58 protein-coding genes, 1 tRNA gene and 1 pseudogene (1 of these 60 only partly in view) are annotated in these 56256 nt (G+C 60.0%); 17 read left to right on the top strand and 43 right to left on the bottom strand.

Annotated features, from left to right (window positions below):
• The 13 genes from BV106_RS38400 to BV106_RS12170 all read right to left on the bottom strand — a co-directional run.
• On the bottom strand, positions 1-997 hold the 5' portion of the coding sequence (locus tag BV106_RS38400) for a DNA methyltransferase (RefSeq protein WP_265595608.1). 161 nt of this gene lie to the left of the window's left edge; only the first 997 of its 1158 coding nucleotides appear in the window; the start codon lies at positions 995-997; its stop codon lies off the left edge, out of view.
• Complete coding sequence (locus tag BV106_RS38395) at positions 994-2394, bottom strand: SNF2-related protein (RefSeq protein WP_265595607.1); 1401 nt, start codon at positions 2392-2394, stop codon at positions 994-996. Before BV106_RS38395 ends, BV106_RS38400 begins: the two co-directional genes overlap by 4 nt.
• A gap of 3 nt (positions 2395-2397) precedes the next feature.
• On the bottom strand, positions 2398-4152 hold the full coding sequence (locus tag BV106_RS12210) for a helicase-related protein (protein WP_265595606.1): 1755 nt from the start codon (positions 4150-4152) through the stop codon (positions 2398-2400).
• A gap of 77 nt (positions 4153-4229) precedes the next feature.
• Positions 4230-4730 carry a hypothetical protein gene (locus tag BV106_RS12205; RefSeq protein WP_038164884.1) on the bottom strand — a complete coding sequence of 167 codons (501 nt, stop codon included), beginning with the start codon at positions 4728-4730 and terminating at the stop codon, positions 4230-4232.
• A 30-nt stretch (positions 4731-4760) separates the two neighbouring features.
• Entirely contained in the window at positions 4761-5786 is a 1026-nt protein-coding gene (locus BV106_RS12200) for a PD-(D/E)XK nuclease-like domain-containing protein (protein ID WP_265595605.1), read from the bottom strand.
• An 11-nt stretch (positions 5787-5797) separates the two neighbouring features.
• Entirely contained in the window at positions 5798-6052 is a 255-nt protein-coding gene (locus tag BV106_RS12195; protein ID WP_038164879.1) for a hypothetical protein, read from the bottom strand.
• A gap of 35 nt (positions 6053-6087) precedes the next feature.
• Complete coding sequence (locus BV106_RS35475; protein WP_051945690.1) at positions 6088-6882, bottom strand: ERF family protein; 795 nt, start codon at positions 6880-6882, stop codon at positions 6088-6090.
• A 140-nt stretch (positions 6883-7022) separates the two neighbouring features.
• Complete coding sequence (locus tag BV106_RS12185; protein ID WP_038164876.1) at positions 7023-7586, bottom strand: hypothetical protein; 564 nt, start codon at positions 7584-7586, stop codon at positions 7023-7025.
• Positions 7587-7588: 2 nt separating this feature from the next.
• The gene (locus BV106_RS38390; protein ID WP_265595604.1) at positions 7589-7735 is read right to left on the bottom strand and encodes a hypothetical protein; all 147 of its coding nucleotides are present in this window, start codon (positions 7733-7735) and stop codon (positions 7589-7591) included.
• Positions 7736-7767: 32 nt separating this feature from the next.
• Positions 7768-7935 (bottom strand): hypothetical protein, encoded by a 168-nt coding sequence (locus BV106_RS38385; protein ID WP_265595603.1) that lies wholly within the window; start codon positions 7933-7935, stop codon positions 7768-7770.
• Between the two features lie 46 nt (positions 7936-7981).
• Positions 7982-8245 (bottom strand): hypothetical protein, encoded by a 264-nt coding sequence (locus BV106_RS12180; RefSeq protein ID WP_038164873.1) that lies wholly within the window; start codon positions 8243-8245, stop codon positions 7982-7984.
• 59 nt (positions 8246-8304) lie between these two features.
• Positions 8305-8601, bottom strand: coding sequence for a hypothetical protein (locus BV106_RS12175; RefSeq protein ID WP_265595602.1), 297 nt, complete (start codon positions 8599-8601; stop codon positions 8305-8307).
• 29 nt (positions 8602-8630) lie between these two features.
• Positions 8631-8852: a hypothetical protein gene (locus BV106_RS12170; RefSeq protein WP_038164867.1), complete on the bottom strand. Its 222-nt coding sequence runs from the start codon at positions 8850-8852 to the stop codon at positions 8631-8633.
• Between the two features lie 326 nt (positions 8853-9178).
• On the opposite strand from BV106_RS12170, the gene BV106_RS12165 reads away from it, so the two are divergent.
• Both BV106_RS12165 and BV106_RS12160 read left to right on the top strand, forming a co-directional pair.
• Entirely contained in the window at positions 9179-9559 is a 381-nt protein-coding gene (locus BV106_RS12165) for a helix-turn-helix transcriptional regulator (RefSeq protein WP_038164865.1), read from the top strand.
• Positions 9560-9663: 104 nt separating this feature from the next.
• Positions 9664-9978 carry a hypothetical protein gene (locus BV106_RS12160; RefSeq protein ID WP_038164863.1) on the top strand — a complete coding sequence of 105 codons (315 nt, stop codon included), beginning with the start codon at positions 9664-9666 and terminating at the stop codon, positions 9976-9978.
• An 82-nt stretch (positions 9979-10060) separates the two neighbouring features.
• On the opposite strand, the gene BV106_RS12155 is transcribed toward BV106_RS12160, so the two are convergent.
• The 5 genes from BV106_RS12155 to BV106_RS12130 form a co-directional block, all read right to left on the bottom strand.
• Complete coding sequence (locus BV106_RS12155; protein ID WP_038164860.1) at positions 10061-10648, bottom strand: hypothetical protein; 588 nt, start codon at positions 10646-10648, stop codon at positions 10061-10063.
• A gap of 274 nt (positions 10649-10922) precedes the next feature.
• Positions 10923-11648 (bottom strand): TIGR04255 family protein, encoded by a 726-nt coding sequence (locus tag BV106_RS12145; RefSeq protein ID WP_081891686.1) that lies wholly within the window; start codon positions 11646-11648, stop codon positions 10923-10925.
• 138 nt (positions 11649-11786) lie between these two features.
• Positions 11787-12995: a hypothetical protein gene (locus tag BV106_RS12140; RefSeq protein ID WP_038164853.1), complete on the bottom strand. Its 1209-nt coding sequence runs from the start codon at positions 12993-12995 to the stop codon at positions 11787-11789.
• A gap of 101 nt (positions 12996-13096) precedes the next feature.
• Positions 13097-13178, bottom strand: a tRNA-Leu gene (locus BV106_RS12135).
• A gap of 191 nt (positions 13179-13369) precedes the next feature.
• The gene (locus tag BV106_RS12130; RefSeq protein ID WP_038164851.1) at positions 13370-14335 is read right to left on the bottom strand and encodes a CPBP family intramembrane glutamic endopeptidase; all 966 of its coding nucleotides are present in this window, start codon (positions 14333-14335) and stop codon (positions 13370-13372) included.
• A 583-nt stretch (positions 14336-14918) separates the two neighbouring features.
• On the opposite strand from BV106_RS12130, the gene BV106_RS12125 reads away from it, so the two are divergent.
• From BV106_RS12125 to BV106_RS12065, 12 genes are all read left to right on the top strand, one after another.
• A complete protein-coding gene (locus tag BV106_RS12125) occupies positions 14919-15851 on the top strand; it encodes a hypothetical protein (protein WP_038164849.1) in 933 nt (310 codons plus the stop codon).
• 1217 nt (positions 15852-17068) lie between these two features.
• Positions 17069-17326, top strand: coding sequence for a hypothetical protein (locus tag BV106_RS12115; RefSeq protein ID WP_265595601.1), 258 nt, complete (start codon positions 17069-17071; stop codon positions 17324-17326).
• A 78-nt stretch (positions 17327-17404) separates the two neighbouring features.
• Positions 17405-17827, top strand: coding sequence for a hypothetical protein (locus tag BV106_RS12110; protein WP_051945688.1), 423 nt, complete (start codon positions 17405-17407; stop codon positions 17825-17827).
• The gene (locus BV106_RS12105; protein ID WP_265595600.1) at positions 17824-18555 is read left to right on the top strand and encodes a hypothetical protein; all 732 of its coding nucleotides are present in this window, start codon (positions 17824-17826) and stop codon (positions 18553-18555) included. The genes BV106_RS12110 and BV106_RS12105 overlap by 4 nt, the downstream gene beginning before the upstream one ends.
• A gap of 82 nt (positions 18556-18637) precedes the next feature.
• The gene (locus tag BV106_RS12100; RefSeq protein WP_265595599.1) at positions 18638-19465 is read left to right on the top strand and encodes a hypothetical protein; all 828 of its coding nucleotides are present in this window, start codon (positions 18638-18640) and stop codon (positions 19463-19465) included.
• Between the two features lie 29 nt (positions 19466-19494).
• On the top strand, positions 19495-20595 hold the full coding sequence (locus BV106_RS35470) for a cell division protein ZipA C-terminal FtsZ-binding domain-containing protein (protein WP_265595598.1): 1101 nt from the start codon (positions 19495-19497) through the stop codon (positions 20593-20595).
• Between the two features lie 386 nt (positions 20596-20981).
• Positions 20982-21248: a hypothetical protein gene (locus tag BV106_RS12090; protein WP_038164837.1), complete on the top strand. Its 267-nt coding sequence runs from the start codon at positions 20982-20984 to the stop codon at positions 21246-21248.
• Between the two features lie 87 nt (positions 21249-21335).
• Positions 21336-21788: a hypothetical protein gene (locus tag BV106_RS12085; RefSeq protein WP_038164834.1), complete on the top strand. Its 453-nt coding sequence runs from the start codon at positions 21336-21338 to the stop codon at positions 21786-21788.
• A 173-nt stretch (positions 21789-21961) separates the two neighbouring features.
• A complete protein-coding gene (locus BV106_RS12080) occupies positions 21962-22726 on the top strand; it encodes a DUF4261 domain-containing protein (protein WP_051945685.1) in 765 nt (254 codons plus the stop codon).
• Positions 22727-22733: 7 nt separating this feature from the next.
• On the top strand, positions 22734-23099 hold the full coding sequence (locus BV106_RS12075) for a DUF2185 domain-containing protein (protein WP_038164832.1): 366 nt from the start codon (positions 22734-22736) through the stop codon (positions 23097-23099).
• A 688-nt stretch (positions 23100-23787) separates the two neighbouring features.
• Positions 23788-24495 (top strand): tetratricopeptide repeat protein, encoded by a 708-nt coding sequence (locus BV106_RS12070; protein ID WP_038164829.1) that lies wholly within the window; start codon positions 23788-23790, stop codon positions 24493-24495.
• Between the two features lie 57 nt (positions 24496-24552).
• Positions 24553-25053, top strand: coding sequence for a hypothetical protein (locus tag BV106_RS12065; RefSeq protein WP_038164825.1), 501 nt, complete (start codon positions 24553-24555; stop codon positions 25051-25053).
• Between the two features lie 748 nt (positions 25054-25801).
• Here the strand turns inward: BV106_RS12065 and BV106_RS12060 are convergent.
• Positions 25802-26353, bottom strand: a complete 552-nt coding sequence (locus BV106_RS12060) for a hypothetical protein (protein ID WP_038164822.1) — start codon at positions 26351-26353, stop codon at positions 25802-25804.
• Between the two features lie 811 nt (positions 26354-27164).
• Positions 27165-28337 (bottom strand): prenyltransferase/squalene oxidase repeat-containing protein, encoded by a 1173-nt coding sequence (locus BV106_RS12055; protein ID WP_038164819.1) that lies wholly within the window; start codon positions 28335-28337, stop codon positions 27165-27167.
• Positions 28338-28715: 378 nt separating this feature from the next.
• Between BV106_RS12055 and BV106_RS12050 the strand changes: the two genes are divergently transcribed.
• Entirely contained in the window at positions 28716-29741 is a 1026-nt protein-coding gene (locus BV106_RS12050) for a L,D-transpeptidase (RefSeq protein WP_038164816.1), read from the top strand.
• A gap of 266 nt (positions 29742-30007) precedes the next feature.
• On the opposite strand, the gene vccD is transcribed toward BV106_RS12050, so the two are convergent.
• The 5 genes from vccD to BV106_RS12025 are packed head-to-tail and all read right to left on the bottom strand — an operon-like array spanning position 30008 to position 38699.
• Complete coding sequence (vccD, locus tag BV106_RS12045) at positions 30008-30646, bottom strand: Verru_Chthon cassette protein D (protein WP_081891682.1); 639 nt, start codon at positions 30644-30646, stop codon at positions 30008-30010.
• Positions 30636-31715 (bottom strand): Verru_Chthon cassette protein C, encoded by a 1080-nt coding sequence (vccC, locus tag BV106_RS12040; RefSeq protein WP_265595597.1) that lies wholly within the window; start codon positions 31713-31715, stop codon positions 30636-30638. Before vccC ends, vccD begins: the two co-directional genes overlap by 11 nt.
• Before the next feature lie 8 nt (positions 31716-31723).
• On the bottom strand, positions 31724-32281 hold the full coding sequence (vccB, locus tag BV106_RS12035; protein WP_038164810.1) for a Verru_Chthon cassette protein B: 558 nt from the start codon (positions 32279-32281) through the stop codon (positions 31724-31726).
• Positions 32278-36213 carry a Verru_Chthon cassette protein A gene (gene vccA / locus BV106_RS12030; RefSeq protein WP_038164807.1) on the bottom strand — a complete coding sequence of 1312 codons (3936 nt, stop codon included), beginning with the start codon at positions 36211-36213 and terminating at the stop codon, positions 32278-32280. Before vccA ends, vccB begins: the two co-directional genes overlap by 4 nt.
• A gap of 38 nt (positions 36214-36251) precedes the next feature.
• On the bottom strand, positions 36252-38699 hold the full coding sequence (locus BV106_RS12025; protein ID WP_265595596.1) for a hypothetical protein: 2448 nt from the start codon (positions 38697-38699) through the stop codon (positions 36252-36254).
• Between the two features lie 682 nt (positions 38700-39381).
• Here BV106_RS12025 and BV106_RS12020 point away from each other — a divergent pair.
• A complete protein-coding gene (locus tag BV106_RS12020; RefSeq protein WP_051945683.1) occupies positions 39382-39756 on the top strand; it encodes a hypothetical protein in 375 nt (124 codons plus the stop codon).
• Between the two features lie 591 nt (positions 39757-40347).
• Here the strand turns inward: BV106_RS12020 and BV106_RS12015 are convergent.
• From BV106_RS12015 to BV106_RS11975, 10 genes are all read right to left on the bottom strand, one after another.
• Entirely contained in the window at positions 40348-40980 is a 633-nt protein-coding gene (locus BV106_RS12015) for a hypothetical protein (RefSeq protein ID WP_265595595.1), read from the bottom strand.
• A gap of 167 nt (positions 40981-41147) precedes the next feature.
• Positions 41148-41573 (bottom strand): TIGR02594 family protein, encoded by a 426-nt coding sequence (locus BV106_RS12010; protein ID WP_051945681.1) that lies wholly within the window; start codon positions 41571-41573, stop codon positions 41148-41150.
• 88 nt (positions 41574-41661) lie between these two features.
• A complete protein-coding gene (locus tag BV106_RS12005; RefSeq protein ID WP_038164801.1) occupies positions 41662-42105 on the bottom strand; it encodes a DUF1353 domain-containing protein in 444 nt (147 codons plus the stop codon).
• A gap of 93 nt (positions 42106-42198) precedes the next feature.
• The gene (locus tag BV106_RS12000; RefSeq protein ID WP_038164800.1) at positions 42199-42468 is read right to left on the bottom strand and encodes a hypothetical protein; all 270 of its coding nucleotides are present in this window, start codon (positions 42466-42468) and stop codon (positions 42199-42201) included.
• Positions 42469-42537: 69 nt separating this feature from the next.
• Entirely contained in the window at positions 42538-42756 is a 219-nt protein-coding gene (locus BV106_RS11995) for a hypothetical protein (protein WP_038164798.1), read from the bottom strand.
• A complete protein-coding gene (locus BV106_RS11990; RefSeq protein ID WP_038164795.1) occupies positions 42753-43019 on the bottom strand; it encodes a hypothetical protein in 267 nt (88 codons plus the stop codon). Before BV106_RS11990 ends, BV106_RS11995 begins: the two co-directional genes overlap by 4 nt.
• Positions 43016-43309, bottom strand: coding sequence for a hypothetical protein (locus BV106_RS11985; RefSeq protein WP_038164792.1), 294 nt, complete (start codon positions 43307-43309; stop codon positions 43016-43018). Before BV106_RS11985 ends, BV106_RS11990 begins: the two co-directional genes overlap by 4 nt.
• Positions 43306-43431: a hypothetical protein gene (locus BV106_RS38380; RefSeq protein WP_265595594.1), complete on the bottom strand. Its 126-nt coding sequence runs from the start codon at positions 43429-43431 to the stop codon at positions 43306-43308. The genes BV106_RS11985 and BV106_RS38380 overlap by 4 nt, the downstream gene beginning before the upstream one ends.
• Complete coding sequence (locus tag BV106_RS11980) at positions 43428-43751, bottom strand: hypothetical protein (RefSeq protein ID WP_265595593.1); 324 nt, start codon at positions 43749-43751, stop codon at positions 43428-43430. The genes BV106_RS38380 and BV106_RS11980 overlap by 4 nt, the downstream gene beginning before the upstream one ends.
• A 107-nt stretch (positions 43752-43858) precedes the next feature.
• Positions 43859-45133 (bottom strand): hypothetical protein, encoded by a 1275-nt coding sequence (locus BV106_RS11975; RefSeq protein ID WP_038164788.1) that lies wholly within the window; start codon positions 45131-45133, stop codon positions 43859-43861.
• A 207-nt stretch (positions 45134-45340) separates the two neighbouring features.
• Between BV106_RS11975 and BV106_RS11970 the strand changes: the two genes are divergently transcribed.
• Complete coding sequence (locus BV106_RS11970; RefSeq protein WP_038164786.1) at positions 45341-47929, top strand: hypothetical protein; 2589 nt, start codon at positions 45341-45343, stop codon at positions 47927-47929.
• Positions 47930-47963: 34 nt separating this feature from the next.
• On the opposite strand, the gene BV106_RS11965 is transcribed toward BV106_RS11970, so the two are convergent.
• The 8 genes and pseudogenes from BV106_RS11965 to BV106_RS38370 form a co-directional block, all read right to left on the bottom strand.
• Positions 47964-49067: a hypothetical protein gene (locus tag BV106_RS11965; protein ID WP_265595592.1), complete on the bottom strand. Its 1104-nt coding sequence runs from the start codon at positions 49065-49067 to the stop codon at positions 47964-47966.
• Between the two features lie 444 nt (positions 49068-49511).
• Positions 49512-50660: a tail fiber protein gene (locus tag BV106_RS35465; protein WP_051945679.1), complete on the bottom strand. Its 1149-nt coding sequence runs from the start codon at positions 50658-50660 to the stop codon at positions 49512-49514.
• 1151 nt (positions 50661-51811) lie between these two features.
• Positions 51812-52006: a hypothetical protein gene (locus BV106_RS11945; protein WP_038164779.1), complete on the bottom strand. Its 195-nt coding sequence runs from the start codon at positions 52004-52006 to the stop codon at positions 51812-51814.
• 202 nt (positions 52007-52208) lie between these two features.
• A complete protein-coding gene (locus BV106_RS11940) occupies positions 52209-52424 on the bottom strand; it encodes a hypothetical protein (protein WP_038164777.1) in 216 nt (71 codons plus the stop codon).
• Between the two features lie 896 nt (positions 52425-53320).
• Positions 53321-53623, bottom strand: a complete 303-nt coding sequence (locus tag BV106_RS11935; protein WP_038164776.1) for a hypothetical protein — start codon at positions 53621-53623, stop codon at positions 53321-53323.
• 78 nt (positions 53624-53701) lie between these two features.
• Positions 53702-53953 (bottom strand): hypothetical protein, encoded by a 252-nt coding sequence (locus BV106_RS11930; protein ID WP_038164775.1) that lies wholly within the window; start codon positions 53951-53953, stop codon positions 53702-53704.
• 26 nt (positions 53954-53979) lie between these two features.
• Positions 53980-54540, bottom strand: coding sequence for a hypothetical protein (locus BV106_RS38375; protein ID WP_038164773.1), 561 nt, complete (start codon positions 54538-54540; stop codon positions 53980-53982).
• A 43-nt stretch (positions 54541-54583) separates the two neighbouring features.
• Positions 54584-56256: pseudogene (locus BV106_RS38370) on the bottom strand (hypothetical protein); the annotation flags it as partial.

The raw sequence follows: 56256 nt of genomic DNA, 5'->3' as shown, positions 1-56256 counted from the left end.
TCGAGCCGATCCCTCCGAAGGGATCGAGCACCGTCTCACCGAGGTTGGTGTAGCGACGGATCAGTCGTTTGATGATGTCCAACTGAAGGGGGCAGACGTGCTGCTCTTGGTTCCTGCGAGACTGCTCGGTGTTGAGCGTCCGCATCCTTGCGATGTCCGTCCAGATGTCCTGGTGGCGGCTGACGGCCGGGAAGAGCATGAACGACGAAGGCAGCTTCCCACGTGATTCCAGCGCCTTGGCGAGTTCCACATGCTCGGCGTGGTTGTATCCCCCGCTCTCGCAATAGCGCACCCAGAGTCGCTTGATGTCCTCCAAGGGCATGTGCTGTAGCAGTTCCGGATCCGGCAAGCGGTTGCCGTCAGAACGCCACAGCCCCGCCGCATCGATCTGCCAGTCAGCTCGCGTGTACTCCGCCTTGTCTTTGGTCACTGGGACATCCGCATAGGCGTTGCTCAAGTCGCTGGGCAGCTTTCGGAAGACGAGTACGTATTCAGGCATGCCCGCGCCCATCTTGGAACTGTCTTTGGCGTTCTCCGACCAGCCGAGGCGGTAGGTCTGGTTGTTCTCACGAACCACATCCGTGTCGATCGTGATCCGGGCCAAGAGCACGAAGCCTGCCTTGCGGAATGCTGTCGTGGTGTGGTCGCTGAACGGGTTAACCGTCGGCACTGCCAACCCGGTGACGTTTCCAAACATGATACGGTCCTTCACGTGGACAGCAGCGATGCGGCCGGGGCGAAGTACTCGGTGCAGTTCCGGAGTGAGAAAGCCCATCTGCTCGAAGAACATCGCATCCCCCGGGCAGTGACCGAAGTCGTTGAAGGTCGGGCTATACTCGTATTGGTTGCCGAACGGGATGGAAGTCAGTGCCATGTCGACGCTGTTTTCCTCCATCGTCTGCATCTCCAGGACGCAGTCGTTGTTGATGCATCGGAACCGCTGGCCGCGGACCTCCGCTCGCGCCTCCCCGGTGATGAGTTGTCGTGTGAATGTCATATTGCTGAAAGGGAGTTCTCACGAAGGATCTCGGTCATGCGAACCATCAGCTCGTCATGGCACCGCCACTTGGCCTGCAGCTCAGCGACGATGGCGTCCTCACTGGCCAGGTGAATGATGTGAATGTTCACCACCCGCGTTTGCTGGAAGCGGTAGATGCGGTGAATCGCTTGGATGAAGTCGTTGAACTTGTACCCCACCCCAATGAAGATCGCGTCCGCACAGTGACGCTGGAAGTTGCAACCCGAACCAGCGATCACCGGCTTGGTGGCGAGGATGGGGAACTCGCCGCGGGCGAATCCCATGATGCGATCCTCGCGCAGGTCGAGCTCTTGGGAACCGTACACGGTTACGGCATCGGGCACCTGCTTCTCGATCTCGCGGCGCTCATCTTCGAGATCGTGCCAGATGATCCAGTGCCGAACATCGTCGACGTCGACGATGGTATTTTGCTGCATCAGCTCTTTGGCCCTAGCGACCCGCGCCACGATAGATTCGCGCTTGGCTTGCGCAGATTCCCGCAGGCCCTGAGCATCGTCGCGTAGCAACTGGCGCTGTCCCCAGGAATCGACCTGCTGCCAGGCCTCCCGGTGGTTCACATCCACCCGGTGCCAATGCACCTTCATTTCCGGCAGTGCATATCCTTCATCAGGCCAGCCGAGATCAGAGGGGCGCTGTACGAAGCAGGCCCAAGAATGCATCCAGTGCCAGAACACCCGCTCCATGTGAGGGTAGAGCGTGAGGTTGTTTGCCTGCGAGCTGTCCCGCTGGAAGAAGCGCGTCAGGGCTTCCCCCGTGTCCATCACGCCAAGAAAACCGGCATAGTGGATCAGTTCCTTGTAGCGGTTCGGGCTGGGGGTGGCCGTGAAAACGAACCGGTACCGGACCGACTTGAACAGCGAAAGGAAGGTCTGATAAGTCTTGCTGCCAAACGAACGCAACACGCTCGACTCATCCAATCCGGCGCCATCGAACTGGGTGACGTCGATCTTCCCGTCACGAACGCTCTCGTAGTTGGTGATGAAGATCTGCCCCTGAGGATGCTCAGCCACTTCCGCGTTGGTTCGCACGAAGCGAATCACTGCACCCATGGCTGGCCCGTCATTCAGCGTGAACTCCTGTCGCACGCCGAGCGGGCAGATAATCAGGAACCGACCCTGCGTGTGCTGCACCACCCATTTGGCGATCTGGATGTGCACCCGCGTCTTTCCAAGACCGAAGGAAGCAAACACCGCCCTACGACCGCCACGGCATGCCCAGGTGGCCATGTCCACCTGATGCCCCATTAGCGACTCGTGCGGCGGTGATGGGGGTTCGAAGCCTACTTCCTCCGCCCGGGGCATCTTGGAACGCAGGAATGCGAGATAGGCCTCGCGACGTTGTTCGACGCTGCTCATGCCCTAGAACTTTGCCTCCGGGTTGAGGTCCCCATCATTGAGGGACGCGATGTTTCCCATCTTGGCGCGCACGGCATCGCAGATCTGTTCTTCAATGGTTCCGGCCGCGAAGAAGATCATCTGACGGGAACGGCTCTTGCCACCAGCCCGGTGCACACGGCCCAGCGCTTGGGTCAAAGAGGTGACCTTGTTGGTGGGCAGGATGATCGCGGTTCGAGGATGCTCTCCGAGTTCATCATGCAATGACACCCCCACCCCTCCGGCATCGATGTTGGCGATGATCACGCGAGATCGCGAGTCTTGAAACTCTTCAATGGCCCGCTGGCGGAGGTGCCCGGGCTGCCCACCGAAGATGGCGCATCCGGACTTGAGGGCCTTCATCAGGGCCTCCCGCACATCGGTGAAGTTCACGAAGATGGCGACGCTTCGCCCCTCTTCGATCTCCTGCTTCACCATGTCCACGATGGCGGGCACCTTGAGGCGCTCCGAATCATGCCAGGCCTTCAGATAGGCGCTGGCCTTCAGCATGCGCACCTCGTGCTCTGGCTTGCCTTGGGACTCGAGGGTTTGAATCGTGCGCTGCGCTTCTTTGTAGGCGGCGCTGATCTTCGCGGTCTCGCCCGTATCGAAGGCCTCCGCCATGATCTGGGTTTCAGGGAACCGATCGCCCAGGTCAGCAATCTTGGTGCGGGCCCCGCGACGGGGAAACACCATGCGATTGATGTTCGCCAGGATCGCACGACCGCGACGGCCGCCGATGAAATAGGTCGCGCCCCCGGCTACCTCGCAGCCATTCTCTTTTAGGAACCGCGTCCAATCGCTCTTCTCGCCATTGCCACCCAGGTGCAGCCCCACCACGCGGCCAGTGGCGCGCATGTGTGTGGGATCGCTGGCGAGGGTCCCACTGATGCACACGAGCGGAAACCGCTGACGAATCGCTGCAATGGCCAGGGCTTGGTTGCGCGTCCCCGAGTTCTTGATCGTATGCGCTTCATCGAACAGGAGGCACGTGTCTTTGGGTTCGAGGTTCCAGCGAAACCGCTTGCCACTCTTCCCGGTGGACGACGACACGAACGGTTCGATGCTGACGTAGTCCCGCTTCCCCGTCCGCAGGCTCTCGTAGTTGCGGATGAACCGCGGGCATTGGCCAAAGTGCCGGAAAGCCTTCTGCCAAGCAGGAATCACCGAGAGAGGGCAAATGATACCAACCTCAAGCCCGGTGGCCAAGGCGGCCGCCAGTGCCTGATAGGTCTTGCCCGTCCCAAGGTCGGAGCAGTCCCAGGCACCTGGGTATCCCCACTCCTTCTCACCACTCATCAGCGCGCGGAACAGCTGGCGGGCGGGCTGGACTTGGTAGTCGAACAGCTTCTCTTCGTAGCCGTAGGGCAGCGCCTCCAGCTGCATCTCTTCTGGCTCGGCTTCATCAAGCGCCAGTTCGTCCGGGCAAATGAGCGCGTTGAGCATGCGCTGGCCGACTTGCGTGAGAGTGTAGTCCTCTTCGGCTTTGATCAGCCACTGCTGAAGGAACCAGGCTCCATTGTGCTGACGGATAGAGAACCCGCGTGCTACAAATTCGGACTTGTGCTGCTTCCACATGGCCTTCATGGCCCAGTCTGCAGGAATCGGCACCCGCAGTTCGCGGAACCACATCACTCCTTCACGCGTCCACTTTTCGCGCAGTGGAGTGACAGTCATTCCATCCGGCAGCGCCATGGGCGGGGCCGGGTCGGGAACAGGTGTAAGGCAGGATGCAGGCATAGCTCGGTCTTTGATAGGGGCGGCTGGCCGTCGCTCTCCGGCCTGTCACGCCTGTCTTGTCGGCGTCCACATATGGGCTACTCGCCCTCGTCGATTGCACCGTCGTCGTTGTCGCCGGTCTTCTTGTCGGTGAGCGCCAGTTCCTTGTTTTCGAAGTCGGTCTCGCTCATCGACTTGGTCTCAACCACCTCGCCAGTGTCGGAGCGGACCAGCGCCTTCATCTCCGGGTGGTAGATGAGGTTGCCGTCGGCATCCTTGCCAGAGCACTCGAAGTGCCAATGACATTTCACGCCGCGTTCATCCCAACCATCTTGGATGAGCTGGGACAAACGGCCTTGCCGAGCCTGCTTCTCTTCGATCTCAGCTTTGTACCGGCTCGCAGAGGACTTCTTCTCCTCCTCGATTCTCTGGATGTCATTCACGGAACGGGCAAGTTCCTGGGTATTTTCCTCCAACTCCTTGGGAGAGAGTTTCACTTTGAGCACGCGACTCTCGGTGACTTCACGGTAGGCTGTGGGCACCAGCGTTGGCGCGATGGTCAACGTGAGTACGTTTGTAGGTTCTGGTTTCTTGGGCATGTCCGTTTGCTTGTTGTTTGGGGTGAAGTGTCAAAAGATCTCGTACTCGGGGGTCTCGTCCTCGTAGGCGGGCCAAGTCTGGCGCAGTAGCCGTGGGTGCATTTCCACACCGAGCGAACGCAGCTGCTCGGTTTCACGGGCAGAGTTGAGGAACATCTGCAGGCGGCCGAGCTTGAAGCCCCCATTTGGAGGCACTGGATCAAGTCCCAGCCGCTGCCGAGCTTTGCAATAGCTGCTCTCGGCGTAGAGCGGATCCGTTGGCTTCGGAGTCGTGAGGCGGAACACTCGGCACATGAACGGCTCGGATTTGGTGACCACAATCCACAGCCAGGCGCGCCATTCTCCCGTGAGGCGATAGTGCGTGTCCAGGTACCAGGCTGCTTGGTCGAAGTATCCCCACTTCAGGCATTCCTTGAACCACTGCGAGAGCGGCGCTGCGGAGGTCTTCACGTCGAGCATCACACGATGGACGGCCGGATAGAGGTCCACGCGGATCTTCCGCCACACACCATGCTGACCATCCCACACCACCCCGGTCGCCTCCCGTGCGACGGGCGACTTGGGCGCGTTGCCGTGGTCGGGATCAATGCCGGACAGCCACGCCATGGCGCGATCATTGGCTCGCACCGCATCCATGCACTTGTTGGCCTGGATGACCAACTCGTCTGTCACTACCAGCTTGCCGGGATTGGCGAAACGGACCTCTTCTGCGGCCTTGGTGTCGAGTCCCTTGGTAGGGCTCACCACCATATGATCCCGCCATGCCGCGAACCTCCACTGTTCCAACACCGCCCAGTGCAGCAGCGTGCCTTCAGTGAGGGCCGCGGTGGACTTTGGCGAAGCCATCATGTTGTGAAGCATTTCGCAGGGTGTGCGCTCCTTCAGCACTGACGCATTCACCCCAGGCCACGAGCGATAGGCGGGCTCTGGACAGTCAAGGATGTACCCGCCGAACTCCGCGGACCGCTTGCCAGGCAGAGGCGTGTTCACGTCGAAGTACTCCGTGAAGCTCGGGCAGGTCGGCTGCTTGGGGGCCGGTGCAGCCTCAGTTGGCACGGCGACGGAGATCACAGCGCTTCTCCTTTCGCATTGGCGATGGCAGCAACGGCTTGTTCACGAAGTCCAAAAGGAAGCCTGATGGCAACCTTGTTGATCTCCTCCAGAGCCTCCAGCAACTTAGGCGCTGCCGCGATGAGGCGGGCATTGGCCTCAGCCTGCTCATTTGAGCCAACTGGCGCGTGGATCACCAGAGACCGGTCTCCGCGATCGGGGGCAACATCGGCAATCACATACTCACCACCATCAATCCCATGAACAGCCAAGGTGCAAGTCCACGGCCCTGGTGTGTGTTTCGCGCTCATCCCTCAGCCCCTCCCTTCGGTTCAAGCTTGGGCAGCGCGGAAACAACCTTGCAGGCAGCGAACAGCTCCTCGGCTGTCATCTCGCCGTACATCTGTTTCCCCTGCCACTTGGCGGTAATCAGGGCCTCGCGCACTCCGAGGTTACGCAACCTCGCCTGGTAGTCCAGCACGTGAGCACAAGCGGCCACGAGCACCAAATTGCCGTAGCCATTGGCCTTGTTGTTTTTGATGTGCTCCCACAGTTCCGCGGGAGTCAGCTGGCCCAGTTCACGCCAGGCATCATCGCCGGGAGCCTCGCGCTTCTGCCATTCGCTGGCCTCGTAGATCTCCTGCCAAGTCTTGTTCGTTGGCGGTTCCGGTTCCCGCTCTTTGGGGAATGCGCGCTGCGCGTCTTCATCATCACCGGTGGCCACTCCCAGCACGGCCAGGAGGCCGTATCGGCGGGCATAGGTTAGCACCAGGCCAAAGCACTGTGCAGCGTTCAGCCCCTTGTGGTCACCGACGGGCATTTCCATGATGCCGGAGATGAACTGCCCGCTCTCGTGCAGCAGCATGTTCGTCACAGAAAGGCGGGGCAGACCGCGCTCCACCTCACGGACCGCACCGGGGAATTGCGAGAAGGCAAGACCGTGGGCAGCGAGCTGCGGCCGGATGCACTCCCACACGGCGAGGATGTCGGCGTAGTCCGCCTTGAGGTGCGTGTTTGTACTGCCCTTCACGGCCACCAAGCCGGCGGCCTGGGCCTTTGCCAATGCGGCGGCGAGTTGGTCGAGTTGTGGGGAATGTTCCATGATCTTTGGGAAAGGGGTGATGCGGGCCGATCTCTACTCGGCAGGGGCTTTCGTTTTCAGCCAATTACCTACTCACCCGGCTTGGTGGCTACTTGTCGTCCGCGTGTCCGCACGCGCCGCCGCATCGTTGGTAAGTGTGATCATTTAGCAGCCCGAACAGGCTCCGCATTCGCGGCCATCATGCACTGCCGCACATGCCAGAAGTCATGATCCTCGGCGCACGTGGCGTCTTCGCAGTGCTCACGCTTCTCCGCGATCGCGGCCGCGTACTTCTGCAGCAGCCCGCGGATGCCCTTGCACTCCTCCGCGTCGAAGTCCGGATGGCGGCGCTCCTTGCGGCAGCGCACCACCTTGCCGATGAAATAACCCATCGCCTCCACCTCTTCCTCGCTCAGGATAGAGGCATCTGTTTCCTCTTTGTGGCGTTCATCGGCCCACAGAAGCCGCTGGAACGGCAGGGAAATCTGCTGCTCTGCCAGCTGCAAGGCCGCATCCAGGTGCGCCCACTTGGCCATCTCACTGTGGCGCGTCGCCGCACGGAGGCAGAGTTCTGCTTCAAGCAGTCGCTGGGTTTCGGTTTCCAGACGGGCGTTCGGGGTGAGGCAGGCGGGCAGCTCTGGGATGTAGGGCGGATTCGCCAAGGTGATCTGCGTCGCCTTGATTGGCGGCTGCGATTCGTGGGTGTCGAGGATCTGGATACACATAGTCAGAAGAGGCAGAGGATTGCGATGATGATCAGGGAGACGAAGTAGGCAGCCACGGCGAGCGGAACACAGCCTGCATGCTCGTCGCCACGGTGAAGAGCGCGGTCAGCGTCGCGGAGGGGGATGCGTCGATTGAGGTTCGCGGACATAGCTCGGTCTTTGAGGGTTGATTTTCAGGGCTCTACCTGGCGCTGTACCAGGACTTGAAACGGGCGTTGTGCTCCTGCGTGGCGGTGAGTTCTTTGCGAAGCGTCCCGAGGGATTCTTTGGCGCGAGAAGCATTGCTCTTCCGTGCGTGATCCCGGGCAAATTGGGTCAATCGGATGAGCGTGGGTTTGTCGAGAGTCACGGCAGGAATGCGGTCTAGATTGGTTCCTCGAACTTTCAAGTTTCAACTATTCCCCGGTTCCACGGAGGGGGGCTTCCAACGGCAGCCCAAGTTCCATGCGCAGCTCGCACACCTGCGATTCCGCCCATTCCAATGCATGGCGCAAAGCTGGATCGCGATCTGTGAAGCACCAACTAGCCAAAGCCGTCAACTTGTCCTCCTGCATCAGAGAGGTCGCAGTGACAAATTCCCCGTCCTGCTTAACCACCATGCAAGGCTTCACGCGCCCGAGGTGCGAGATGAATACGGTCTGGCTTGGGTTAAAGGTCATCGGTGGAAGCGTTGAAGATTGCGTGTGCAGCCTCCCAAGCGGAGGCGATAAGATCTTGGTCAGGCGGCATGAACTGAGTTTGCTGAGGAGGCGGGCGGTAGCGCCCAGATCTCCACGAGGCGCACCATGTTGCGGGCGGTACCGACATTGACGAAGCGAGCTTCACGCTCTGGAGCCTTGGTCTGCAGGTCTTCCAGCATCGCGACAGCCTCTCGGCCTCGATCCCAGCGACGAACATCAAATGAGCGTGTGATGGACACCATACCCAACTGCTCGGCCTTCGCCCGGTCCAGAGCTTCCCGAAGAGGACCTGCCAGGAGGGCTTGATGTTGCCGACGTTGTGTGCGCATCGTCATGGACATGAGAGTGAACGAGGTTGCTTTTACTAGGTGGATTGAAATGGCGACGTCATTGGGCCCGCCTTGGGATGGTGGAGGGCGATCCAGCGGTTGGCGTTGGTCAGAGTGACACGATGGGCTTTGAGTCCGGGGCGCTTCGGGGCGACCTTTAGCCAGCCCTTCTGCGCATGCAGACGAACTTGAGTCATTCCACGACCGACATGTTTTGCGATCTGCTCAAGCGAGAAATAGATTTCAGCGTCTGTCATCGGCGCCCTCCTTTTGGAATGCGCGTACCGCTTGCTTTGCCGGCCTTTCCGCCGTTCCTCGTTGGAGGGGCCGTGGGCTTAAGATCGCGGCCAATGCGCTTTTCAAGATTGAGGGCTGCTTCACTTACCCGCAGGTCGTTGCTACCCCTGAGTCTGGCGATAAGCCCACTGACGCTGAACGCCACATATTCCTCGGCGTCGCTTTGTGATGAAATTGTCGCTGGAAGTGCCATGACTATATTCTGGTTACGTGTGAATTGTAGTCACGCCTAAAAAATGACGCAACCCTTTTTTGCTATTTTTTAAGTTGGTGTATATTTTGCACCATGAAGCACTTCGCCGTTGAGCTCCGCCGCCTTGCTGATTCCATGACCCTAAATGCACTGGCTGATGCCAGCGGTGTCGCTCGAACCTCTCTCAGCAACTACACCTCAATGAGAGCCCGGCCCTCACCAAAGCATCTCAAGGCGATTTGTGATGCTCTCCCCGAGCCAGATCGAGCTCGCCTAGCCGCTGCTCACCTGATGGATGAGCGGCCAGACAGCGCGAAACACCTGGTCGAAATCGGAATCAAGATTGGGAAATCAACCCCTAAAGACCTTGGTAGCGATGCGACCGCCCTGCTTTCGGAGATCGAGCGCATGATGTTGGCTGATCCGAGCTTTTCCCAATGGTTGGCCGTCACCATAGGGATGATGAGGTCCTGAAATACTTTCACGCTGTTCACTCGAACAGTTTGCCATTTTCGGAAGAGTGGTCAATGTTTTGGCTGTCATACAGCTGTATGACGAAATATTAACCACACTTCACGATGTCAAAACCTAGAACCGTCCGATTCCCTGAAGCCCTTGGTGAAGCCCTTGAAATCAGGGCGAAGCAGCTCGGTTACGCCTCCCTTTCCGACTATATCAAGGCCCTCGTCCGGTACGATCTCACTGTGCAAGGCCCTCATGAGGCAACGCTGCCATGGTCCAAGCTCTCCCCTTCCGAGCAGGACAAGATCGACGAAAATCTCCTCGCTCTCACGAAGCGCGGCAAGGGCGTGCGAGGTCAACTCCTCGCTCACATTTTGGAGAGGGTGAAAGACCCCTCCAAAATCGCCGATGGGCTCAAGGATGCTGCTTAACCGAGAAGGGATGTCGTACAGGCGAGGATATATCCATCCTCGCCACTTCCCCGGGAGGGTTACTAGGGATAATTAAGGTGTTCTAGGTTCTCGCCACGCCCTCGCGGATCCGCGTCATATGAATTGAAAGCTTAAAGAGGAAAAGATAAAATCCGTAGTCGCTAAGGGTGAATAGCTTCTTCTCTCGAAGGTTCTCGAAGGGCAGCGTTTTTGGCGAGCAACTAACCATACGATCCAAGAGCGCCACCGAGTCATCCTTCAAGTGCTCGTTTTTCGGCAAGTAAAACATGGATGAAACTCTCTGAGCCCGCACAGCTTGATCAAGCGGCGCGGGCTCTCTCAACCGTGAAAGCCAAGAACCTAGCTTGACGATCGGGCAGTAGCTAACCTGTAGTGGAATTTCTCGCTGATTGGTCGGGTCAATGTCACAAGTATTGGAAATAACCAAGACATTTGCGGGGCCAACCTTTTCGTTAGGCAGATTGATAAATGGCATTTCTTTGATGCCATCTCCTTGGAACACGACGGCTTCACCCTGCAATTTGCGGGTGTAAATCCGCTCATCAATATTCTTAGGGAACGACTCCAACTCTTTGAACAAGTTGTCCTTGGCTGTCCCTGATAGGTATGTCGGCAGGTATTGTTTAAAGTCTTCTAAGACTTCGCTCATAGCAGATCCCAAAAATGCTTATCAATGACCTCGGCCGCGTCTTGAGGCAGGTCAATGGTTTCACTCACCAATCTATCCGCGAACCTCTCCAACACCACTCCTTCATTAATTGATGGAACTTGGACTTGATAAGACTCCGCAGCACGAGGCTGATTAACCTCGTAGGACCTAATCCTACACCTGTCTGTATGCGGAGGGCCGCAAAAACTTCCCAGTACAACTGCCCATGTGTACAGCGTCTGCATAGCGCGTGCGCTAGAATATGAATAGCTATTCATGGCTGTGCGTAAACAGGGTTAAGGACGGCGAGAAAACCTGGATCTAACATCGAAAAAAACAGATGCTTGCCAGCGGCATGAGCTTCGTCAAGAAATTTCTCTATAGAACTGACAGACTGGTCACCTGGCTGTTCAAATATCTCAAATACATCCGAATCAATAACGGAGCCAATTTCGGCGCTGCTCGTCAGCCGGACGTCTTTCCCGATCTGGAGGATACATTTTTTTTCGTTCCATACAATCCCGGTTCTAAGGAAGGTCTCCATTCCAACCAACGATTGCTCGCCCAGCTGAAATCTCACTCTCGTGAGGGGAAAGATGTCTGCCTTGAAAAAATCAACATATCGAAGTCCTATTCGGTTCACCCCAGTGGGAACCTTGGAGTCAAGCACCAACTTCCAATTCTTCAGAATCTCAGGGAGAAACCATGACCATCCCTTGTATGTGCCCGAAACTGTGAAGGTAATGGACGAATCACCAACGAGGGCAGACATTTCAGGCCCATCGAGTCGATAGAGCGGTTGCACCGACAAATTCGGATCCGCGCGGCGCAACTCTGCTGGCATACTTGCGATCGGCAGCGTCGACATTTTCGGGAACGCGGGCTGTAGGTGTTGAAAAAGAAGGCCAGGAACGGCCGCATCAGGGAATTCGGTAGAGAATCGAATTTCACACGACGCCTCAACGATGGGACATGGTGAAATGGATATAGGCAATTGCATCACTAGCTCGGATACGAAGATTTACGACAGTTTGATTGCATCAGTGAAGCATTATCAGGTCTAGACCAACAGAAATGCCCATATAATTTCCATAATAATACATCTTCCGCAAGGGGGAAAAGCCTCTACTACAAAAGTCTAGTAAACCGCCTGCTCAACTGAACTGCTTTGCTTCAGCGCTTCCGGCGTAAGGTAATGATCCTCAGTGATCTTGGTGGTTGTGTGGCCCACAGCCTTGGAGGCCTTCTTGACGGCCTCTTGTCGGGCTGCAATTGCTTCCTCCTGCTCTTCGGCCACCTGGTCAACGTAGAGCCCGCGAAGCCGGTGCAACGGAAGACGCGCTTTTGGCGCAAAAGGCCGAATCCAGGCCTGAGGCTCTCGTTCAAACCACCTGTCACGATCATTTGGAGTTTTCGGATGCACTACAAGAGTCTCGACGGGGAGAGCCTCGATTGCCTTGGCTAGATCTTCACGAAGGATGATGGCTTGATAGGGCTTGCCGGTTTTTGTGAAGAAGCCGTCTTCAGGCCTGTCCATGAGCCGCACGTATGGAACCCCCTTCTTTCGGATTACCCATTCCGGCCGCATTGCGGAGATCTCCTCCCGGCGAAGTCCCGCAAAGCGGGCGAGGCCAATCGTGTACCACATGGGCAGGTCCGTTTTTTGGAGCTTCTCCCAGGCCGCTACCAAGTCATCGCCTTTTGCCTCCGCTGGCGGCTTGTACCCCTCGGGCAGCCACTGCACGATTGCAGTGTTAGGATTGATGGTAATGCCTCTCTGGGCAAACGATGGCCAAAGCTTCTTGGTCATCACGGACTTCGCCTGCTTGATGGCCGAGTTGATAGCCTGATTATCTGGATGCCTCTTGCTGAGATCCAGCTTCCCACCCTGCTGGATCCTTTGGAACTCCTCCCAAGTTTTTGAGGTGAACTCCGAGATTGCAACCTTGTTTGGTTCACGTCCAAACACCGTTCGAATGATGACTGCGAGACGGCTGATGTTGCTCTCCGCGACATCGTCTGATGCGCGCTTGGGAAGTTCCTCGTAGACGTCCATGAGGTTTTGCATGGTGCCCTCATCCGGATCGGGCTTCTTCTTGACCTTGGTAAACTCTCCAGCCGCCATCTTCCTGTAGAACTCCTTCTTTGCCCAGTCGAGCGAGCCCTCCCCTAAGCTGTCGTCTAGTTCATGGCCCTTCTTTCTGGTCCGAACGCGCCAAAGCCCACGTTCCAACAATAGGGGGTACTTCACACCCAGATGCACGACGAAGGGTTTTGCGGGCAATTGCGGTCGATTTGCGGGTGTTTTTGCCCGCACATTTGCCCGTTTGCGGTCAATTTCCTTCATTCCAACCGATATCACACCGCTGCATTCCGTCAATATTCCGAGCACTCACCGGAGCTGTAGCCCTTATTTTATGGGCTTTCCAGCATCATCGCCCTATTCCGTACCAGAGACAGGACTCGAACCTGCACTTGTTTCCAAACCAGATCCTAAGTCTGGCGCGTCTACCAATTCCGCCACTCTGGCGTACGGGAAATGTTGAATTCGATTCTCCGAAGAGAAAGGAGCGGCGATTTAAGGGGCTACCTGCGGGCGTGGCAACGGGTTTTTCGCAGAACTTTTACCGCCTGCGCCGGAGACACGAGGGAAGGCTCGAGACGGCCAGACGCCAGCCCTCAGACTTGAGTCTCCCGTGGCTGCCACGGCCCTGCCAAGAACTAGGCACCAAGCACCTTCTCTGTCTTCTTCCGTGAAGTGATCCACACGGCCACCATGCCGGTGGAGAAGATGATGAGGAGCGGCAGGATGCCGACTACAGGGCTGACAATGGCGCGGCAGGTGTTGCGCACCAGCCAGGGGTCGAGTTCCCCGTTGCGCAGGATGCGGGTGGTGAAGACCAGGCTGCTGAAGTACTTCATGCCAAAGACCCAGCCTGCGTGGAGGCCGATGCTGTACCAGAGCCCGCCGCTGCCCAGTCGGGCCTTGCCTAGAGCCCAGCCCACGGCGGCCAGAACGAGGAACTCGCCCACGACGTTCTGCCACAGACCAAATCCGCGAAAGAGCTGGGTGATGACCCAGAAACCGCTGAACCAGGTGACCTGATCATTGAGCAGCGCGCCGTCCAGCGGGGGCTTGAGGAAGTGCAGGATGGAGAAGAAGGCGGTGGTCCAGAAGAGACCTGACCGGTTCCCCAAGGATCGGCAGAGGATGACGAGGATGACCCCGCGGAAGAGGAATTCCTCCAGAATGCTCACCGTCAATCCCGAGGCGAGCGCGGAGCCAAAATCCAGGTAGGCTGGCGCTGGCTTGAGGCGGGAGACGCCAAAGGTAAGACACACCCACGCCAGCACCCCTACGGAGAGGAGGGCGACCAGGAAGGTGGTCCCAAACTGGCGCAAGCCGCGGGCGAAGGGCACCTCCCCCACGATCTCGCGGAACGGCATGTGCAACGCCTTGAGCAGGAAGGGCAGACCAATCAGCGCGGCCAGGAGAGCGGCGCGGTTGAAATAGCTGGGGAACTCCTTCTCCCCCAAGAACTGCGCCACCCACCCCTGAGGGTTGGCTGCAATGACGGCCTGGGCCGGGAAAAACAAGGCGGGCGTGAGCAGGGCACCCAGCAGCAGCACCAGCAGCACAAAGCCGCTGATGATGAGAAGGTCACGATGCTTCGAGGAAGAGGGCATCTGTGCTGGTAGCCCGGAGTTGCGGTCGGCGCAAGGGGGCGAGGTTCGGTGCGTCAGTGCGGCGGGCGGGCGGGCGGCGGAGTCAGTTAAAGGGAGGCGGGGTTTCCAACCCCGCGGGCACGTTGCCGGAGGAAATGGGTGGCAGAGCCATGATTGGACGTTGAGAGACGGGATGACCTCAGGGTCCCGCGACTGAGCGGGGTTGGAAACCCCTGCTCCCTTTTGAGGGGAACCCGCCGGAGGGGACGGTGCGGTGCCATATTGAGGTTGCCAGACTCCGATGTGATTGCGCCCCCCTCCGTGCCTCCGATCCGGCGTCCCTCCGGAACTTGGGGTGGCTGCCTACTTGTGCTTCGGTGCTGAGATACCTTTTGCACCTGAGCACGCCATCGACATTGCCGATCCACCGCAAGACTACGTCGAATGGCAGCTCCGACAAAAGCCCGAACGGTCGTGGTCACGCGAATGACGGCGGTGCGAATGACAGATGGCAGAGTGCTTCTCTAGAACCGAACTGCCCAGCAGCCGTCTTCCGGCAGATTCACACTTGCCTTGCCCAAAGCAGTCACCGAGTTTTATCCTTATGCTGTCAGATTCGGCGATGCTCAAGCCACGATGGACGTATTCAAATGTTCGCGGCCTGACCCAGTGGTACGGTCATGTCGATTACTATGGCCCATACGTCATCGGGCAATGGTTCGCGCTCGATGCGGAGACTGGCACCGAACACTGGTCCCACAAGTTTCACCGGCCAACCTCCGTCTGCGACTGCGCGCACGATGTCATCATTGCGACGGAATCGAGATCCGATGGCCCGTGGACCGCCGACTTTGGGATCTATGGCATCGATGCACCAACAGGCAAACTGCTCTGGACCAACCACGGTCGTGGGTTCTGGGGCAGGCTGCTCCGCTGTCTCGACTTCGTTCCCGGATTCACCAATGAGTTTCGCGACACTCCCAAATGCATAGTTGATCAATACGTCATCACCTGGTCTGGCCGGATCCTCGACATCCGGACGGGGCTCCCCTGTCCATCCGCCAACGTCTGCGCGCCGGAGGAAGACCATTGGTCGGCTCCTGAGCGGGTGCTGTACGAAAAGCGTTGCCTTGAGATTGATGGAGACGACCTCCTCGTTCAAGGTGCTGGGGAGGAGTTCGAGATTCTCCGGCGGCACAAAGACGGCCGAGTCATCTGGCAGTTCGCCGCCCGGGAGCGTTCGTTCCATGTTGACGGCAACTACTACTCCTATCGCCTTCACGGAGGTCGCATCTTCATCATCCTCGGCGATGCTCCAAACTACGTTCCGATCAAGGCCTCCAACCCGATGCACGTTAAACCCAACCCGGCGAACTATCATCTGGGAGTTCTTGATGTGTCGTCTGGTGAGTGCAAGATCCATCGGTTGACCGACACGGAACAGCGGACGGGGTGCCGCATCGAAGCCATTCGGGAAGATCGCATCCTCATCAGCTGTGAGGGAACGCAACTCTTGGAATACGCCGTGCCAGCATGACAGGGCGGTGCTGCGGTTCGCGCAGGCCTTCCGGCGTCCCTCCGGGACGCAAGAACGTTGGGAGCATGAAGTCCGGTGGTTGGCACCACCGGCTACAGTCCCATGTCCCTCCGGGACTTGAGGTGACGAACTTCAGCTGACACAACAGCCCCGCTGGCCAAGTCCAAACTGTGAGCGCGGTCGCCTCCACACGGCGAGGCATGCCTAATCGCGGTCAGATTATCGATCAGATAGGTTGCTTCTCACACAAGTTCAATGAACAGCCAGGAGCGCGAGCGGAAAAAGGTGTGACAGAAAGTTTGTCGTGTGGCAGAAATACAGCAGGACACATCAACCCTGCTGATACAACTTGTTCCCAAATCGCCGCAGCGTCGTCAAACTGTCCACCCCTATCCGGTGCCTGAACTTGAAATAGAACAAAATGGGCGTCCTGTACTCAGTTACTCCACCAACGAAGGAAGTTGCAGATTGGCTCAGCGATGCCGGCATAGACACGCCTGAAGATGCCTCGGCACGCGGGCCCTTGCTCACAGAGATCCGTGAAGTGCTTGATTCGTTGGGCGGATACGCGGTGGAGTACAATGACAACGGAGTCGGGCACTCGTGGCAGGCGATGATCACCTCAAAGGACACTCCCGAGTCCGGGCCGTGGACCCTTTTGAACATTACGACCCTTGGCGACCCAGCAGAGGCGCAAGAGATCTGGTTTGAGAAGGGGCACCCAGAATTGATCGTGGAGATTTTATCTCGACTTTCCTCGTACTGTGGGACCACCATCGTCATACCGGATACGGGATGTCCTCCGCTCGTCATCTGTCCTGGCGACGATCCCGGCCAACTATGCGCCCAGTGGGAACACCTCGCACCTGGCAACGGCACTGAGTAGCAGTGACGCAAGGACAGACGGCGAGCGCCCAAATGGACCGGCGTCCGTCCGTTCAGTCTTGGTTGGTCAACCATCTCACAAGACTCTCTCAGTATGGATCTATGCGGTGGCATCGATCACATTCTGGAACGGGTGATATCCCAAAGATTGTCCCGCACCTCGTTTGGGGAATCCTGTGACAAAGCGGCCTTCCTATGGCTGATTGTCAGTGAACGCCTCACCGAGGACCACAATGTATCCACCCACATCTGGGCAGCGCCCGGCCTCTGGGATGAAGGCGAACCTATTGATGCAATCACTTTGGGTGAATATGGAGCTATCGCCACGCAAAATGAACGAGCAGCTTCGTGCGGGCTACGTCAGCAAGGAGGCATTTCAACGCTTCTTGGATGCAGAATGCTATGGAAATGTCTCAGCCATGGGCAATCTCAAGAGTTGGCTTGCCGAGCTCGACAAACCGTTGCGAGCAGGCAAGCGCGTTGAAATCGAAGGTGATCGTTTCATCTCGGCACCTCCGGAGTTGCACGCATGGATTAGGGAGAAGCTCCCTGAGGCCTACGCCTGTTTTTATGAACACGAGCAGTCCTAGTTTTGAGGCTCCGTAGACTTTATTCCCACCTGCGAATCTTGTTGGCATGATCACTTGTTAAGCAACATTGCACGCGTCATGGCCTACCACCTACACATTGAGCGGGGAAAAGAGAATCCTGTTGCGTTGAGTGAGTGGCGAGCCGCCATTGACGGGACGCAGGATGTAAGATTGTTTGCTGCCGCTGCGCACACGATCACCAATCCAGAGACGAAAGAAGTTATCAGCGTCAATTCCCGCGAGGGAGACGCGGAGGTTTTCTTTCCCGAATCCGGCAGATGGCATTCCGTGTTTCGTTGGTACGGCCATTCGATCGAGTTCGCGGTGAGGTTTCCCACCACCGAGACATCGCACCCGGTGTGGCAAGCAGCCGTTGCGTTGGCCACTCGCTTGAGCGCGGTGATTCGCGGTGATGAAGGAGAAGGCTATGATTTACAGACCGGCAGGTGGTTGGAGTCTGACTATGCGCGGCATTGGGGAGCAGCCCCGGAAAAGGCGTGACAGAAAGTTTGCCGTGTGGCAGAAAAAAAGCAGAACGCGTCAACTCTGCTGACACAACTTCTACTCAAGCCGCCGCAGCGTCGGAGTTGCGCGATTGCAGCCGATTGGCGATTCCTGTCACTTGTTTCACCGAATACTCTGAAGCCTTGGAAACCGAACAACAGGAAGAATACCTACGCTTGTCCGAAGCGGCTCTGGTCGAGCTCAACTCAGTCGCTGAATCCGGCAGCTTTCTCCATGTCTTTTCGTTCTGGTGTCTGCCTGCGTTTAGAGATCAATCGCGAACCACTCTCTACACGCCAAGACGCCCTGAATCGGGGAAGCTCCCTTTCTTTTCGGTCACCACCTGGAAGCGAACGGAGGATCTGGAAAAACTTCGTGATCCAGTAGAACGGTTGAGACATCCCAAGGAGCTCAAGCCCACCATCGAACACTCAAACAAAGTGCTTGATACCGTATTCGCCTCGCAAGTGATTCAGGATCTGTCAGCCATCTCCCTTCCCTCGCTGCGCCCTACCGAAACAGTGCTGGGCCTGGATGGGGTTGGTTACCGATTCTCGTTCGACCAGGGCTATTTCTCACTCGACCTTTCATGGTGGTGTGACCGACCGAAAGCTTGGGACACGGTGACGAGTCGGATTGAGGAAATCGTGTCTCGCCTCTACCATGCCGAACAAAACCCGGAGGAACAAGCAGATGCCGGCAATCGACGGTCCGCAGACGCCTGAATCCGGCATCTCCCCAATGCGAATGAAACGCCGACTCAAGTGGATCACCAGACTCCTCACCGCCCTGGCCGTTCTCCCTGCGTTGGGAGGAGGCTTCTACTACTTCCAGGTTCATCGCCCCATCAAAGAGTTTCGTAAACTGGGCAGATCAGGAGAGCCGATTGATGCCGGCAAGATTCGTGACGCCGCGCACAAAGCGATTCGTTGGGTTCCGGATCATGATGCCCTGGTGGCCCTATGTGACGTTGCGGATGAGAGCTCAGTGCCCGTGCTGATTCGAGCATTGCGCAAAGTGCCCAGCCCGGACAGCAATGGCACGATGATCTGCACGACAGATCATTGCTTCCAAGCACTGCGGAAGGCGTCGGGGCGATATTTTGAGAACAACATCGAAACTTGGGAGAACTGGTACCGGGACCACAGGGCCCACGGCTCTCCGCGATTGACCATGAAAGAGGAGGTGGCAGCGCTGGTCACCGAGGCCTATGTGAAAAAGTATGTCAGGCCTCATTCTGATCCCGTAGCTCTGGCGGCACATCATGCGACGGATCTCGACCAGAGCTTGCTTGATGCCCACCAAATCACCGCGATCGAAGTGAATCCCCGCAACGGCAAATCAAAGACGATCTACGAGAACGAATCCAGACGCCCGCCCAACGAGGGAATGGTGACAGGCGTACCCAACGCCCACAATATCGGCTTTTTCTACCCTGCATCTCCGGATCAACCGACTGTGGAATTGCGCGTCAACCACGATTGTGATGCGTTTGGGCACATCGCAATCCATCTCGTGGTCCCCAATCCTCTTGTGATCGCGAAACAAAAAGCGAATGCGAACAAGGCAGCGAATTCAACGTCCTCGCACGACCCTTTGCCTGCGGGGCAAAAGCCGCGGAACGAACAGCAGTGAGTCAACCGAGGCAGTATACCATGAAGTTTATGAATCAACGCATCACCCGCTTCGCCCCTGTATTGGCGATGGTGGCCCTATCTGCATGTGACAATCAAGATCGACGCTCGACCACGCCGGATCCCGGATCCGTTCCCTCCGGGATCGAGGGTCTCCAGATCTCGACGGCGGCACAGAGCGAGGTAAGGGCGAAGCAGTTGCCTACGGTTCCAAGCGAAGACGTTTCGTCACTGCTCGGCGAGATCCCTCTACCGCACAGGCAGAGCACAGAGGCGACGGACTATCTTCCAAGCCCTGCCAGTGAGTGGGTGGTGCAGGCCACGTTTGAAAACTCGCTCGTTGCAAAGGAAGTCGCTTCACGCTTTGGCAAAGATTGGCGGCAAAAGCATGGCGGGCTGAACATTTACGGCTTGGAAACCGCCACGGGGCATTGGACATTTCTTGAATCCGCAGACGGACCCGAACGCGTCAGCGGTCTGCAGTTCGCCTGGCCGTACTATGATTCGTCGTCCGCAGAACCGGAGGTGGCCTCACCCGAGGCGTATCGCTCTCGATTGGAGGCTGTGCAGCGCAGCCTGAGTGACTTCACCCCTACGAGTGTAAAAGCGGAGGTCGGGCCGGACGAGGCCGTCAAGAAGGCCCAGCATCTGAGCAGCCTAACTGAGCGGTTCGATCGCAACGTGGCAATCCGGCTCGCAGCGCCTGCGGGCAAGCGCTTCTCCGGAAGGGAGCTATGGGATGTGATGCTCTGCCTCGGACTCCGGTGGGGAGATATGGACTGCTTCCATTGGCAGAATCCGTCTGGCTACGGCGATGATTTCTTCTTCAGCGTCTGGACATCGACCTCGCCCGGGTACTTTCTTCCCGAAGCGGTTGCCGCCAATCGGGTGCAAGCAGAAGACCTCATTTTCGGATTCTCCATTCCGCGGAGTGCGGATCCGGTGACGGTCTATGGCCGGATGGTGAAGGCCGTGGAGTATGCCCAGAAGCGTCTCGGCGGCACCTTCACCGATGAAGCGGGTCGCCCGATCGATACCAACGCAGCATTGACGGAGATCAAATCTATCGCAGATGAGTTGACGAAACTGGGATTCAAGCCCGGCAGTGACGATGCACTGCGGCAGTTCTGAATAGCACAAAGAAGCATGCGTCACCTGGAGTCGAGGAAATGAGGCGCAACATCCGGGAGACACGTCAGGGGTACGGCCACGGTCTGTAGAACTCGCTTCGGAGTTCTTGTGCCCTTGTCTTTGTACCCAGGGTGGCGGCTCGTACCTCGCCTGACCCTGGGCTATTTTGTGTGACGCCCTTGGCGTCAGAAGAAGTGCCGCCATGCGAACTATGACTTTGATCACATTCGGAAAAAACGTGACAACGCGGGTGCCGTGTGGGAGAAAGCCAACTCGATGTGGCAATGCTGCCGACACCAAGGCCGCCGCTGCGCCTGGCTTCCAGGATGGAAGCGAGTTTGTCGGCACAATCACTTCTTGTTGGATTCTCAAGCACTACCCCCGCCATGAACACTCTCGCCGATGCAGTCATAGCTGCGCTCGCCTACATCAGCACCGCGCAGGCTCACGATGATCGCCTGGACGACGACGTTCAAGCGTTGGAGTCGCTTACAGCCACGCTGCATCATTGTTCCGCAGCCGAGCGAGACGCGCTTCGAGCGGCCCTTCAGCGAGCCCGCACGGGGGCAGAGTCATCTGCGAACACGCATCCTGACCTGCTTGACACCTTCCGCGCTATCGAGACTGACATCCTCGACGTCGAAGCGACATGACTCTGAGATTGCCGGGCCTAGCATCGTGGTGGATGCAATGTAATGTCGTAGATGCCCGGAAGGCCTAACCAAGCACGGAAACCTCCTATGAATCGCGCCATTCAACTCACTCTTCTCCTCCTCCTGTGCCTGTCCGTCACTTCGATGGCGCAGGGTCAGTTCGCGTCGAAGTACAAGATAAGCCTGCTTTTCGAGCGGCCAGGATATGAGGAAGGCAAGAAAGAGCTCTTGTACAAATGGAACCGGACCGTGGACTTCAGGGAGGAGTTCCACTTCTTCCTGGATGATGCGCCATTGAAATCAGAGCTTTATCTCGGAGTCGTCACCGGGGTGATCTATCCGAAGAACGGGGCGATGCACTGCACCCTGTCGTTGTCAGCGAGTGAGGACCCGAAGGATGAGTCAGGCAGGAGCAAGTCGTACAGCATAGGACAGACCAAGTTCTTCAAGGTTCCCAAGTCCATGACGTTTGAGTTGCCCCTGGCGGAGGGGAGCGGATTTCAGAAATGCACGGTGACGATCAAGGCGGTGGGAGGGTAGCAAGCCAATGCCACGGCGGCCACCGTACGATTTGAGCCAAGCCCTCCCCCATCTTGCATGTAACCAACCAAGCTCACCATTCACGATATGAGTCTTGCGGGTTGCTGGCTTTTGCCTTTAGGTTCTACCGTCGTCATACGAGAGCACACCGCACCTGCTACCACTTCATGACCATGGCCGCGCTGATCGATTCATCCCAGGCGAACCCAGTGCAAGAGCCGGCCATCGTCCTCGGCATCCCGGGCAAGTGGAAGGACCATTCGGAGATCGTGAGGGCGATTGTGGAACGCAGCGGCGGCTACCTGTTTGCAGGCAAGATCCTGATGCATGTCGCGTCAGGGACTCGCTTCGAGTTGGACATCTACGATCATGATCCGTCACTGGCTGACAAGGTGCGTTCGGGTGGCATGGGGCAGATCCCAGAGGATGACCTGATCGCGGTGCGAGATCACACCTTCACGCTCTACATTCTTTCAGACAAGACCGGCCGGGAGGAGGTTGTGAGAATGATGGATGCCGCGACCGGGTTGCTCGACGCTGGTGGATTGGTCGTCAAGATCGAGAAGGCGGGGTTCTCGGTGAGTGCGGCGCAGTGGAGAGAACACGGCTCGGTGAAGGCGGCGTATTCTCTCTATCGCTCGATGGTCACCTTGGTCGGAGATGAGAGAGAGCATTTCACCTGCGGGATGAGTGCCTTTGCTCTCCCCGACTGTGCGGTCATGGAGAGCGACCTTCAGACAGCGTTCGAGGTTGCGACGGAGTTCTGTTGCTACGTGATGGACGAGGCCCCCAAGCTTGCTGAGGGGCACACGTTCGGCATCGCCGCAGGATCGAAGCGATACCGGCTCTCTTTCGAAAACTACACCTATTACCCACCTGATGATTTTTTTCACAACCCCTACGGGCTTTGGAAGCTCGAACCACTGACCGAGGCTTGAACCATCTATGACCAAGGACGACATTCACCAACAGTGGCTGAGGCAACACGGGCTTATTGCGGTGCTATCAAATCTCTGCATCGGGCCGAACAGTCTTCCAGTTCGGCACGCGGCGAAAGAAGGAGTCAGTAACGTCTCAGACAGCGGATGGATCCTGCGCAGTGGCGATGAATCTCCAGAGTATGCCGACAATCCCAAGAACTACTCTTTGGTGCCGCTTGACCGCTTAATCGCGACGGACAAGAGCCTGGAGATTCTTTACGATCAGCCGGTTGGCACGGAGCTTACCCGAAAGGATACCGAAGAACCCTGGCGCTGGATCATTGACAACCAAGTGGTCGATGAGGACGGGCGTGTTATTGCGATCCTTTAGAACCTGTTTGGACAAAAACATCTGGGTGTGGCAGGACAATTTAAGGGATTAAGATAAGAGAGGCTTCGCCGAAGCTGAAATCTGCCCCTCCGGGTTGCGGCCCTTTTGAGCCTGGACGGCGTTGCTCAACGGTTGTGAATCACGATTCACGCCCTGTTCGCGCCTTGTCCAGACTCAAAACGCCTCGCAACACGCCCAGCGCTTTTATCCAAACAGGTTCTTAGGGTGCGAACAACTCTGTTGCTAGCGGCACGCACGAGAGAATTTGTTGGAAAACGGAAGGATGCCGCGCGATGGCAATGGGTATCGGTGACGGCGGCGTAGTTTTAGGAAACACGACCGGCTTCCACACCTGATCGCTGGCGGGGCAGGTACCCAGGGTTGACTCGCTTGAAGCTCGTCCAACCCTGGGCTGTGGTAGACATCCCATTCTGGGACGAGCTTCAGTGGATGCTATCGTGGGAGGAGGCATTCGGGAGCATCGATACCCCTGATCCTTGGCGCACTGACGCACTGCCAACTGACGCACTGGGATGCGAAGCCCCCGACCAACAAGCATCTCGCAACTCCTGACCGCACATCATCTCCCGCAAACTCCTGCCCTACAGTTTGTTCCAAAATTCACACTTGCCTCTCCAACCGCACTCGATGAACGTGGGATAAGTCGGCCCATTCTTTCGATACGGCTATGAAGCGCATTCTTCCCATCTTCCTTCTTTCCATCGCTATGAGCGCCTATGCTGACGTGGAGTCTGGCATCACCGCCTACAACAGGGAAGACTACGACACGGCGCGAAAGGAGTTCCAGGCTGCGGCGGACTCCAAAGACCCAATGGGCCTGCACCTTCTGGCCTCGCTTTACTACCAGGGTCACGGGGTGAACAAAGACCTGAATCGCGCCGTAGAACTCTTCACGGAGGCGGCCGACAAGGGATACCGGCCTTCCCAGGCGAATCTGGGGCTCATGTATCACAAGGGAGACGGCGTGAAGCAGGATACGACGAAGGCCATCTCCTACTACACCGCTGCAGGTAAGCAGGGGGATCTGCAGTCCACTTTCAATCTGGGGCAGATCTTCCGGAAAGGTGAAGGAGTCGAACCCGATCTGACCAAGGCGGCGGCCTACTACAAGGTGGCGGCGGAGAGCGGCAACATCCCTGCTGTGAATGAGTACGGCCTACTCTTTGCTCAAGGGCACGGGGTGAAGCTGGACTACGTCGAGGCCTTCGGCTGGATGTCCTACGCAGCCAAGGCCGGCAATGGACAGTCCGCCAAGAACCTGGCGCAACTGAAGCAGATTCTCGGGGACAAAGTGGCAGAGGGCACGAAGCGGGCGGCCGAGATTGAGGCCGCCATCAAGAAGCAACGCGAGCAAGACAGCGGTGGCAAACGGTGACTTTCGGAGTTGTAGAGTGGGGCTGTCATTTGAGATTCTTTGTAACATTGTTGCCGCATGCCTGAGTATGCCGACATCTACGTTCTCGGACGGGAGCGTTCTCCGGATCTGATCATCCGTTTTCTGGATCACTTTTTGCCGGCGCGCGGCGAAGCCGCCGACGAGTACGCGGTGCCGCAGTATGCCGACACGCCGCAGATAGTCTTCAAGACGGCGGATGAGCTGATCAACCATTGCTGCCAGCATTCAAAGGAGGCGTATAGCATCTACTGGCGAAGCAAACCTGGAGACGAGCATGCGGAGGTTTATTTCCTCGAGGATGGCGGGGTGATCTTTGGAGTTTCCACGCCGGCTGAGAATCAAATGAGGGTGGACGCGGTCTCCAGTGAGCTTGGACGTTTCTTTGAGACGGATGAGATCTTTGTCACCTATGAGGATCTGCCGCCAGACAGTGTTGATGGGTTCAAGGCGTTCCTGGCCAGCCTGCCCGCAATCGTTGACCTGGCAGCGGCGGAGGCTGCCCGGCGGACGCGGGCCCATCGGCCGATTGAGGTCTAAGGAGACGTTGGGTTTGATTGGTCTACGAGGGGCGTTTGGACGAGACCGCGTTCTTACGAACGCAACCACGAGTGCAAATGACTTGGGGCGAGGTGGTGGCGTTTGTGTCTGCGCTCGTGAGAGCGTGGTCAGGGGTGAAGCGACGGCGCTGGGATCGAGGGTTCCGATGATAGCGGTTAGGTTAAAGGCAACATATCTGGCTTCCACACCTGATTGCCTGCGGCATGAGTACCCAGGGTGTGACTCGCTTGAAGCTCGTCCAACCCTGGGCTGGGGTACACATCCCATTCTGGGATGAGCTTCGGACTGAGACAGGCGGAAATGGGACGTGAAGCAGGCACGTCAATGCCGGGATCATGGATTCCGATGTAGGCGGCGAGGTTAAAGGAAACACCACTGGTTTCCACACCTGATCGCTGGGCGGGGTAGATACCCAGGGTTGACTCGCTTGAGGCTCGTCCAACCCTGGGCTGGGGTACACATCCCATTCTGAGATGAGCTTCGATGGGTTCTATCGCGGGAAGGAGGCATTCAGCATCCTCCACGCCCCTGATCCTTGACGCACTGCCCGCTGGGCCGCAGGCACCCTGACCTCGTTTTTACAAACGCAGCCACGAGTGCCCCTCGCACCTGCCCCCCCAACCCCCGCAGGCTGAAGCCTGTACTCCGTACAGCTCCAGGTCCAACACCTTGACGCACTGCCCACTGACGCACCGACGCACTGGGCCGAAGGCTCCGTGACCGCATTTCAACTCCCATCCGCCTCTGACTTCTCAGCGAAGAGCACCTTGTCCTTCTCCTCCACCTTGGCCGCGGCCTCGCCGGGGCTTTTGGGGTAGCACTTGCCGTCGAAGGCGAGCACGGCCACGCCGGGCTCCGCGCCGCCGCCGCTGACGGTCACCAGGAGGTCTCGCAGGCCGTGATGGCGGGTGGTGCGCAGATAGATGGGGGCGTGCACGACGCCCACGGAGCCGACCTTGGTGTACTTGCCGTCCTCCTTGCACGCACGCAGGAGGAAGAGGGTACTGCCGCCAGTGCCGCTGTAGGTGCTCTGGCTGTTCATCAGTGCGAGGGCGTCCTTCCGGCCGTCTTCATCCAGGTCCACCTCCACGAGGGCGTAATGTTCGGGTTTGATCTCCTTGTCCACCTTCACCAGGGCGGCCTGCACGGCCTTGGCATGCGGGGCCGGTGAAGAGGGCTGCGGCTGCGGCTGCGAAGACGGGGCCGCGGGATCCGGCGCTGCGGAAACCATCTGAAACACTGCGAGGGACACGACAATGGGAAGGACGGCCGGTTTCATGTTTTCATCTACGGAGCATTGCGGCGGTTTACGTGCAGGAATTTTCAAGATTTCCACTCCGCCGGACAGACTTTGATCCTCCAGCCAGGGCCCTCTTCCTCGAAATCCGGCATCCGGCAATTGACCTACCGGTGGAGGAAGCTCTTTATTGCACCTGCAACGCAGGCTCAAGGTCAGCCCCTCTGGCATTGCTGGGCTGCCCTGATTTAGCCCAGGAAGCCAGTCCGACCACGCTGAAGACCGTGACGGGCTTCTGTCGCCGACAGAGACGTGCCGACGGCAATCCTGCGGACATACGGGAGCTCGTCGAGAATGAGGATGTCTTGGGACGTTTGTAAGGTGACCGCCTAAAGGCGGAACTCCAACGTGGGCGCGGATGCGTATGGGAACTTGGAAGTGACTCGCCGCTGGTCACGGAGAAGGAACGGGAGCAGGGAGATAGTGCTACCCATATCCTATTGATTGTTCGCGGCAGGGTTGGAGTTCCGCCTTTAGGCGGGTCATGGAAACTACCAATCGCCCTATGAGTTGGCCCCGGCATCACGAAGAGCCCGTCACAGACGTTCCCGGCAAGATGCCGGGAACAGCACGCAGGATGCGTGCGCTCCCCGAGCTTCACCGAGCCGACTAAAGTCGGTACTCCAACCCTGCTGCGAACGTGGTATGTGATAAGAGCGCGGCTTTTCGCGGCTCTACTCCGTGAAACTCTGTGACCTCTGTGGTTAACCCGATCCCTCCGCCCCCTTTCACGTCACATCACCCCTGACTTCAGGTCTTGCGTCTTGAAGACTTCTGTCTCCCGCGTAGCGGGTCACAGCCTCCGGCTGATCATATCCAGCGCAACCAGGGCATAGCTGGTGACGAGGGTGGGATCGTTCTCCAGCCAGCGGCTGTTGTCGTTCACCCAGGTGCCGTCGTTCTTCTGCAGGGAGATGAGTTTCACGGCCAGGTCTTTGGCCCAGTTAACCTTGCGACCGTCCGGCAGAGTGAAGGCGTCCACATTCGCGGTGGCGAGGGCATTGGCCATGAGGTTGTAGTAGAGATAGAGGCCTTGTTTGCCCAGGCGGGGATTCTCTTCCACGCTGTAGTTCTTTGCGGTCCAGTCCAGCGCGGCAGCGATGCGGGGATCGGTGCTGTCCACGCCGGAGTACACCAGGCAGAGCACGCCGGCATACGTCATGCTGCCGTAGCTGAGCAGGACGCGGCGGTGGCGGCCGGGCACTTCTTTGTCCCCCGCGGTGCTGCTCATGGGGCTGTACACATAGCCGCCTTTGTTCTCTGCATCATCAGAGACCCAGGCTTCTTTGTTGTGGCTGGAGAGGTTCTGGCAGCGGTTGATGAAGCCGATGGCGGCGTCCCAGTTGAGCTTGTCGCTGCCGGGGCGCTCCAGGGCTTCATAGGTACGTAGAGCCTCCAGGGCGCACACGGTGTTGTGTAGATCCCCCCACTGGCGGTTCTCCATGCCCGGGCCGTAGCTGAAGCCCCCGTCAAAGGAGGCGACCGCGCCGTTGGCGTTCTGCATCTTGATGAGGAACTGATTTGCCTTGGCCAGGAGCTGCCCGTCCTGCGGGTCATTCGGCCCCATGAGGGCCATCATGGCGATGGCGGTGTTCACACATTCGAAGTCCTCGTTGTAGATGCCGCCGTCCGGCTTGGCCAGGGTGCGGAGGAAGGCGTACCCTTTCCTCATGAACTCAGGCGTGTCATTTCCTCGATACGCGCCTTGGGGCTCGCCATGAAAGGCCATGAGCGGCAGCGCGGTGATGGCGGCGTGCAGGGGATCCTTGCCACCCCAGGAGCCATCGGCGTTCTGCTCTTTCTTCAGATACGCCAGGCCCTTGTCAATCGCGAGGCGCACCTCGTTGCGGAGGGAGAGATTGGCCGGATCCCGCAGCGGCGGTTCTTCCGCAGAGGCAGGCGTCAGGGGGATGAGGCAGAGCAGGCTGAGGAGGGGTAGAGAAAGGCGGAGGAACGTGCGGCTCATGATGATGAGGTAGGAAGCGGAAGGTGAGTGAGAGAAGCACCGCCGTGAGCATGAATCATGACAAGGTGGGCGGGTGATGGGAAGGAGCCCCCCATAGCTGGGAAAGAGTGCGGCGGAGCCGAGACGGGAGTCGTCGCACCGCCTGATCCTCCGGACAATTTACAACCCACAAGGATGATCCAATGGACAAACCTTGCGCGCCGGGTAAAAGGGGCAGCAGAGGCGTGGAGAGACGTCGGGAGACCTGCGACTGATTCCGCCTAAAGGCGGTACTCCAACCCTGCCGCGAATGACTTTTCATCGACACAAATCCCTCTCGCTGTTCTCTGCTTTTCATCTAACGTCTAACACATAACGTCTAACTTTCTCCTGCTCACCATGCGACTCCTGCCAGCCCTCGCCCTCTTGTTGCTCGCCGTTGCCACTCCCACCGCCACCACCTCCGCCATGGAGATGCCCTCCTTCCACACGAAGGGCACGCCCACGGGCACTCCAGATGGCCCCCTGCAGCCGGGTGAGTATTGGTGGCACCCGGAGATCTCTCCCAGCGGCCCCATCATGGTGCTGGTGAGTGTGCCCAACCAGATCCTGCATGTGTACCGCAACGGGGTCCTCATTGGCCGCTCCACGGTGAGCACGGGGTCCAAGGGGCACGCCACGCCGGGCGGGGTCTTCACCATCCTGGAGAAGCGGCAGACGCACCGCTCCAAGACCTATAACAACGCGCCCATGCCGAACATGCAGCGTCTCACGTGGGACGGCATCGCCATGCACTCCGGGAACCTCCCCGGCCATCCCGCGAGCCACGGCTGCATCCGTCTGCCGTATGATTTCTCCCTGGCGCTCTTCAAGCTCACGGAAAAGGGCGGCACGGTGGTGATCGGCGATGGCAAGACGCCCACGCCGCACCTGGCCTCAAACCCCGGCCTGATGCTGGCTCCCAAGGACTTCAACCCCGAGATGCTGAAGCCCCAGGGCGCGAGCGACTACACCTGGCTGCCGGAGCGCAGCGCCAGCGGCCCCATCACGATCGTGGTGAGCGCGGCGGACAAGGCGCTGTACGTCTTTCGCAATGGCAACCCCATCGGCCGCGCCTCCGTCCAGATCAGCGATGGCGGCCTCTTTGGCACGCGCAAAGAACTGGGCAACCACGTCTTCACCCTGCTGGAAGGCACGACCGACAAGCCCAGCTTCTGGGCCCCCGGCCGCAATGCCCGCCCGTGGATGCGTGTGACCAGCAGCGGCCCGAAGATGGATGTGGACGACCTCGGCAAGCGCCTGACCGTGAACCCGGAGTTCGCCACCAAACTGTATGACACCATCGCCCCCGGCACCACGGTCATCGTGACGGACCACGCCGCCGTGCGCAATGCGGCACCGAGCACGGAAGTGCTGGGACATTAGCCGGTGCGTCAGTGGGCAGTGCGTCAGTACGTCAGTGGAGGGTGACTTGGAAGACGGGAGGCTGGTTGACGGCTTCCCGTTTTTTGTTTCCTTGAACGATGGGGAGGGATGGGCGGGGAGATGTGATGGGACGCCTGTCTCCTGACCGTCCCGCATGCGGGACGGAACTCCAACCCTGCTGCGGATCTCTATCGACTGATAGCCCATCCCACCCCGCTGCTCGTCACTACTTTTAACTTTTCACTAACCACTTTTTACTTCTCCCCTCAATACACCCGCGTCTGATGCGTCTCGGGATCGATCACGATGGAGCGGAAGTCGGCCGGCAGATCGGAGGGCACGCCTTTGGGGGTCTCGCGCACCAGGGTGAGGACGGCGGGTTTGTCTGCCGGGAGGGTGGTGGAGCCGTTCACATGCAGGAAATAACTCACGTAGCTCACGTTCTGCTCCGCGCCGGCGGTGCCGTCAGTGCGGACGGTCTGGCTCTTCAGGGTGTTGTATTTGACATCCGGCATGAGGAGCACGTCGTCCGGGAGGCGCTGGAGCTCGCCGGAGAAGGTGACCTGGGGCTTGCCGTCTGAGGTCCAGCCGGTGACCAGACCGAACTGGTAGGCGCGGTAGCCCAGGGTGCCCTGCTGGGAGGTGGGCAGTAGTTCATAGAACCGCAGCTCCACGAGCTTGTCCTCCTTCCGGGCCATGAGGCTGGCCTGGTTGAGGTCTGCAGAGAGCTGGCGGGCGGCGCCGGAGAGACGCTGGCTGCCCAGGGCGGCGGGCACGGACATGGCGGCCATGGTGACCAGCATGCTGAGCAGGGCCACGACCACGAGCATCTCCACCAGGGTGAACCCGGCGGCAGAGGAACGGAGGGGGCGCTTTACAGGTTGACGGGGTGGGTTAGAGCTCATCTTCAGAGATCCATTTGGAGCCGCGCAGGGTGACGCTGCTGCTCAGCACTTTGTGATGGAGCGGCAGGGCGGCCAGGCCCTGCTGCACGGCAGCGATGTCGTCCTTCAGCTGGCTGTACCGGGCGAACTTGCCCGCCAGCACGGCGCGCACAGCCTCGCCAGCGGGCTTCTCCCCCAGCTTGTGCACAAGGGCCTCATAGCTGGACTCATCCGCAGCGACGAGGGTGATGCCGACCATGACGGGGAGCTGGTGGCGGCGGGATTTGTTGGTGGCGTTCAGCCCGTTCCACTGGAAGTCGCGGCTGTCATAGCGGAACTGGGGGTCTGGCACCACGGTGGTGCGGCCGCCGTCCGTCTGCGTAGCATGGGGTGTGAGCACCAGGGCCAGGATGTTGTCCGCCAGAGGGCGGGAGTTGACTCCTAAATCCTGCTGGTACCAGCGCAGGGCCTGGGTGCGGCTGGTGAGCTTGTTCAGGCCGAGCTTGCTCGAGTCCCCGTAGAGGATGCTGTCCTCCGCCGGCTGCACGTACTGCATGAGGCGGAAGCGGCTGCGCTCCGGGTTCACCACCGCCGGCTGGCCGTTCTGAAGGAAGCTGGGGCGGATGGCGAGGTCGCTCCCATACTGGACGTAGAAGCCGCAGCAGTTCACCAGATCATGCAGGCGGCGGCGGTCGGCATTCTCAGACCGGCCCAGCGGGGCCTGGAAGAAGACGGCCTGCCCGGTCTCTGCACCACCCGTGAGGAGCTCGCTGGCGGGACCGAGGATGAAGTGATGGTCTGAGATGCGCTCATACCCGGTGGGTGAGCTGGCATCCTGCGCGGAGCGGCGGTAGGCCCAGACGGCGTCCATGGTGGACTGGGAGAGGGCGTTGCCAATACCGTCCATCACGCGGCGTGCTTCCTGGAACTCCGTGGCATGCGCGCTGGCGCGGCTGATGGTGTCCTGCGTGCGCACCATGAGGTCTGCCATGATGGTCATCATGATGGCGAGGACGGAGACGGAGACGAGCACCTCCACCAGGGTGAAGGCGGACGCTCGGGATGCGGGGGATGGGGAGGGCTTTTTCACTCGGGCGTTCACAGGGAGGAGACGGCGGCAGCTCCCGTGAGCGGGCCGGTTTGTTCAAGCAGGGCGATCCAGACGCTGCGCTCGCGGTATTTCCCGGAACCGTCAGCAAGGGACTGCGTGTAATTGTTCAGGCGGTCCGTCACACGCACGCGGAGCTGGCGCAGGTAGGGATTGGCCTCGTTGTCGCCCTGGAGGGAAGGTTCGATGCCGACCTTCACCTGCACGGCGTAGTTGCAGTCCAGCCCAGTGGCATCTGCCACCTCGGCACCGGTCTGGTCGAAGAAGAGGGTGCAGTCCTGCATCTGCACATTGCGGTTCCCGCCGGTGGCGGATTCATCCAGCCAGACGCCGGTCTGGTAGCGGTCCATCACGGTCTGGAGGATGCGGGCCTCCGCCTGCTTGTTGCTGGAGTCACGCAGGGTGTCCAGGCCAAAGGGCAGCAGGGAGATGAGCGTGAGCAGTGCGGTGGCGGCGATGCCCATGGCGAGGGCGACTTCCGGCAGGGAGAAGCCCTGGGCGTGGCGGGTGGATGCAGTGATGATGGCTGTATGGGGGCGGGGGGTCATGGGGCAAAGGTCTTGCGTTCGATGATGCGGAAGCGGTAGTAGCGGTCCCAGCTCTGGCTGTGGCTGGGGGTGCTGTTCGTGAGCTCGGCCAGCTCCGGATCCTGGGGATCGAGGTAACGCTCCAGCGTGGCAGAGCCGCGGTGGCTGGAGGTGGAGAGATCCTTGCCCTCCACCCAGCGGTCCACGGCCGTGCTGCGGGCCTTTTGCAGCGTCTCCACGCGGAAGTGCACGGTGAAGGTGTTCGACCGGGTGGTGAGGCGCGGGTAGAGCTGGTTGTACGGGGCCTCACGGCTGTTGTCTCCGGTGGGCTCAAAGGCATCCGCCGTATCCAGGCCGCCGCCGTTCCACCAGGTCATCATGTCCTCATAGGTGGTGGGGGGCGGGGCGGCGTCCGAGTTGTACACCACGCCGTTGCGCCGCTGGGGTACGAGGAAAATCTCGCAGATCTCCGAGGCGGAACGGAAGATGTCCCCGGTGTCGAACCGCTTGGTGAAGCCTTTCAGCGTCTCGGCACGGTTCACATCATAATAGAGCTCGTAGCGGTGCACGGCGCCCTCCTTGTAGTTCGTGCCGCCGGCGCTGTTGTACCCGTTGGGCGTGGTGCCGCCCACGGAGTTTGGCGAGATGGCGCTGAGCTGCACGGGCTTGAGCACGGCATGGATGCCGGTGTTGCGCTCGATGTGCCGGAAGGGCAGCATCTGGGTGTTCATGTTGATCTTGCCGGCGGTGGCAAAGGACTCGCTGATGGCGTAGGGCTCCACCACAGGCATCCAGAAGAGGTCCAGCCAGAGGTGGTCGCGCGGGCCCTTGAAGCCCTCATGATCCTGTTCATCGGGCTCCATCCCTGCGGGGGTCGAGCGGGAGGCCGGATTGGGGCAGAAGAGAAGCGTCTGCCAGGGCTTGTGCGGATCAGGCGGGCTGGCCTGGCTGCCATAGATGCCGGAGGGCAGCGAGCCAAAGGCCACGGCGGAGGTGATCTGGCGGTTCGGGCTGAAGCTCAATCCGTTCTCCACGCCGAAGCCGTGCCGGCTGAAGTAGCCGAGATCGCCGTCCGCCGCCTGGTTATTGGAAACCACGTTGTTCTCATCCGCCTTGTTGATATAGGGGCCATCCTCCACGCGACCGGCACCGTTGTCGAAGTCACCGGGGCGTCCGAGGCTGTTGTACACGCCATTCTGCCCGCGCATCACGGCAGGGGTGGAGTCGCGGCCATACCAGATGCCTTTCACCAAGGTGCCGGCGGTATTCACGGTGGCGGCGCGCAGGTCATTGCGGGAGAGGCCCAGCGGGCCGTCAGTGGCATCACCCGGGCCAAACTGGCCATACACCATCTGGTTGCCCTGGCGCAGGAAGTGCAGGCGCTCCACGGTCTTGTCCGCATAGCGGGGGTGCGGGGTGTACCAGGAGGCGGGCACGTCCCGCATGGCGGAGAGGATGCGCAGGTCCCCTTTGGTCGGGCCGTTCACATCAATCTCCACACTGCGGGTGATGTCGCCGTCCTGGATGAGCGTCTTCACAAAGTTGTTCGCGTCGCCCTGGGTGCGCTTCGTGAGGTTGTTGAAGTCCTCGTTCACCAGGCGGGGCACCTTGAGCGTGGCGGGCGGGAAGGTGACGTGCAGGGTCTGGATGACCTCGGCCTCCTCAGGTTTAGGGAAACCACTCAGCACCTCGATGGTGAAGCTGCCGCCGTCGAAGTTGAACTCCGTGGCAGTGCCGGTGGTGACGAAGCCGCTGTAGAAGGGAAAGTTGTTGTCCTCGTTGTTCCTCGCCATCTGCCGCGTGGCGGTGGCGAACTGGTCGGCCGCAGCGGAGCTGAGGTTGGCCTTCTTGAACTGGGAGGCGAAGCCGGAGAACGCGGTGGCGCCGGCCGAGTCCAGATAACCGGCGGCGGTGCTGCAGCGGATGGTGTCCACCGGCGGGAAGGCCATGGAGCGGCCGTTCACGCTCAGGGAATCGAGCCCGGTGATGCGGTAGCGCACGTTCGACGTCACGCCCGGGGCGCCGCTGGTGGGGTTGAACGGCTCCAGCGCCAGGAAGGCCTGCATGCGCGTGGTCGTCCCGTTGGTGGGGTTCTTGTTCGTCGCCATGAAGACGAGGGCGACCTCGGAGATGGTGTTGAAGCGGCCGAAGCCCTTGGTATCATTTCCTGGAACCAGCGGCACGGCGGAGGACTCGCCCCGGCGGTCGCCCACACGCGGCGGCAGGTAGGTGTAGGTGGGAGCCAGCCCGGTGCTGTAGCTGTTCACGGACCAGCGCATGAAGTCCACCATCTCAGTGAGGATCTGGTTGCGACGCGGCACGGAGTACTTGGCCGCGAAGTTCCCGCCAAAGCCGGGGATGTCCCGTGCCTGGCCGCCGCTGTTGGTGCCGCCGGTGAGCGGGACGAGGTGGTTCTCATAGAGCTGGCGGTTCCGCGCCAGCGCGCCACTGACAGAGGAGCTGTCCAGGTCCAGGTCTCCGCGGATCTTCTGCCCGGTGCCGGCGTCATCCACGCTCTTAAAGTTCTTCAGCCGGGTGAAATACCACGGCTTGCCACCGCCGGTGCCGACGAAGGCAAGGAGCTTGTCCTTCGCATTGCGCTCCGTGGGCTCGGCAGAGATGGGCCAGAGCATGACGCGCGGCTGGTTGAAGAGGTTCAGCTCCGGGGCGCGGCTGTGGGGTGTGAGGAAAAACCGCGCGGTAGCGATGTCCTGTTGCGTGAGCGCGGGGTCCTGCATGCCGCGGTTCCGATTGAACACGAGCTCATCCAGCGTGGTGTAAAGGCGGTCATCCTTGTCCGGCACGAGCGCGACGGTGGGCATCTGCGTCCCGCCGTAGCTGCCGCCCCAGGGCACGCGCGGGCTGATCTGGTGGTAGCGCTGCAGCACGGTAGCGAGTTGCGTATCACTCAGCAGGGGGCTGACCACGAGCTGCTGACCAAAGGCCTGGAACACAGGGCTCAGCGCAGTCTGCGCAGGATGGCCAGGGTAGCGGGAGTATTCATTCTGCGCGGGCTGGAAGCGGGCGAACTTGGCGGTGGAGCCGTTGAAGGCGCGGGGCACATCCCACGCGGAGCCCTCCGTGGCGGTGTTCACATTGATCTTGGTGCTCTCATCATCCGTCCAGAAGGCGACGCGCCCGACGATGGGGTTCAGCTTGGTGGGAACGGCCGTGCCATTCGCGCCAAAGGTGAGGCCGTCGTCCTTGTTGCCTCCGTTGGGCACGAGCACCTGGCCATCTGCCAGCACGTACATCCACTTCACCGGCATGGGCAGGCGCGTGCCCACATCATCCACACTCGTGGGAACCACGGTACCGGGCACGGCAGTGCCATTCACCTTGTAGCCATCCACTGGCAGCCCGCCATTGCGCGCAAAAATGGCGCGGGGGTCACTGATGGGGAAGACGGTCTGCACGCGGTCCGCGCCGGCAGCCATGACGGCGGCGGGCTCATTCATGTCCGCATAGAGGCCGGGCACGTTCTGCCAGGTGGAGAGATCGCTGACGTCGGTGTTGATGGCTGACTTCACCACATTCAGCGCCATGCCATTGGCGCTGCCGGTGGCGTTGGGCTGGGTGACGACCATGGCGTCGTCTGAGTAGAGCTTGTACAGCGCCACGGTCTTGGCCCGAACGCTGGCGTTCTGCACATCGGACTCAGTGCCGAACACGCGGATCATACCGGGCTGGGAGGCCCAGGTCTTCTCCAGGCCGTTCTGCTCCGTGGCGCGGCGGATCTGGCCGATGGCCATGTTCACCGGCAGCTCGGACAGTGTGCGGGCCTCCGTGATGTTCGAGTAAGCGGAGGCGGAGCGGTGCTCGGTGCGCACCTCAGCCATGAAGGCGAGCACCAGCATGGCCACCACGGCCACGGCCACCAGCACCATGATGAGGGCGATGCCACGCGGCGGGTGCGGCCGTTTGAGATCCAGATGTGAGAAGGGGGTCTTCATCAAGCAGGCAAAGTTATTTCAAATACTCCTCGGGCTCCTTACCGGCGGGTGCGGCGGCGGCGCATGAAGAGGCAGGTGAAGCCCAGGAAGGCGAGCGAGGAAATACCCGGCTCAGGCACCGCGCCCATGGCGGAGAGCATGAGGTCATTCCCACCCGTGAGGGCGCCGGTGTCGAAGTCTGCGCCGTAGAACATTGCGAAGTCCATGCCGCCGATGTTGACAAAGCCGTCTGCGCCCATGTTCCAGTAGTCAGAGGCGAGGTAGTGATCCGAGTCCCACACCATGTTCGTGAAGAAGTCGGAGAGGCCCAGGCCGGTATCACTGACCACGATCCAGTAGCGACTCTCCAGGCCGGTGTCGCCACCACCCCAGGTGCCATCGATGCGGGCACCGTCCACATAGATCTCACCGGTGACGATGATGCGGTCTGCACCCATGGGGCTGGAGCGGTCGAAGTTCACAAAGAGCGTGCTCTGCGAGGGCGCACCCGTGTTGGTCACAAGGTTCAGGTTGCCCTGGATGGTGAGTGCGCCCACGGAGGTCATGGTGCCGCCGGTGATGGTGCCGTAGCTGCCAATGTACACGCCGCCGAGGGACTTGATGGTGCCGGAGCCACCCAGAGTGCCGCGGCCGGTGGTGTTGTTCTCCGAGCCGGCAGCATCATTGCCGTGGCCCACGCGGACGCTGGCATTCTGCTTCTCCAGATAGCCATCCACAATCATGGTGCCCTGGGAGCCATTCAACCGGCCGACGAACAGATAGGCATCGCTGGCGGTGGCTTGTTCATAGAACTTCGCATCCTTGCCGATGTAGAGATAGCCGGCGCCCTTCTCCCCGACGGAGACATCGCTGATCTTGTGGTAGAACTCGCCGCCGGTGATGTTCACGGTACCGGTGTGGTTCGTGCCCAAACCAATGGAGATCGCGTTCGTGGCCGTGACGATGCCTCCGCTCTGGTTGAAGGTGGCCGTGCCCAGGCTCGTGTTGGCAGAGTAGTCACCCGTGTCCCCACCGATGTAGGAGTTGCCCTTGATGAGCATCTCCCCACCCTGCACCTCCACCAGGCCATTGCCCGCGCCCCGGCCCATGGAGAGCTTGAGCATCTCCGCACGGCCGGAGATCAGACGCAGGGTGCCGTTCCCGTCCTGTCCGATGTGCACATCCCCGTTGCTCACCATGGAGCCGCCGTTGATTTCGATCAATCCCGTGGCCGCCCCCAGCGTGGCATTGGCCGCATCACGACCCACCACGATCTGCGCGGTGGTGACCACGCTGTAGAGACCGCCCGAACTCACATACACCTTGCCCACGCTGCCTGCCGCCACGCCGAGCCAGTCCCAGTTGGTGGACCGGTTGATGAGCTCCCCACCGGTTTCGATGTAAATGGTCCCCTGCCCGCTCGCGCCGATGTAGAGATCCCCCACGTTCCCGCCGGTATCGCGGATGAACTTGCCGTTGGTACGGATGGTGAGCGTACCGACCCCTGAGGCGGCCCTGCCCAAGTTGTTTCCAAATCCCTTCGGAATCACCCCGCTGGTGGCGTCCAGGGCGTTGGTCGACTTGATGAACTGGGCGGAGTTCTCAATGATCATGCGCCCGACGCCATCACGCCCAATGTTGAATTCGCCAAAGTCCAGCGTCATCAACGCGCCCTCCCCATCCAGGTGGAGCAGTCCTTTTGACGTCATCCCGTTCAATATCCCGGACGACCCCATCTCCACCGTGCCATGAGCGTTGAACCGCCCACCGGCCTTGATCAACAACACGCTCTCCACCGCGGACGGGTAGTAACCGATGCGGGTGACGCTCTGGTTGTAGTTCCAGCCTCCCGTCCCGTTTGAGGTGGTGGTGTGAGCCCCGCCTTCCAGCAGGCCATCGGACTCAATGGTCAGGAATCCCGCGCTGCCATAGAAGGTGTTGTTTTGCTGCTTGCCAAGATTCAGGGTGGTGGTCTGCCCGCTCCAATTGCCATCCGCCGTGGCCCACAAGTTCATCACCGCGGAACCCGCCGCTCCTGTACCGTCGCCGATGCGGACGATCCCATTCGCCGAAGTTCCGTGCGTGCCAATCTGGACCTCACCCACGGGAAAGAAAACCTTGCCGTCCTTGATGTCCAGAGTGCCCTCGCCCCAGTTGCCGATGCGCACCCAGTTCGTGCCCTTGGTGTGGGCCAGGATCCCGCCATCCACGGTGATGGTATTGCCGTTATCGACACCGAAGTCAGCACTCGCCCCATTCGTGTAATTGACGTTGCCCACACCGCCGGCGGTACCGCCCACCCAGGTCACGATCCGCGCAACCCCGTTCTCATCGGTGCCGATCAGAACACTGTCACTTCCGTTCGTGCCCGTCATGGGTCTGAACTCAGGATCCCAGATGAGAGGATCATGCCAGTTGCCGCTGCCTTTGGCCACAATCGTGTCCGAATAAAGCGATGCAGGCAGCAGGCTCAAGATGGAAAGAACAACTACAAAGCGTGAGGGCATGCTTTGTAATTACCTAAAATCTCAATCTTAGAACTAACGGCTTGTTACAGTATCGACACACACATCAAGCATCCTAAAACGCTCAGGATAAGGGATTTCCTAAATGTAAAATCCCCTGCAAATCAACGATTCACGCCGGAATTTTTCTCCGTTAACAGCCTAAACCATTGAGGCATTTGGTGCGACACAATATCACCGCAAGGCTGGTCAGTTATCGGGTACAGGTTATTTCCAGTATCGGTCTCAACCCTGGTCCGTTATAGGACTTTTCCTCAGCGCGCCTTCAGGGATTTTCTACCATCCCATTTTTCAGCCATTAATCAGGGCGCCTCAACTTTGATCCGCCGGCAGTCTGGAACGCGCTCTGAATGAACAAGGTGTGTCAGTTATGATATACCTTTGTCAATCCAGATACATTCGTGCTACCGGGCGGTGCAAACGAATTTGCACTCCGCCATTCTACACATTTTCTCAGGATGAGAAGAGAGAAGTTGAAGAATTGTGTGAAATTTTGGCGGGTTTATTGAAACAACCGCCACCCCATGGGGACTTCGGGAGGAAGAGATTGGTTTTACCCTCTGAGGATGTACGACAACCAGGCCTCCGCCCCGGCCAACCAAGAACCGGGAACCTCCCCCCTCCGTTTTCCTTGCAGACCCGTTGAGGGTCAATATGATCCGGCATGCCCTACGCCGACCCCGAGAAACAACGTGCCGCCATCAACGCCGCCCAGCGGCGTCGTTATGCCGAGGACGCGGAGTTCCGGGAACGCAAGCTGGAGGCCCGCCAGGCCCACCGCAAGACGGAGGAAGGCGCCAAGGGGAACCGCGCCGGGGTGAAGAAGTGGCGCGAGAACCACCCGGACGAGTACCGCGAGTACAACCGCGAGCGCATGCGCAAGTCCCGGGCCCGGAAAAAAGCCGCCGCACTGGCGGCGACCGCGACGGTAGAGGAGGCGGCGGTCACCAAGACGGCGAAGAAGAAGCAGCCAGCGAAAAAGGCTGCGGTGAAGAAGGCGCCCGCGAAGAAGCAGGCGGCAAAGCGGGTGAAGGGCTAGGGGTTGGACGTTAAGGGTTATGGGCAAAGCGCCCGAACAGCGCTCCTCTGCTCCCGACCCCCCATCGAGTTCCGCGGCAGGGTTGGAGTACCGCTTTTGAGCGGAATCAGTCGCGTCCGCTCAGCACCTTGCGTGCTCCCGTCCGGGAGCAACCACCCACCGCACCCCGGACCAACTGGTGCCCCAGTCCCTGAGGGACGCAGAAATTAGACGTCTTGTGGGCCTGTTATCAGGCCTCATCAACAGACAATGCATCAAATCCACGCCCCGTCGCCAATGGGACGACGGATCTGGAGTGGCAGATGCAGCCAAGCACCCTGCTCCGACCAAAGTTGGCACTTGACTCCTGCTCATCACGTCCTTCATCAGAAGAGTGATCCGTCAAAGTCAGAGGCGAGCAGCAAGACCAAATCCGAAAACTCAGAAGCATCCCCGCAGCAGGATTGGAGTTTCGCCTTGGGGCCACCAGAGGCTGAACCTGACGCAGCCACTGAGCTCAAACCTCGGTCAACGCCCATCAACTACAGCGGAGGAGCACCGCGCCAAAAATGACTCGGAGCTCCCCAACCCACAAAACCCAGAACCTGCATCCTAAGCAGGACTGTAGTCGTAGAAGTTCACCACAGTGTCGCTATCATCATCTTCGAGCGCTCTATAACCCGGCCAGTCCAATCCGTTGAATGGACTAGGGTTCTGTGAATCCAAAATGACAGGATCCACATCATCGAAGAGCCCATCGCTGTCGCGGTCAAATCCGGACGGAGACAATCCATTGTAGTAGCTATATGGATACGCATCATCGAAATTGATGATTCCATCACCATCCGTGTCATCGTCCCACAAGTCGTACCAGGCGACATAGTTCACTGAACTCAAGTTTGTAGAGTCGTAGGGAGCAGGGTCGCTAATATCCGGGAAACCATCTGCATCGTAGTCAAACGGAACATACGGCTCATTGTCCTGCCAATTTAAGATTCCATCACCGTCGACGTCGCCCAGCACGTCGCCATACCAGGAAATGCCGTTGATTGCGCTATAGTTGGTGAAGTCGTTTGGCGCCGGATCGTAGTCGTCAGGGATACCATCCTCATCACTATCCAATTCGGCGAATGCCGTTCCAGATAGCGACATCGTGACAACACCTGTCAGAGCCATTGTTTTAAGTCTGGACAAAAACATTGGCAGCCTTGCCATCAATTCCATTGGGAGGGATGTTTTTTTCATTGCTGTTTCTTGTTAAGAACCGTGCATTACACAATTTTTTTCATCAAACGCACACACGCATTCATGTAGAGCAATATCTTTATACTGAGTCGAGAAATCTTTTTACCTCTTGGCAACTTCATGCCACCGCTTCTAAGCGGGAGCAATGCTCGACCTACCTCTTACCACTAACCCACCTCCCGCCTCACCCCCACCACCACCCGGGGCGAAAAAGGGGCAATGCTCACGCGGTTCCCCTGGTTCCCACCCAGCAGGTAGACGCGCCCGTCTTCCAGGCGGTCAAACAGCGCCACGTGGTGGCCGCCCTCGCGATGGGTCACGACGGTATCGCCGCGCATCGCGTCTTTGATCGCGACCTCCTGCCCCCACTGAAGCCACTGCCTCGCACGATAGTGTTCCTTGGGCACGCCTGTGCCGCTCCACAGGCCCAGGTAGCCGCGGAAGATGCCGCACCAGGCGGTTTTGCTGTCGTCCTGATCCAGCCAGGAGGGCACCGTCTTGAACATCTCCGCAATCAGCGGATTCGATTTGGAACCGGGGACTTCAGCGACGCCGAGGTACCGGAGGGCAAGGTCGTAGAGTTGTTGGGACATGGGTTCTTGGTTGCGGGGGCGCCGCGGCCTCAGCCTTTGAGGATTTGGCATTTGAAGTTTGGAGTTTGAGCTTTGAAGTTTCGACGTTTCACCGTCGCCACGAGCGCCAGCCTCCCAAGCGCACCCCGAGGTACATGAGCCGCCGCCGTGTCCGCCCGACGCCGCACTCGCGGAGGATGCGGGCGAAGAGCCGGTCGGCCTCTTCACGCGTCCAGAGATGCCCGCTATCCACCCAGCCGTCGGGCAGCCGGATCTGATGCGCGCCTGCAGGCAGATGGCCGGCGTAGCGATAGAGGCTGTCATGAGCGAGCGCAGCCGCACGGTGCAGGCCATCGGGCGTGATGCCAGTAAGGGTCCACAGGAAGCGTGGTACGCTGGCCCCATCGACTTCGAAATCGCGGGGCACGGTGAGACGCTGCGGCGGCCAGCCGGGCACGTCCCAGTGGTAGCGCCAGGGCTGGACCACGCGGTAGAGCGGGTCATCGCCCGGCGCGCGGATGGGAACGAGGAGGGGTTGTTCAAGTACTTTCATCGAACTCTGAGTATCTGTTGATCTGACAGAATGAGTTTTCCCAGCGTCTCCAGAGGAGGCACCACCGCCCCACCCTGACTCCCCTGCCGCAGACTACCTGCGCAAGAGGGCATCGCCGGCGATGACGGCGATCAGCAAAACGGCAAACACCGCCAGCAGGCAGAGCGGACCAAAGCACGGGATCAGCCAGCAGAGCAACGCAAAGCCGCCGAACGTGATGCCACCGGGCGCATGCCCCACCATGGCGTTCACCGGATGTGGCGCCGTGCAGGCATCCCACACAGCACCGCCAAGACAGAAGATGAGGAACGCAAGCACGAGGCCGAGAAGCCAGCCAGCAAAGACTTGGAGAACGGGTTTCATCAGGGTATGAGAAGGGGGGGTACAGATGGCAAGTGACCGGTGGCAGCGATGGCCAGATCCTGTTTCTAGTTATTTCCCTGCTCGCTTCACAGGATCCAAGGTGACCCCCACGCCCACAGGCTGCCCCTGCGGAGTGACGTAGTTGAGGCTGTAGGTGCGCTTGTAGCCATCCAACTGCCGGCAACCCACACCCGCCAGAGCGGCGGCGAGGCTGAGCGACAGGATGAGGAGCAGGCGGATGAGTCCGCGAGACGAGGAGGAGTTGGTGGTGGATAACGGGGTTTTCATGGGAGTTTGTCGTGATCGGCCCGGGCGGCGGCGCGCTCGGCCTTGAGGATTTTTTCAAGCTGAAGATCGGCCTGCGGCCGACAGGGGGAGGCGTCACAGCATTCACAGCCGTACACATGCTCTCCTCGAACCCCAGCACAGGTGCAGGCCGCCCCGGGCTGGTGCTGGCACTTCTTCCGCGCGGGGTTGTGCGCCTGCTTGATTGCCGCAGCCCAGCCGATGAAGATGCCAAAGGCCAGGAGAATGAAAGCGCGGACGATCATGCCGAGGCCTCCTTACCCAGGATGGATGTAACTGCAGGAACGGATGCCGATGCCGACGCCGTGGGACCAGGCGGATCCCGGAACATGCACCCGGGCACCGGGCAGCGTCGCACGGCATTGAGCGTGCCGGTGGCCACACCGTGCAGGGATTTCATTTCCTCGATCTCCTCACGGAGTTCGTACCGGTCCTTCTCGCACTGCTCCTGTTTCACCCACATGAGGCGGCAGACATAGACGAGACCGGAAGTGACAGCGGTAAGGGCAGTGAGCAGGGCGTTTTCGAGGTTCATGGGGTAAAGCCAAGGTTGCAAAGCGCCTGGATCAAAGCCCCCAGAGCATGGGCACAAAGAAACTCCCACCAACGATGGGCCAGCACGGTGATGACAAGGAGAAGGGCGAGGGCGGATTTCATGCAGTGCGGGCGTCCCAGAGGCTCTTGTAGTGGAGTCCGTAAGCGACCATAATCTGCCGGAAGCGAAGAGTTGTTACCTCGTGCCGCGTACCGGTGTGATCCGCGATGAGCTGCGGGGTCTCACTGGTGATCATCCCGAGCTCCAACGCCTCCTTCACCAGCGCCAGCATCGGGGCAAAGGCAGCGCGGTCAGCGTCCTCAAGACGAAGGGTGAAGCCCTCCGGCTGGACGGTGAAGCCAGAGGCAATGCCTTGGTTGAAGGCGAGTTGCCTCGCTCGAGTGGCGTCATACTCCACCATCTTTGACTGGATTTCATCCAAGGTGGGCTTGGGCTGGGAGTTGGTTGGATGCCAGACAAGGGAACCAAAGTCCTGGCCCTCCATTGTCCAATTTGCACCGGGCCATCCGAACGAAAGCACTTGAGCGATCATGGTTGCACCTCCATCACCGTCAAGGCGAGTTGATCCACGGAACCGAAGGCCGATCCGGTGCTGATCTGGTTGATGTACATCGTCACCCCCGACGCTGGCCCTGTTCTGACCTTCCAGGTCTGACTGGCCGTGGTTGGCACATCCAGCGTGCAATGAAAATCGAGAGTCGATTGATAGATCACCCCTGCCACAGTAGGTGCGGATCTTGCATAGAGCGCATCAGCACCAGAATCTCGGAACAGCGCTATCAGAGGGATAGACACATTGCTGCAAACACAATACCCGCCGAACCAGAACAAGAGTTTGTTACTTGTGCTCGACGGAGCAATGTTGATGGTGAGAACCTCGACGCCCTCATTACTTTGAGGAATCGTGTTGTCGAATGGGATCTGGGTGGTGGTCGTGAATGCGGAAGTAGTCGCAGCCCGCCACACATTCACCACCTTCCCATTTCCCCACACCGGGCTTCCTCCGGCACCTCCAGTCCGCAGGACTTGCCCTGCTGTTCCTGCCGGAAGTCGCTCCCAGCCCGCCGCCCCGCGATAGAGGATGTCCCCTTGCGCAGCAGAACCAACAGAGTCCAGCACGTCGGACAAGGTGAGTTCCTCAGCATTGCCGATCCCACCAGACTTCCTCCCAAAGATCCGCGGCGATGCTGAGGCCTGAATCTGCCCCAAGGTGACCGCCCGAGCCCACGCCCCAGAGCCAGACCCATTCGACCGCCACAAACTTCCGCTGTCGAGCTGCACACCCAGCTGGCCCACGCGCTTGGGAACCGCGTTACCACGTGCTGTGGCATCAGCGAAGGTCTGCACATCTTGCAGCGCCTCCCCCGTGGAGCCTTCCGGGATCACCACCACGCTCCCGCCGTCATCGATGCCCTCCAGGGCCAGCACGCGGCGATGGATCTGCTGGAGCGCCATCGTCGCCTTGTCATACGCCTTTTCCAGCGAGCGGGTGGAGATGGGGCCCGCCTCCGGCAACTCTGTGAGCTGTGTCAGCGATACTTGGCGGAAGATCGTCACCGTCCAGGTATTATCATACTCCACCGTCGTCAGAACCTCACCGCCCGTGATGTTGTCACTGCTGTCCGTCGTCGGGGTCAGCGTGTAGTCCACCCCCTGCGCCAGTATCTGCGCATCCTCATCATCCTGCTGCACCGCGACATAGATGTCCGAAGCCAGAAGGTACGGGAACGGCACCGGGTAGGGTGTGACCGTGGAGTTGCTCCCCGTGTAGATGGCAGCACTGGTGCCAGATTGAACAGCCATGCCACAAAGTGCGCTAACCTCCAACCCAACACAAGGGGGAATTTCCGCGGCACATATTTTTCACCGTTTCGCCTTCACCCCAGACCCCGGATACGCGAAACAGCCTCTGAAGAGTGGGCTCCGAGATTCGCTTGGCTCTTGCAACTTCACTGGGGCGGGCGAAATCCAGCCTGCCGTTTCCACCCAGACGCTGCCCGGCTCACCCCAATGATTCCTGTCCTCCAGTACGGCCTGCTCGCTCTCTTCGCCGTCAATCTTGCCCTGTGGCTGCTTCTCATGCGGCAGCGATTTTCCCCGCGCACTGCGGCAGGTCTCGATCCCACCGGGCCGCACGCCCTCTCCCGCACGGCAGAGATCATGCGCGCCCTTGGCGCATTACTGCTGGGCCTCTTCATGACCGGGGCTGCGCAACCTGCAGCGGTCAACGAGGGGCTGGACCCATCCTGGCAGATGGTCCTGGAGCACGCCACCCTCCATAAGCTGGTGTACGGGCAGGACATCGTCTTCACCTTTGGCCCCCTGGCCCCGGTGAGCACGGACCTGCACAACGGCGCAGGCTACTTCCACAGCGAGCGGCAGGCCTATGTCCTCTGGCTCGCCTCCGTCTTCATCCTCCTTTGGTGGAGACTCTCGCAACATCTCCCCCGCCTGCTGGCCGTGCTCAGCTGGCTCTGGCTCGCCCTCCTGCCCGCCGGCGCCGTGATCTACGCAGCCATCGCCCTGCTGGCGTGGGCGATGAAACCCGCGGAACCCGGACCCCGTCATGTGAAAACACCGCTGGCTGAGACCATCCTCCATCTCCTGGTCGCCCCCGCCGGTCTGGCTGTGCTGGGCACCGTCAAGTTCACCTACACCGTGGCGGCCCTGGCCGTCGTAGCCGCGTGGGTCGGGCACGCCATCGTCTTCCAGCGCTCCTGGAAGCAGGCCCTCGCCCCGCTACTGGCCGCCACGGGCACCTTTGCTTTCGTGTGGACCTCGACAGGGCAACCACTGACGGCAGTTCCTCAGTGGCTGCACCGGGGGTTGATTGTTTCCTCGGCCTATGCAGACGCCATGCAACTCATCACCGTCAGTGCCGCTGCCCTCTGGCTGGCGGGCGGCACCGTTGTCCTCGCCCTGGTGCTGCTCATCACCCTCGCCCTGTGGCAGACAAAGAAGCTCCGCACCGCAGAGCTTTTCCTCGCACTGGTCTGCCTCGGCTTGCTCGCCATCGTCTGGAAACACAGTGTCACGCGTGCCGACGGCCACCTTACCATGATCGGCAGCCTGTCGCCGCTCCTCTGCTGCCTGGCACTCTCCCCCATCCGCATCGCTGCTCTACCGCGACCGGCCAGCATCGCCTGCCTGGGCACGGTCGGAGCGCTCATGTCCCTCGCCCTGGCGGATCGATTCGCCATCATGGGCTCCACCATTACCGAGTCTGTCCTCTCGCACACCCTTGGCACGTCTTCCAGGAAACAACACGCGCTACAGGTCCTCACACCCGCGGGCAACACGCTGCCTTTCAATCTCGCCACCGCGCCTGAACTAGAGCCAACCCGCATGCCCACCTTCCAGGCTCTGCTCAAAGACCAGCCCGTTGACGTCTTTAACTTTCTCCAGTGTGCGGCCTTTGCCAACGGGCTGAACTACCAGCCCCGCCCAGTCTACCAGAGCTATCAGGCCTGCAACGGCACACTCATGGAGCTGAACAGAGACTACTGGCAGGCGCGCACCGGCACGCACCACCTCATCTGCCGTATGGAGTCCGTGGACTGGCGGCTGAGCTCCAGTGACGATGCAGCGTGTTGGCCCCTCTGGCTCACCCATCTGGCACCCGCCGCCATCGAAAAAGACTTCATCCTGCTTAGCCCCTCCACGCAAACGCCCGGGCAGCCCCAGTGGACCCCCTTGGCCACCAGGGAGGCAGAGTTCGGCACAGCCCTGCCCGTACCCGCTCGCCCGGCAGGCACCTTCCTGCGGCTGCGCACCACCATTCAGAAGACCCTCCACGGCAAGCTGGCCAAGGCCGCCTTCCAGCCCGACGCCGTCCAGATGGTGACCCGCATGGCAGATGGCACCACGGAGATCAACCGCGTCGTACCCGGAGCCCTGGAGGCAGGTATTCTCCTCGCCCCCTTCCTGCACACCAACGTGGACCTGCTGGCCTACTTCGCAGATGACAAGACCCTTCAGCGCATCCCCTCAAGCCTTACCCTGCGCGCGGAACGCGGGCGTCACAAAGAGTTCGCCTCCACCTACAGCTACACCTGGGAGACCGCCGCAGTCCCAGCACTGGACCAAGGCACCCTCCAGAAATCACGCGAGCTCCTCCTGCAATCCCGACTCCCCTTTCCCGGTCGCGCCCCCGGGCTCCTGGGCGGACCCCTCACCGGCGAGGTCATGCAAGTCTCGCTCAAATCCCTCATCAACACGGACGTCGATGGGCGTCCCGCCCTCCGCCTGGATGCGCCCAGCACCCTGATCCTACGCAATGACCCGCGCGGCGGCACTCTGCAGATCTCCTACATGGTGCCATCCCCCAGCTGGAAGCGGAAGAAGCCTACCGACGGCGTCCGCTTTGTCATAGCCACCGCCGGGCACCAGCGAGATGAAACCAGGCTGCTCGATCATTTCCTAGATCCCGGCAAAGTGGAGTCCGACCGCGAGAAGAAGACCTTCTCCGTCACCCTGCCCCCCAATGGCGTCCCCTGGATCATCCTGCGCACCGAGACCGGTCCCACCGACTACCAGGACCGCGCCATCTGGGGCGACTTCACCTGGACGCCCGCACCAGGACCAAAAGGCAAGCTTTGAGGCCGGCGCCTGGCAAGAGTCCCGTGGTGCAAATTTAAGGCAGCTCAAACCAGTCTGACTGCGTCAGTGCTCGCTCCGCGACGAGCCAGATCAATACTTGAGGATGACTACCGCCAGCATGCTTCAGCCATTGATGTGGAGCCCCTCTGTTGCCACTACCGCTCACAGCCGTGGTGTACACGGGTTGGTTGAGCATATTACCAAGGTGCGAACTGAACCCAGCTCGTTCACTCTCCCAGATCATCGCGTATGAATCGCCAATGACATGCACAGGTGCCGAACTATCCGCTGCGGACTTCTCACCCTCCAGAGTCTTGCATTGGTAGAGAACTGTGGGGACCGGATCCACATGCACTCCTAGGGATTCCACCACCGTCAGATCTCCTATATCCCCCTCATGTTCTATCCGCACCTCTTTCACTGAGGCTGCAAGGTTGCTATCCGGCCCCAGGGTGTTTGACAGCTCCTTCGTGACCTTGGTTAGCTCCGCTTTCACCAGCTTGGCAGATTCAGCCGCGGCCCAGGAGCTCCAGTGAGTGTCATTGGGAAGCCAGGCTGCATACCCCTTTCCCTCGAAGTCGTAAGTTCGGTGGGACCTAAAATGTTCTGTCAAATCCACGACAGACACCCCATCCTCTTTGAGCGAACGCAGTAACTCCTGCACGGCAGTATTTCCTGGCGCCCCCTTGAGTACCCGACCATCGTTTCTTCCCAACGCCAAATCTGGGTAAAGACTTGCCGATTGAGGCACCGGCACAAAGATGAGCCTTCCTCCGTTCTTGCGTAGAAGCTTGTCTAACTTCAGCACCGACGATCTCACGCCTCCCTCCTGGCTGACGGCGAACTGAGCCTCCACACCTGGCGTGTAGATGGCCCAATCCCCTCCAAAAAAATAGAACGGAACCTCCCGATCACCCGCCAGGACAGGGACGGGTGCCTTCAACACAGAATCGGGCAGTTGGTCAACAAACTTCAGCCTCCCAGGATTGTCTGCTATCCGCAACCGGGCCTCGTTGTGCGAGTAAGAATGCACCCAATACACTGGCAGCGTAAAGTCATCCACCTCATCAGCCGTCGCCATTCCCTTCAGTTCGGGCGGGACCGTGTCCGACTCTGTCATCTTGATGTTGAGGCGCATTCCTCTCTGCAACTGTGCGGCTGCAGTGGCTCCCCCTTTATCTTTACACCGGAACACTGCGATGAACTCTCGTGAGAAATCCCCTTCCATGCCCTTGCACCGCACCTTCATGAGCCCGTCTTGATAGGGCGAGAGCAGGACATTGCGTGGGTTCGAGACTACTTGGACCACTGTCGGAAAGGCCAGCATCACGCGCTTTTTTTCCTGCCTCTCCCGCTTTTGCGCTGCATCAGCTTCCTTGTCTCGGGTCTCAACCGGGGTATTTGACGATGCTGAAGAGGCACCATTTGAGCCAACCTTCCAGGCAGCTCCGCCAGCGAAGCTCAGCAGCGCAACTAGAGGAAACGATAGGAGGGTAAAAACTCGACGACAAGTCATTGGGGAGGTCCTTCACCTACCACACCCAACGACATTCTGCAAAGGGCGACGCTCCTCGCCAACTATTCACACCCTCACGATGTAGTTCAGCACTAATGACGGTTGCAAGTTGGGATGCGACTCACCACCACCTGTCGATTCATTCGTGAGATTTACGGTCTGTCCCCAGTTGGAGCTCCCACCTGCCAAAGCGAGCGGAGCGGCATTCCGGTAAACCACACTCCCATTCGTAATATTATGCGTGTGGCTCGGCATCTGCGCCACCGTCAGCATATGCCGGTCCGCCCCACCCGCCGCGCCGAGCACCGTGCCATTCACCCCGGGATTCCCGGTGCCGGCGTTGGTCAGGCGGCCCGCCGACGCACCGCCCATATCATCCCGGCCCGCAGCCACGCGCCCCCGCAAGTCCGGCAGATTAAACGTCGTCGTCCCATCCCCCGCGCCATAGGTCGTCCCCAGGGCAGTAAACAGCCCCGCATAAGCGCTGCGGCTCACCGCCTGGCCATAGCAGAAGAGCCATCCGGTCGGGGCCGTAGTGCCCCCATAGGGCACGATGCATCCAGGTGGCAGGTAGGACGCCACGGCACTCCCCGCGATCACCGTCGCCTGTTCCACCGCCTCCGCCGTCTGCCGGGCCCAGGAGCCCGCACTCGTGCCGATGGATCGCCAGAGGCTCCCATTGTCGATCTGCACACCCAGCTGGCCCACGCGCTTGGGGATCGCATTGCCACGCGTCGTGGCATCGGCAAAGGTCTGCACGTCCTGCAGCACATCGCCCGTGGAGCCCTCTGGGATGACGATCACACTGCCACCGTCATCGATGCCCTCCAGCGCCAGCACCCGGCGGTGGATCTGTTGCAGCGCCATCGTCGCCTTGTCATACGCCTTCTCCAGCGTCCGGGAGGAGATCGGCCCCGCCTCCGGCAGCTCCGTGAGCTGCGTGAGCGCCACCTGGCGGAAGATCGTCAGCGTCCGGGTGTTGTTGTACGCCACCTTCGTCACCACCTGCCCGCCCACGATGTTCCCGCCGCTGTCCTTTGTCGGCGTCAGCGTGTAGTCCGCGCCTTGAGCCAGGATCACCGGCGCATTCTCCCCCTGCTGCACCGCCACATAGATGTCCGAGGCCAGCAGATAAGGGAACGGCACCGGGTAAGGCGTGACCGTGGAACTGTTGCCGGTATAGATCGCCGCACTCGTGCCAGATTGGACTGCCATAGCACCAATGATGCGCTAACCTCCGCACCCGAGCAAGGGGGAATCCACGCCGTCGAGCACGGCACCCACCTCGTCTCGCAGCCAACAGCCAGCAGCGATCTCCGCAACCGCCCGCCCCCCTTCCCATCCTCACCTGCCCAGGCCAACCATACCTGGCGGGTCTGCGGCGCACCCGATGGGCAGAGGAGTCAACTCAACCTCCAATGCCCGTACCTCGTCATTCCTCGCACCCGCCGTCCACACACCCAGCCACCCAATCGCCCCCTCCAGCCCCTCGTCGCCCCCCGCACCCGGGGCCTTCATCTTCATGAACCAGCACACCGGCAGCATTCCCCATTCTTGACATCAGGCCGCCGGTCAGGGACGTTTCCCCGCCCAGACAGCGGGGCCATGAGCCTGCCGTTTGCCCACTGCTTCTGGCGGGGGTGCAGGCAGGCCACTCTGCACCCCCTCCTTCCCGCCACCCTCGGTTGACCCGACAGCCCCTTGGGTGTACCCTCCCCTGCGTGCCTGGCTGAGGGGACTGTACCGTTTGAGGCCAGGGCTGCGTCCGAATCCCGACAGCACCGGGACTCCCTTGAGGAGCCTGGCGGGAATCTCGAGTTTTCTCGACCACTGCGCCCTGGAATTCTTGTTTAGAGAGTTCCGGGACGCACGCAGCCATTTCACCCCATCACCCTTCTCGGCAGTCCGGGTGCGCATCATGCTGCGCCCTGTCCCGATCAGCCACCAATCCAATTTTCCCTCCTCAGCTAGACGGCGCTCACCGCCATGTCCTCCTTGACCAACCCCATGGCACGGTGGCAATTTCCTCCACGGGTCCGGCCTCGCCGGGCATGCCGGGGGCGACATATGACTGGCTCGGAGATGTCCATGTCGCTCCTGCAGCCCCTCCCTGTTCCGAGATCGCAGAGGAGGGGCTTCCCAGCTTGCTGTTTCGCGAGACCTGACCTAGACTTGTCACGGCTTCCGCTGGAAGTCGTTTCGGACGTTAGGAGCCCGCCCCGGCAGAGCTCGTCCGGTCGGAAGCCACCTCTTTCTCTCTCGGGCATCACACGGCGCAAATTTCCCGCGCGCCGTCTTCCCCATCCTTCTGAAGGCTCAAGCGCGCTTCAGCACGGCCCTTGCTTGCCCCACCTGCCGCCACATTTTTACAGCTCGGCATCCCGACACGGAGGCCAGAGCACAGGCAGACCGGCCATCACCCGACATTGCTCCTCCGAGTACTGAATAAGAAAACCCTCGTAGCTCGAAGGGGTCACCACAATCATCTCCCGCTGCTCCCGCATGCTGTCCTCCCAGGTCAGCCTCCGGGTCGGCGGTGGCATCAGCGGCACAGACTCCATGCCCCATCGTCCGCGATTTCACCCGTGCGTCAACTCACAGCCCCTAGGCACTCCGCTTCGTTTAGTGCCACGCCAGCATTCACCTATACACCACGCTTCCTCCTCCACCGTTGATCAAGCCTCGCCCGCCCTACTCCACCACTCCACCACTCCACCACCCCACCACTCCACATTCCACCCGCCCGGGCCACACGCCAACGCCTCATTGCACCCTCGCGCCGAAGCTCTCCGCCGCTTCCTTGAGGGCCTTAAAGCTCCGCTCATCCCGCAGTTCAAGGCTCACAGGCTCCCCTCCGATAACTCGCTCCACCATCTGCCTGGCCTCGGAGAGCGACACGTCGGCATGCTCCTTGACTGCCAAGATCAAAGACACCACCCTGGCTCCGTACTCGATCGTCGTTATCTGTGCTTGCACCATCGTCTGATTCCCGTTTATGCGATGTGTTCACACGTAGTCCGCCGGATTGCCGCAGTCAAAACGCAACTCCATTGACTGTCCCCGCCTCTCCCACCACATTGACCACGGCTCCGGAGAGCGCGCTGCGCGGCCGGAGCCCCGCTCTCCAGCGACGGATTGAACGCCTCTCTGAAGCCACCTCCCTCGGCCCCAGGGGAAACTCGTGGGACCGCACGCTTCCAGCGTGTCGCCTTCTGCATCCTGCGGAAGGCTCAGGATCGCAGCACAATGCAGCGTCTCATCGCCCTCGCACACCCACCGTAAAGGAACCATCCCGGTTCTTGCTCCCTCAATCCGCCCAGCTTACCCAGCAGCCCTCAAGAGCCGGGACGGCTCTTCCACCTTGCCCGCGGCGGAGCCTGGCATACGCGCGGAACTCAGTCACGCGACGCCACGCCACACCCAAGGTTCCCGGCAGGATGCTTGAAACAACACACAAGACGCTTGCACTCCCCCACCACAATCGCAACACCTCGAACCTGGAGGGTTCACCATGAGCAGCCATGGGTGGAGCGAGCGTAGCGAGTGCAACCCATGGGGAAGTCCCCCACAAGTAGAGTGTCTGTCTTGGTCCACTCATCGTACTCCGACCCGCATTTGCCCTTGAAGACCTCGTTTGATCCGCATAATCTTTTTGCGGCTTCCACCAGAAGCGTTTCGGACGTAATAGAGCCCGCCTCGGCAGAGCTCGTTTGGTTGGAAGCCACCCTTCTCCCGGCACGCACCTCCTCAGTGTCGCCATACCAGGGACCATTGGAGAAGCGGACATGCTGGGTGGAAGCCACGTTCTCCCCATCACGCCTTGCCAGGCCTGACGCCCCTGTAGCAGCCGCCCAAAGGCCCCGCAAATGTGGGGCCTAGTTATTCTCATTCATACGCAAGTCGGCGCGCTCTTCATGGTCGCGCTTCTCCAGGAAATCAATCAATCGGAAAGCGTCGCGCATTTTCCAGTCCGGCGGATTGCCGAGAGTGTACAACTCAACTTCTTCAAGTTCGTCCGTCGGCTCTGTGTCCGCTGTGCATCGCAGAAGAAAGTCCTTGAACCACACCAACTCCGTTCCGCTGAGGCCTGATACGACTGCCTCGAGTTCATGGAACTGGGCAGTGTAGATCAAACCTTCGCCAAGCGCCCCAGCGTGCAGCAAGCCACTTTGCCACATCTCATACCATTTTTCCGGATCCTTGGGATATTAAGTCATGACTTTCCTGCGTCGCGCCTTCCTGGGATGATCTGATCACTAACGTCCCATGCCTCCAGATGCAACCACCGCCCCACCTGTCTTCGTGTCGATGAAGCCCTCAGCGGTCTCGATGCCTGCCCATTCGTCTGCGAGATAGTCCGCCTCACCCGGACGACCGTCCTTGCCATCCAGCTCCTGGCGGTTGCCCACGATGAGCAGGCTGTCCGTGAGCCCGGCAGCCTCAGGCAGCGTGCGCAACCGCTCCAGCGCCTCATCCACCTCCGCCTGGGTCACCCCGGTGCGCTGCACCGCATGTGCTCCTGGGGCGGAATCTTCTAGGTTGTTTCCTTGACCTCGACTGTAGAAGAGCTCTTTTGGCTTCGCATCTGGTCCCAGTAGGCGGAATAGCTTAACGCCTCCTCCACCAGATACCACTCCTCCTCCGTCAGCTTCCGAAGACTGCTGATGTTCCGCGCTATTCCCTCTAGACCCATGTAATTCCAGTTGGGATTTTCCCGCAGCGGCCACAGGAAGTGCTCCCGCACCATCTCGGCGATTTGCGGTGTCCACTCCCGCCACGTCAGCTTGAGCAGCTCCGGAGGATAACCCTTGCCTGCCAGCCAGCTGGGCGCCTTCGGCTTGGGCGGTTGCTCCTGCTTCACCTTCTCGCAGTACTTGAGAGCCTCCCGGCGCAACGCCTCTTCCTCCGGCGTCAACGTTCGCACCGTCACGATCCCCCGTGTGATCAGCTCCAGGCTCAGATCCTTCCAGTGCGGATTTGACGAGAAGCGCCCGAGAAAGCGTTGTCGGACCCACTCCGCTGTTTCGGGAGTCCAGTCTGTCCACGAGAGTTTTGAAATCTCCTTGAGACAACTTTCGCCATTGCTCCGATCCATCTTCGCCTTTCTGCTTTTGCAGCACCGTATCCGATGATGGGTCCTACTTCAAGTCGTCGATGTTTTCGCCGCGCTTCCGGGTTTGAAGCTCTGGGAGCTCATCCGGTCCCCGGTCTGATGCGCCAGCCACTCCAGCGCCAGATCCGCCGGCCTCAGGCAGCGTGCGCAGCCGCTCCAGCGCCTCATCCACCTCCGCCTGGGTCACCCCGGTGCGCTGCACCGGATGTGCCCCTCGGGCGAAACCTTCTAAGTTGTTTCCTTGCTGCTGGCTGTAGAAGAGTTTCTTGGGTCTTGCCTTTGGTCCCAGTAGTCTGAATAGAGCGATGCCTGGGTCCTGAGATACTTCTCCTCCTCCGTCAACTTCCGCAGGCTGCCGATCTCCTGAGCTATCCCGCCCACGGTCATGTCCTTCCAGTGCGGATTTTGTAACAAGGGCCCGAGAAAGTGTTGTCGCACCAACTCCGCTGTTTCCGGGGTCCAGTCGCGCCACGAGAGCGTCAAAATCTCCTTGGGATAACCTTTGCCAGCCAGAAAATGTTTTCTCGTTGTGGGTGCCGTCATACTTGCTCCTCTGCAACACTGTATCCGTGACTGGATCATATTTCAAGTCCTCCAGACTCAACCCCTGCCCCTCCATCGCTCCCTGCACGTAGTCCCGCTCTGCGAGCGCCAACAGATCCACGTTGCGCTCAAAAGCCTCCTGGGAATCCCCCTGCTGCCATCCCGGCACTTCCTCAAACGACCTGTTGGTTTTTGGGTCGATCCCAAATGGCCACAAATGTTTCGTCGTCTGGTGGCGCAAGGCGCTGGTGAGCATCTGGGAAAGACGACGATACCGCGCAATCAGGCGGACTCCGTTGGGGTCGGGGACGAACCAGAGCCCGTTGTTGTGGGCATAGGTCATGGCGGACTGGTAAACGAGGTCACCCCCCTTGAGGGGCTCCTCCACCAGATCACCGCGCATGTCATTGGTCTGCACCCAGACCTCACCACGCCCTACGTGCAGGTAGGCATGCCCCCCGGCTTGAAGATCAATCCGGTAGGTGTTTACCGCTTCAGGGCTGAAGGGGTAACCCAAGTCTTCCACATGCGCCTCCGCGGGATCCAGTTGGTAGTCGGAAACGATCTGGGCAAAGTCCGTTGCGGTTGAGGCTGCACCGCGCCGAAAGCGCCGGAGATCCTGTGCCAGTTCCAGGAACCACTTGCCCGCCGATCTGGCTCGGCTGAAGCTGAGACGAGGCTGCAAGTTCTTCGTTCCCGACCGCGAAGCCACACCGGCAGCCGCGGGGTTCTCTGAGGCAGCTTCCGCATTGGCTGATACATCCAGACTTCCCCCGCCCTGTAGCGCCCCCTCAGCGGAGATCGTAGCTGTATCCAGCGCTGAGGGGGACGCATGCCCACTCATCGCACTTGCTGCAACAGCCGCCTCCTCTTTCTCCTGAGCGTTCTGTTGCGGCCCCTTGGCCAACGTGGCACCCATTCCCGCCTCGTTATCTCGATGAGACTCGCTACGCGCCCTCGTCCCCTTCACCTTGGCCACACGGCCAAAGACGGACGAGAGCCTGACCGCAAAAGCATCCAGCAGCCGACCCAGCTTGCTCTCGCGGGCGGTGCGCCGCTGCTCAGCAGACAGGCCTCCCAGGTTTCCCGGCCTGGCTGCCCCGGTGAACATGGCGACACCCAGCCTCGAGAACGCTTCCACCACCTGCTGATCGG

Origin of the sequence: Verrucomicrobium sp. BvORR106, assembly GCF_000739655.1 — a bacterium.
GTDB lineage: Bacteria > Verrucomicrobiota > Verrucomicrobiia > Verrucomicrobiales > Verrucomicrobiaceae > Verrucomicrobium.
Note: the sequence above shows the minus strand (reverse complement) of the source record. Positions and strands in the feature narration are given on the sequence as shown.

Coding starts and splice junctions, on each gene's coding strand:
- BV106_RS38395 (WP_265595607.1), bottom strand. CDS start 2,394: ATGAGCAGCGTCGAACAACGTCGCGAGGCCTATCTCGCATTCCTGCGT.
- BV106_RS12210 (WP_265595606.1), bottom strand. CDS start 4,152: ATGCCTGCATCCTGCCTTACACCTGTTCCCGACCCGGCCCCGCCCATG.
- BV106_RS12205 (WP_038164884.1), bottom strand. CDS start 4,730: ATGCCCAAGAAACCAGAACCTACAAACGTACTCACGTTGACCATCGCG.
- BV106_RS35475 (WP_051945690.1), bottom strand. CDS start 6,882: ATGGAACATTCCCCACAACTCGACCAACTCGCCGCCGCATTGGCAAAG.
- BV106_RS12185 (WP_038164876.1), bottom strand. CDS start 7,586: ATGTGTATCCAGATCCTCGACACCCACGAATCGCAGCCGCCAATCAAG.
- BV106_RS38390 (WP_265595604.1), bottom strand. CDS start 7,735: ATGTCCGCGAACCTCAATCGACGCATCCCCCTCCGCGACGCTGACCGC.
- BV106_RS12180 (WP_038164873.1), bottom strand. CDS start 8,245: ATGACCTTTAACCCAAGCCAGACCGTATTCATCTCGCACCTCGGGCGC.
- BV106_RS12175 (WP_265595602.1), bottom strand. CDS start 8,601: ATGACGATGCGCACACAACGTCGGCAACATCAAGCCCTCCTGGCAGGT.
- BV106_RS12170 (WP_038164867.1), bottom strand. CDS start 8,852: ATGACAGACGCTGAAATCTATTTCTCGCTTGAGCAGATCGCAAAACAT.
- BV106_RS12165 (WP_038164865.1), top strand. CDS start 9,179: ATGAAGCACTTCGCCGTTGAGCTCCGCCGCCTTGCTGATTCCATGACC.
- BV106_RS12160 (WP_038164863.1), top strand. CDS start 9,664: ATGTCAAAACCTAGAACCGTCCGATTCCCTGAAGCCCTTGGTGAAGCC.
- BV106_RS12155 (WP_038164860.1), bottom strand. CDS start 10,648: ATGAGCGAAGTCTTAGAAGACTTTAAACAATACCTGCCGACATACCTA.
- BV106_RS12145 (WP_081891686.1), bottom strand. CDS start 11,648: ATGCAATTGCCTATATCCATTTCACCATGTCCCATCGTTGAGGCGTCG.
- BV106_RS12140 (WP_038164853.1), bottom strand. CDS start 12,995: ATGAAGGAAATTGACCGCAAACGGGCAAATGTGCGGGCAAAAACACCC.
- BV106_RS12130 (WP_038164851.1), bottom strand. CDS start 14,335: ATGCCCTCTTCCTCGAAGCATCGTGACCTTCTCATCATCAGCGGCTTT.
- BV106_RS12125 (WP_038164849.1), top strand. CDS start 14,919: ATGCTGTCAGATTCGGCGATGCTCAAGCCACGATGGACGTATTCAAAT.
- BV106_RS12115 (WP_265595601.1), top strand. CDS start 17,069: ATGAACGAGCAGCTTCGTGCGGGCTACGTCAGCAAGGAGGCATTTCAA.
- BV106_RS12110 (WP_051945688.1), top strand. CDS start 17,405: ATGGCCTACCACCTACACATTGAGCGGGGAAAAGAGAATCCTGTTGCG.
- BV106_RS35470 (WP_265595598.1), top strand. CDS start 19,495: ATGAATCAACGCATCACCCGCTTCGCCCCTGTATTGGCGATGGTGGCC.
- BV106_RS12090 (WP_038164837.1), top strand. CDS start 20,982: ATGAACACTCTCGCCGATGCAGTCATAGCTGCGCTCGCCTACATCAGC.
- BV106_RS12085 (WP_038164834.1), top strand. CDS start 21,336: ATGAATCGCGCCATTCAACTCACTCTTCTCCTCCTCCTGTGCCTGTCC.
- BV106_RS12080 (WP_051945685.1), top strand. CDS start 21,962: ATGGCCGCGCTGATCGATTCATCCCAGGCGAACCCAGTGCAAGAGCCG.
- BV106_RS12075 (WP_038164832.1), top strand. CDS start 22,734: ATGACCAAGGACGACATTCACCAACAGTGGCTGAGGCAACACGGGCTT.
- BV106_RS12070 (WP_038164829.1), top strand. CDS start 23,788: ATGAAGCGCATTCTTCCCATCTTCCTTCTTTCCATCGCTATGAGCGCC.
- BV106_RS12065 (WP_038164825.1), top strand. CDS start 24,553: ATGCCTGAGTATGCCGACATCTACGTTCTCGGACGGGAGCGTTCTCCG.
- BV106_RS12060 (WP_038164822.1), bottom strand. CDS start 26,353: ATGAAACCGGCCGTCCTTCCCATTGTCGTGTCCCTCGCAGTGTTTCAG.
- BV106_RS12055 (WP_038164819.1), bottom strand. CDS start 28,337: ATGAGCCGCACGTTCCTCCGCCTTTCTCTACCCCTCCTCAGCCTGCTC.
- BV106_RS12050 (WP_038164816.1), top strand. CDS start 28,716: ATGCGACTCCTGCCAGCCCTCGCCCTCTTGTTGCTCGCCGTTGCCACT.
- vccD (WP_081891682.1), bottom strand. CDS start 30,646: ATGAGCTCTAACCCACCCCGTCAACCTGTAAAGCGCCCCCTCCGTTCC.
- vccB (WP_038164810.1), bottom strand. CDS start 32,281: ATGACCCCCCGCCCCCATACAGCCATCATCACTGCATCCACCCGCCAC.
- vccA (WP_038164807.1), bottom strand. CDS start 36,213: ATGAAGACCCCCTTCTCACATCTGGATCTCAAACGGCCGCACCCGCCG.
- BV106_RS12025 (WP_265595596.1), bottom strand. CDS start 38,699: ATGCCCTCACGCTTTGTAGTTGTTCTTTCCATCTTGAGCCTGCTGCCT.
- BV106_RS12020 (WP_051945683.1), top strand. CDS start 39,382: ATGCCCTACGCCGACCCCGAGAAACAACGTGCCGCCATCAACGCCGCC.
- BV106_RS12015 (WP_265595595.1), bottom strand. CDS start 40,980: ATGAAAAAAACATCCCTCCCAATGGAATTGATGGCAAGGCTGCCAATG.
- BV106_RS12010 (WP_051945681.1), bottom strand. CDS start 41,573: ATGTCCCAACAACTCTACGACCTTGCCCTCCGGTACCTCGGCGTCGCT.
- BV106_RS12005 (WP_038164801.1), bottom strand. CDS start 42,105: ATGAAAGTACTTGAACAACCCCTCCTCGTTCCCATCCGCGCGCCGGGC.
- BV106_RS12000 (WP_038164800.1), bottom strand. CDS start 42,468: ATGAAACCCGTTCTCCAAGTCTTTGCTGGCTGGCTTCTCGGCCTCGTG.
- BV106_RS11995 (WP_038164798.1), bottom strand. CDS start 42,756: ATGAAAACCCCGTTATCCACCACCAACTCCTCCTCGTCTCGCGGACTC.
- BV106_RS11990 (WP_038164795.1), bottom strand. CDS start 43,019: ATGATCGTCCGCGCTTTCATTCTCCTGGCCTTTGGCATCTTCATCGGC.
- BV106_RS11985 (WP_038164792.1), bottom strand. CDS start 43,309: ATGAACCTCGAAAACGCCCTGCTCACTGCCCTTACCGCTGTCACTTCC.
- BV106_RS38380 (WP_265595594.1), bottom strand. CDS start 43,431: ATGAAATCCGCCCTCGCCCTTCTCCTTGTCATCACCGTGCTGGCCCAT.
- BV106_RS11975 (WP_038164788.1), bottom strand. CDS start 45,133: ATGGCTGTTCAATCTGGCACCAGTGCTGCCATCTACACGGGGAGCAAC.
- BV106_RS11970 (WP_038164786.1), top strand. CDS start 45,341: ATGATTCCTGTCCTCCAGTACGGCCTGCTCGCTCTCTTCGCCGTCAAT.
- BV106_RS11965 (WP_265595592.1), bottom strand. CDS start 49,067: ATGCGCCTCAACATCAAGATGACAGAGTCGGACACGGTCCCGCCCGAA.
- BV106_RS35465 (WP_051945679.1), bottom strand. CDS start 50,660: ATGGCAGTCCAATCTGGCACGAGTGCGGCGATCTATACCGGCAACAGT.
- BV106_RS11945 (WP_038164779.1), bottom strand. CDS start 52,006: ATGGAGTCTGTGCCGCTGATGCCACCGCCGACCCGGAGGCTGACCTGG.
- BV106_RS11940 (WP_038164777.1), bottom strand. CDS start 52,424: ATGGTGCAAGCACAGATAACGACGATCGAGTACGGAGCCAGGGTGGTG.
- BV106_RS11935 (WP_038164776.1), bottom strand. CDS start 53,623: ATGTGGCAAAGTGGCTTGCTGCACGCTGGGGCGCTTGGCGAAGGTTTG.
- BV106_RS38375 (WP_038164773.1), bottom strand. CDS start 54,540: ATGGATCGGAGCAATGGCGAAAGTTGTCTCAAGGAGATTTCAAAACTC.